The 57,671-nt window shown below is 68.3% G+C and carries 41 protein-coding genes and 1 riboswitch (1 of these 42 running past the window's edge); of the genes, 21 read left to right on the top strand and 20 right to left on the bottom strand.

Annotated features, from left to right (window positions below):
• A protein-coding gene (locus C4B30_RS08210; protein WP_027784018.1) for a cytochrome b/b6 domain-containing protein crosses the window boundary here: on the bottom strand, positions 1-97 show its beginning. The gene continues 536 nt to the left of window position 1, outside the view; only the first 97 of its 633 coding nucleotides appear in the window; it begins with the start codon at positions 95-97; its stop codon lies off the left edge, out of view.
• A gap of 76 nt (positions 98-173) precedes the next feature.
• The gene (locus C4B30_RS08205; protein WP_027784017.1) at positions 174-446 is read right to left on the bottom strand and encodes a pentapeptide MXKDX repeat protein; all 273 of its coding nucleotides are present in this window, start codon (positions 444-446) and stop codon (positions 174-176) included.
• A gap of 273 nt (positions 447-719) precedes the next feature.
• Positions 720-836, top strand: a riboswitch (TPP riboswitch).
• 124 nt (positions 837-960) lie between these two features.
• Here C4B30_RS08205 and thiC point away from each other — a divergent pair.
• From thiC to C4B30_RS08175, 5 genes are all read left to right on the top strand, one after another.
• Positions 961-2,892, top strand: coding sequence for a phosphomethylpyrimidine synthase ThiC (gene thiC, locus C4B30_RS08200; protein WP_027784016.1), 1,932 nt, complete (start codon positions 961-963; stop codon positions 2,890-2,892).
• Positions 2,893-3,124: 232 nt separating this feature from the next.
• Positions 3,125-3,337: a glycine zipper 2TM domain-containing protein gene (locus C4B30_RS08195; protein WP_011545020.1), complete on the top strand. Its 213-nt coding sequence runs from the start codon at positions 3,125-3,127 to the stop codon at positions 3,335-3,337.
• Between the two features lie 214 nt (positions 3,338-3,551).
• Positions 3,552-3,806, top strand: coding sequence for a hypothetical protein (locus C4B30_RS08190; protein WP_027784015.1), 255 nt, complete (start codon positions 3,552-3,554; stop codon positions 3,804-3,806).
• 145 nt (positions 3,807-3,951) lie between these two features.
• Positions 3,952-4,878: a DMT family transporter gene (locus tag C4B30_RS08185; protein WP_105132320.1), complete on the top strand. Its 927-nt coding sequence runs from the start codon at positions 3,952-3,954 to the stop codon at positions 4,876-4,878.
• 513 nt (positions 4,879-5,391) lie between these two features.
• Positions 5,392-6,672: a sensor domain-containing phosphodiesterase gene (locus C4B30_RS08175; RefSeq protein WP_027784013.1), complete on the top strand. Its 1,281-nt coding sequence runs from the start codon at positions 5,392-5,394 to the stop codon at positions 6,670-6,672.
• A gap of 50 nt (positions 6,673-6,722) precedes the next feature.
• Here C4B30_RS08175 and arfB read toward each other — a convergent pair whose 3' ends face one another.
• From arfB to recC, 4 genes are read right to left on the bottom strand one after another with little or no spacing between them, the layout of a single operon-like run.
• The gene (gene arfB, locus C4B30_RS08170; RefSeq protein ID WP_027784012.1) at positions 6,723-7,127 is read right to left on the bottom strand and encodes an alternative ribosome rescue aminoacyl-tRNA hydrolase ArfB; all 405 of its coding nucleotides are present in this window, start codon (positions 7,125-7,127) and stop codon (positions 6,723-6,725) included.
• Complete coding sequence (locus tag C4B30_RS08165) at positions 7,124-9,427, bottom strand: AAA family ATPase (protein ID WP_027784011.1); 2,304 nt, start codon at positions 9,425-9,427, stop codon at positions 7,124-7,126. The genes arfB and C4B30_RS08165 overlap by 4 nt, the downstream gene beginning before the upstream one ends.
• Positions 9,424-13,134 (bottom strand): exodeoxyribonuclease V subunit beta, encoded by a 3,711-nt coding sequence (gene recB, locus C4B30_RS08160; protein ID WP_027784010.1) that lies wholly within the window; start codon positions 13,132-13,134, stop codon positions 9,424-9,426. Before recB ends, C4B30_RS08165 begins: the two co-directional genes overlap by 4 nt.
• Positions 13,131-16,466: an exodeoxyribonuclease V subunit gamma gene (gene recC / locus C4B30_RS08155; protein WP_027784009.1), complete on the bottom strand. Its 3,336-nt coding sequence runs from the start codon at positions 16,464-16,466 to the stop codon at positions 13,131-13,133. The genes recB and recC overlap by 4 nt, the downstream gene beginning before the upstream one ends.
• 182 nt (positions 16,467-16,648) lie before the next feature.
• Here recC and C4B30_RS08150 point away from each other — a divergent pair, with 182 nt between their 5' ends.
• Together C4B30_RS08150 and C4B30_RS08145 are read left to right on the top strand one after the other, a co-directional pair.
• Positions 16,649-18,940 (top strand): FUSC family protein, encoded by a 2,292-nt coding sequence (locus C4B30_RS08150; RefSeq protein WP_027784008.1) that lies wholly within the window; start codon positions 16,649-16,651, stop codon positions 18,938-18,940.
• A gap of 294 nt (positions 18,941-19,234) precedes the next feature.
• On the top strand, positions 19,235-20,602 hold the full coding sequence (locus C4B30_RS08145) for an amino acid permease (RefSeq protein ID WP_027784007.1): 1,368 nt from the start codon (positions 19,235-19,237) through the stop codon (positions 20,600-20,602).
• A 144-nt stretch (positions 20,603-20,746) separates the two neighbouring features.
• On the opposite strand, the gene C4B30_RS08140 is transcribed toward C4B30_RS08145, so the two are convergent.
• Entirely contained in the window at positions 20,747-20,908 is a 162-nt protein-coding gene (locus C4B30_RS08140; protein WP_006476417.1) for a hypothetical protein, read from the bottom strand.
• A gap of 242 nt (positions 20,909-21,150) precedes the next feature.
• On the opposite strand from C4B30_RS08140, the gene C4B30_RS08135 reads away from it, so the two are divergent.
• From C4B30_RS08135 to C4B30_RS08125, 3 genes are read left to right on the top strand one after another with little or no spacing between them, the layout of a single operon-like run.
• A complete protein-coding gene (locus C4B30_RS08135) occupies positions 21,151-22,194 on the top strand; it encodes a Fe(3+) ABC transporter substrate-binding protein (protein ID WP_027784006.1) in 1,044 nt (347 codons plus the stop codon).
• Positions 22,184-23,872 (top strand): ABC transporter permease, encoded by a 1,689-nt coding sequence (locus C4B30_RS08130; protein ID WP_199779063.1) that lies wholly within the window; start codon positions 22,184-22,186, stop codon positions 23,870-23,872. Before C4B30_RS08135 ends, C4B30_RS08130 begins: the two co-directional genes overlap by 11 nt.
• A gap of 4 nt (positions 23,873-23,876) precedes the next feature.
• The gene (locus C4B30_RS08125; protein WP_027784004.1) at positions 23,877-24,650 is read left to right on the top strand and encodes an ABC transporter ATP-binding protein; all 774 of its coding nucleotides are present in this window, start codon (positions 23,877-23,879) and stop codon (positions 24,648-24,650) included.
• Between the two features lie 31 nt (positions 24,651-24,681).
• On the opposite strand, the gene C4B30_RS08120 is transcribed toward C4B30_RS08125, so the two are convergent.
• From C4B30_RS08120 to C4B30_RS08105, 4 genes are all read right to left on the bottom strand, one after another.
• Entirely contained in the window at positions 24,682-25,152 is a 471-nt protein-coding gene (locus C4B30_RS08120) for an Lrp/AsnC family transcriptional regulator (protein WP_006484401.1), read from the bottom strand.
• A gap of 254 nt (positions 25,153-25,406) precedes the next feature.
• Positions 25,407-26,048, bottom strand: a complete 642-nt coding sequence (locus tag C4B30_RS08115) for an NAD(P)-dependent oxidoreductase (protein WP_027784003.1) — start codon at positions 26,046-26,048, stop codon at positions 25,407-25,409.
• A 132-nt stretch (positions 26,049-26,180) separates the two neighbouring features.
• Entirely contained in the window at positions 26,181-26,636 is a 456-nt protein-coding gene (locus tag C4B30_RS08110) for an Rrf2 family transcriptional regulator (RefSeq protein WP_027784002.1), read from the bottom strand.
• 90 nt (positions 26,637-26,726) lie between these two features.
• Positions 26,727-27,155 (bottom strand): hypothetical protein, encoded by a 429-nt coding sequence (locus tag C4B30_RS08105; protein ID WP_089499873.1) that lies wholly within the window; start codon positions 27,153-27,155, stop codon positions 26,727-26,729.
• A 195-nt stretch (positions 27,156-27,350) separates the two neighbouring features.
• On the opposite strand from C4B30_RS08105, the gene C4B30_RS08100 reads away from it, so the two are divergent.
• The 8 genes from C4B30_RS08100 (at position 27,351) to C4B30_RS08065 (ending at position 41,381) form a co-directional block, all read left to right on the top strand.
• Positions 27,351-27,686, top strand: a complete 336-nt coding sequence (locus C4B30_RS08100) for a hypothetical protein (protein ID WP_027784000.1) — start codon at positions 27,351-27,353, stop codon at positions 27,684-27,686.
• Between the two features lie 254 nt (positions 27,687-27,940).
• A complete protein-coding gene (locus C4B30_RS08095; RefSeq protein ID WP_027783999.1) occupies positions 27,941-29,134 on the top strand; it encodes an ammonium transporter in 1,194 nt (397 codons plus the stop codon).
• Between the two features lie 192 nt (positions 29,135-29,326).
• Entirely contained in the window at positions 29,327-31,291 is a 1,965-nt protein-coding gene (locus C4B30_RS08090; protein WP_027783998.1) for a PhoX family protein, read from the top strand.
• A 613-nt stretch (positions 31,292-31,904) separates the two neighbouring features.
• The gene (locus tag C4B30_RS08085) at positions 31,905-32,729 is read left to right on the top strand and encodes an IclR family transcriptional regulator (RefSeq protein ID WP_027783997.1); all 825 of its coding nucleotides are present in this window, start codon (positions 31,905-31,907) and stop codon (positions 32,727-32,729) included.
• Between the two features lie 255 nt (positions 32,730-32,984).
• Complete coding sequence (locus tag C4B30_RS08080; protein WP_027783996.1) at positions 32,985-34,367, top strand: MdtA/MuxA family multidrug efflux RND transporter periplasmic adaptor subunit; 1,383 nt, start codon at positions 32,985-32,987, stop codon at positions 34,365-34,367.
• A gap of 15 nt (positions 34,368-34,382) precedes the next feature.
• The gene (locus tag C4B30_RS08075) at positions 34,383-37,496 is read left to right on the top strand and encodes an MdtB/MuxB family multidrug efflux RND transporter permease subunit (RefSeq protein ID WP_027783995.1); all 3,114 of its coding nucleotides are present in this window, start codon (positions 34,383-34,385) and stop codon (positions 37,494-37,496) included.
• A gap of 83 nt (positions 37,497-37,579) precedes the next feature.
• Positions 37,580-40,888 (top strand): efflux RND transporter permease subunit, encoded by a 3,309-nt coding sequence (locus tag C4B30_RS08070; RefSeq protein WP_027783994.1) that lies wholly within the window; start codon positions 37,580-37,582, stop codon positions 40,886-40,888.
• A 109-nt stretch (positions 40,889-40,997) separates the two neighbouring features.
• Positions 40,998-41,381, top strand: coding sequence for a VOC family protein (locus tag C4B30_RS08065; protein WP_027783993.1), 384 nt, complete (start codon positions 40,998-41,000; stop codon positions 41,379-41,381).
• A gap of 92 nt (positions 41,382-41,473) precedes the next feature.
• On the opposite strand, the gene C4B30_RS08060 is transcribed toward C4B30_RS08065, so the two are convergent.
• Positions 41,474-42,988 carry an NYN domain-containing protein gene (locus C4B30_RS08060; protein WP_027783992.1) on the bottom strand — a complete coding sequence of 505 codons (1,515 nt, stop codon included), beginning with the start codon at positions 42,986-42,988 and terminating at the stop codon, positions 41,474-41,476.
• 280 nt (positions 42,989-43,268) lie between these two features.
• Between C4B30_RS08060 and C4B30_RS08055 the strand changes: the two genes are divergently transcribed.
• Entirely contained in the window at positions 43,269-43,898 is a 630-nt protein-coding gene (locus C4B30_RS08055) for an SDR family oxidoreductase (protein ID WP_027783991.1), read from the top strand.
• Between the two features lie 82 nt (positions 43,899-43,980).
• Here the strand turns inward: C4B30_RS08055 and C4B30_RS08050 are convergent, their stop codons facing one another.
• Positions 43,981-44,529, bottom strand: coding sequence for a peroxiredoxin (locus C4B30_RS08050; RefSeq protein ID WP_027783990.1), 549 nt, complete (start codon positions 44,527-44,529; stop codon positions 43,981-43,983).
• A gap of 279 nt (positions 44,530-44,808) precedes the next feature.
• On the opposite strand from C4B30_RS08050, the gene cdpA reads away from it, so the two are divergent.
• Both cdpA and C4B30_RS08040 read left to right on the top strand, forming a co-directional pair.
• The gene (gene cdpA, locus C4B30_RS08045; RefSeq protein WP_193727275.1) at positions 44,809-46,551 is read left to right on the top strand and encodes a cyclic di-GMP phosphodiesterase CdpA; all 1,743 of its coding nucleotides are present in this window, start codon (positions 44,809-44,811) and stop codon (positions 46,549-46,551) included.
• Positions 46,552-46,578: 27 nt separating this feature from the next.
• Positions 46,579-48,138 (top strand): HDOD domain-containing protein, encoded by a 1,560-nt coding sequence (locus C4B30_RS08040; protein WP_105132319.1) that lies wholly within the window; start codon positions 46,579-46,581, stop codon positions 48,136-48,138.
• Between the two features lie 87 nt (positions 48,139-48,225).
• Here C4B30_RS08040 and C4B30_RS08035 read toward each other — a convergent pair whose 3' ends face one another.
• From C4B30_RS08035 to C4B30_RS08000, 7 genes are all read right to left on the bottom strand, one after another.
• Positions 48,226-49,020, bottom strand: coding sequence for an ABC transporter substrate-binding protein (locus C4B30_RS08035; RefSeq protein WP_027783987.1), 795 nt, complete (start codon positions 49,018-49,020; stop codon positions 48,226-48,228).
• 354 nt (positions 49,021-49,374) lie between these two features.
• The gene (gene astE, locus C4B30_RS08025) at positions 49,375-50,418 is read right to left on the bottom strand and encodes a succinylglutamate desuccinylase (RefSeq protein WP_027783986.1); all 1,044 of its coding nucleotides are present in this window, start codon (positions 50,416-50,418) and stop codon (positions 49,375-49,377) included.
• Positions 50,419-50,425: 7 nt separating this feature from the next.
• The gene (gene astB / locus C4B30_RS08020) at positions 50,426-51,766 is read right to left on the bottom strand and encodes an N-succinylarginine dihydrolase (protein ID WP_027783985.1); all 1,341 of its coding nucleotides are present in this window, start codon (positions 51,764-51,766) and stop codon (positions 50,426-50,428) included.
• A gap of 14 nt (positions 51,767-51,780) precedes the next feature.
• A complete protein-coding gene (gene astD, locus C4B30_RS08015) occupies positions 51,781-53,244 on the bottom strand; it encodes a succinylglutamate-semialdehyde dehydrogenase (protein ID WP_105132318.1) in 1,464 nt (487 codons plus the stop codon).
• Positions 53,245-53,251: 7 nt separating this feature from the next.
• Positions 53,252-54,298, bottom strand: coding sequence for an arginine N-succinyltransferase (gene astA, locus C4B30_RS08010; protein ID WP_105132317.1), 1,047 nt, complete (start codon positions 54,296-54,298; stop codon positions 53,252-53,254).
• A complete protein-coding gene (gene aruF / locus C4B30_RS08005) occupies positions 54,295-55,362 on the bottom strand; it encodes an arginine/ornithine succinyltransferase subunit alpha (protein ID WP_027783982.1) in 1,068 nt (355 codons plus the stop codon). Before aruF ends, astA begins: the two co-directional genes overlap by 4 nt.
• Positions 55,363-55,392: 30 nt before the next feature.
• Entirely contained in the window at positions 55,393-56,625 is a 1,233-nt protein-coding gene (locus C4B30_RS08000; RefSeq protein WP_027783981.1) for an aspartate aminotransferase family protein, read from the bottom strand.
• Between the last annotated feature and the right edge of the window lie 1,046 nt (positions 56,626-57,671).

The raw sequence follows: 57,671 nt of genomic DNA, 5'->3' as shown, positions 1-57,671 counted from the left end.
GCGCGTTAAGCCAGTGGCTTGCGCGCACCCACCGCGGATGGATCGTCGGCGCGGGCGGCGGCACGCTCGCTCGATCCGTGACAGGAACCGTTTGCATGATGAACACTCCCGGGATGATGCGGCGGGACGCGAGGCGCGCCGGTAACCGGCCGGTCGCGCCCCGCACTCATTCGTCAGTTCGACGGGCTCATGGCGTCCTTCTTCATCGCGTCGTCCTTCTTCATCGCGTCGTGGCCCATCGCGTCCTTCTTCATCGCATGCTTCTTCATGCCGTCCTTCTTCATCGCGCCGTCCTTCGCCATCGCGTCGTGACCCATCGCGTCCTTCGACATCGACATGCCGTCCTTCGACATCCCGTCCTTCGACATTGCGTCGTTCTGCGCGTAGGCGCCCGTTGCGATCGTGGCAAGTGCGGCGACACAGGCGGCGAGGAATACGTTTTTCATGACATTTCTCCGATACATACATGGGTTTGGGAGCCGAATAGACGGAGGACGCCGCCGGAAATGACAGCGATATCGAAAATTTTTTTGAAGCGGAAACAAGGGAGGGAAATGCTGCACTGCTCGCCCCTGCTGTTCGGGACGACATCGCGGGTCGACGACAGCGCTTGCTGCGGCGCACCGCGCGCGCGTGGGCGGCGGCGATCCGCCCGCCGCACGGGGGCATCGGCTTCACCCCCGGTTGAAACCGCCGCCAAGCCGGTGTATCGTGTGCCCTTGCTAACGCGGGGGTCCTGCAATGCGTTCGGTCAAACAACCGGCATTGCGGGTGAGAAATACCCTTTGAACCTGATCTGGATAATGCCAGCGCAGGGAAGCGTACGGATTTCGCCGCCATCCTTCTGACGAAATCCGCCGCCTCACCAAGCCTCGTCTCCTGCTTAGCTCGAGCCCCACATTCGTCAAGGGCTCCGGGCAAGCGCCGACGCGCCTGTCCGGCGCTCACACAGGAGATTGCATGAACGCCAATCCGAAGTTTCTGTCTGCCGACGCCCACGTCGACGCCGCTGCCGTCGCGCCGCTGCCCAATTCGCGAAAGGTTTATGTAACCGGCTCGCAGCCCGACATTCGCGTGCCGATGCGCGAAATCACGCAGGCCGACACGCCGACCGGCTTCGGCGGCGAGAAGAATCCGCCGATCTATGTGTACGACACGTCGGGCCCCTACACCGATCCGGACGCGAAGATCGACATCCGCGCGGGCCTGCCCGCGCTGCGCCAGCGCTGGATCGAGGCGCGCGGCGACACCGAGGTGCTCCCCGGCCTGTCGAGCCAGTACGGCCTCGAGCGCGCGGCCGATCCGGCCACGGCCGAGCTGCGTTTCCCGGGCCTGCACCGCAACCCGCGCCGCGCGCAGCCCGGCAAGAACGTCACGCAGATGCACTACGCGCGTCAGGGCATCATCACGCCGGAAATGGAATACATCGCGATCCGCGAGAACCAGCGCCGCGCCGAGTACATCGAGAGCCTGAAGTCGAGCGGCCCGAACGGCGCGAAGCTCGCCGCGATGATGGGCCGCCAGCATCCGGGCCAGGCGTTCGGCGCCGCGGCCTTCGGCGCGAACGCGCTGGCCGAGATCACGCCGGAATTCGTGCGCGACGAAATCGCGCGCGGCCGCGCGATCATCCCCGCGAACATCAACCACCCGGAATCCGAGCCGATGATCATCGGCCGCAACTTCCTCGTGAAGATCAACGCGAACATCGGCAATTCGGCCGTCACGTCGTCGATCGGCGAGGAAGTCGACAAGATGACGTGGGCGATCCGCTGGGGCGGCGACACGGTGATGGACCTGTCGACCGGCAAGCACATTCATGAAACGCGCGAGTGGATCATCCGCAACAGCCCCGTGCCGATCGGCACGGTGCCGATCTACCAGGCGCTCGAAAAGGTCAACGGCAAGGCCGAGGACCTGACCTGGGAAATCTTCCGCGACACGCTGATCGAACAGGCCGAGCAAGGCGTCGACTACTTCACGATCCACGCGGGCGTGCGCCTGCAGTACGTGCCGCTCACCGCGAACCGGATGACGGGCATCGTGTCGCGCGGCGGCTCGATCATGGCGAAGTGGTGCCTCGCGCATCACAAGGAAAGCTTCCTGTACGAACACTTCGAAGACATCTGCGAGATCATGAAGGCGTACGACGTGAGCTTCTCGCTCGGCGACGGCCTGCGCCCCGGCTCGATCTACGACGCGAACGACGAAGCGCAGCTCGGCGAACTGAAGACGCTCGGCGAACTCACGCAGATCGCGTGGAAGCACGACGTGCAGGTGATGATCGAAGGCCCCGGCCACGTGCCGATGCAGTTGATCAAGGAGAACATGGATCTGCAGCTCGACTGGTGCAAGGAAGCGCCGTTCTACACGCTCGGGCCGCTGACCACCGACATCGCGCCGGGTTACGACCACATCACGTCGGGCATCGGCGCCGCCATGATCGGCTGGTTCGGCACCGCGATGCTGTGCTACGTGACGCCGAAGGAACACCTCGGCCTGCCGAACAAGGACGACGTGAAGGAAGGCATCATCACGTACAAGCTCGCCGCGCACGCCGCCGACCTCGCCAAGGGTCACCCCGGCGCGCAGGTGCGCGACAACGCGCTGTCGAAAGCGCGTTTCGAGTTCCGCTGGGAAGACCAGTTCAACATCGGTCTCGACCCGGACAAGGCACGTGAATTCCACGACGAGACGCTGCCGAAGGATTCGGCCAAGGTCGCGCACTTCTGCTCGATGTGCGGCCCGCATTTCTGCTCGATGAAGATCACGCAGGACGTGCGCGAATTCGCGGCCCAGCAGGGCGTGTCGGAAACCGAGGCGCTGAAGAAAGGGATGGAGGTCAAGGCGGTCGAGTTCGTGAAGACCGGCGCCGAGATCTACCACCGTCAGTAAGCGCGCGCCGCGAGCCTCACCGGCTCGCATCGCGATGCACGCAGCCCGCTTTCGAGCGGGCTTTTTTGCGCATGTCGCGTGCCCGCGGGCCCATGCGAAACAATTGATTACGAAACCGCGCGAGCCTTAACAAGTCCTTACAGCAGCCTCGCAGGACGGCGCGTAAATTGGGGATATGCGCGGCCGGCAGCCGGTCGCGCGCCTTCCGTTCACTACCACAAGGACAACGATCATGAACTCGATTCGGCGTTTTGGGGTATGCGCTCTGCTCGTCGCGACAGTAGCCAGCCTGTCGGCCTGCGATTCGATGTCGCGGCGCCAGCGCGATACGGCAATCGGTGCGGGTGTCGGCGGCGTCGCCGGCGCGGCGATCGGCGGCAACGCGCTGTCGACGCTGGGCGGCGCGGCGGCCGGCGGCATCATCGGTAACCAGGTCGGCAAGTAAGCAGTCTGACATCGGCCGGCTGGGCGTCGTCCAGCCATCGGCCGGTCGGTTCAACGGCGTTTCCGCACCGCGGAAGCGCCGTTTTCGCATGCGGCGCCAAAACAAGCGCGGCCGCCGCCCGGAAATGATCGGTTACCGTTTCTCATACCGTGTCATCGGTACTCGGCCTAAGCTTCAAGCATCTGCCGATGGCCGGCTCCGCCGGAGACACATCATGAACAGGACCTTCGTCGCCGCGGCGCTTGCCTGCACGACGCTCGCCGGCTGCTATTACCCGTACGGCTACTATCCGGGCGGCTATTACACGGCGGCGCCGGTGCCGGTACAGCCCGCGCCCGTATATGTCGATCCGGGCCCCGCCTACTACTATCCGGCACCGGCGTATGCGCCCGCATGGGGCAGTTATTGGGGCCCGGCGCTGTCGCTCAATTTCGGCTTCGGCGGACGCGGCGGCTGGCGTCATCACTGATCGGCCGCGCCGCGCGCGGCCGGCCGTCCGCCGCCGCCGCAAACGGTGCGATTCCCGTTTCTTGTCGTTTCATCCGATCATGAAACGACGGTGCGGTAACGCGGTGTAAGATTCGTCGCATCCCGTCCCCCGCCCTCGCCGATCGATGTCGCCCAAGAACGCTTTCCTACTGACCGTGCTCGCTGCCCTCTGGGGCGCATCCTTCCTGTTCATCCGGATCGGCGTGGTCGATTTCGGCGTCGCGCCGCTGATGGCGCTGCGCGTGGGCATCGGCGCGCTGTTTCTCGCGGGCTTCGCGCTCACGCGCTTCAAACCCGCCGATCTGGCCGCCCGGCTGCGCCGTCATGCGTGGCCGCTGTTCGTCGTCGGCGCACTGAATTCGGGCATCCCGTTCTGTCTGTTCGCGTTCGCCGAGCTGACGCTGTCGGCCGGCGTGACGTCGGTGATCAACGCGACGACGCCGCTGTGGGGCGCGCTCGTCGCTTATCTGTGGCTGAAGGACAAGCTGTCGCTGCCGCGCGCGCTCGGGCTCGTCATCGGGTTTGCCGGCGTGCTCACGCTCGTGTGGAACCAGATCGCGAACGCGCACGGCGACACGGGCGCCAGCGCGACCGCGCTCGCCGCGGCGGCCTCGCTCGGCGCGACGCTGCTGTACGGCATCGCGGCCAACTACACGAAACGCAAGCTCAGCGGCGTCGATCCGCTCGTCAATGCAGCCGGCAGCATGATCGGCTCGACCGTCCTGCTGCTGCCGTTCGCGATCGCGACGTGGCCGGCCGCGCCGGTCGGCGCGCACGCATGGGGCGCGGTGCTCGCCCTCGGCATCGCGTGCACGGGCATCGCGTATTTCATCTTCTTCTACCTGATCGCGCATATCGGGCCCGCCCGCGCGATCACCGTGACGTTCGTGATCCCCGTGTTCGGGCTGCTGTGGGGCGCGCTGTTCCTCGGCGAACACGTGTCGGTCGTGATGATCGAAGGCTGCGCGATCGTGCTCGTCGGCACCGCGCTCGCCACCGGCGTGATCAAGCGGATTCCCGGCGTCCGACCGCGCGGCGGCGAGGCGGCCTGACGATCGGCGCGCCCGACGCGCACGAACCGTCGTCCGCCACGCGGCAATGCCGATGGCGGCGCGACGGGGGTGTGCCGACGCGCCGCCGATCGGCACCGCGGCGCGCGGGCATTCGACTCATTCGACTCATTCGTCTGACGGCGGCGGCTGGCCGCCGGGATTTCCCGCATCAGCCTGCGCATCGCGCGGCAGCGACGCACTGTCATGCCGCCGCGCTGTCGCGGGATTGTCATCCGCCACTGCCGCGCGCTTCGTTTCGCGGCGGTCATGCACCGTACGGATGCACGCGGCGCCGGTCGCCGCGCCGCGGTGCGCGGGCCGCAATCGCGGTGTACCGTTCGCGTCTGGAGTTACCCTGATACGCGCGCCGCGGCAATCCCGTTACACTCGGAAAACTCATCCGCAGAAAGGCGGTCTCGATGCCCCACGTTCTTTCGCGCCCGCCTGCGCATGCGGCTGCATCGGCGTGGTGGTGCGCCGCCGTCCCGCCGCCCGCTTCCGGGCACCGTTGACATGAAGTCCACCCGCGACCGGTCGCTCGAGGCCCTGCTCGAACGCCTCACGCCGACGCCCCACGGCTGGCTCGCCACCTATCGCACCACGACATTGCGCAGCGTGTTCCAGCCCGTGCTGTCGATCACGCACAAGCGCGTCGTCGGCTACGAGGCGCTGCTGCGCGTCGTCGACGGGAACGGCACGCTGGTGTCGCCCACCGCCCTCTTCGACAAGACGCGCGGCGACGCCGACGCGCTGCTGCTCGACCGGCTCGCGCGCTGCCTGCACACGGCCAACTTCGTCGCGCAGGGAATCGGCGACGGCTGGCTGTTCCTGAACGTGACGCCGCGCGTGCTCGACACGGGCCTCGTGCAGCGCGAGTTCGTCGAGGCGCTGTGCCGGCATTTCGCGCTGCCCCCGAACCGGATCGTGCTGGAAGTGGTCGAACAGCCGGCGCGCGACGAAGCCGCGCTTGCCCGCACCATCGACATGATCCAGCATCGCGATTTCCTGATCGCGATCGACGATTTCGGCACGGGGTTCTCGAACTTCGACCGCGTGTGGCGGGCGCGGCCCGACATCGTGAAGCTCGACCGCTCGCTCGTCGAGCGTTCGACCGCCTCGGCCGACGATCGCCGCATCATGCATCACCTCGTGTCGATGCTGCACCAGGCCGGCGCGATGGTGCTGGCCGAAGGCGTCGAAAACGACGACGCGCTGCAGGCGCTGATGGAAGCCGACATCGATTTCGTGCAGGGTTTCCAGTTCGGTCAGCCCGATGCATCGATCGCGCACGCGAGCGCGGCCGCGCCCGCGATGCTCGATGCCGCGTGGCGGCGCTTCATCGCCCGCCGGCACATGCCGGTGGTCGCTCAGCAGCCGGGCTTCGACGCGATCGAACGGCTCGTGCTCAGCGGCGCGGCCGCGTTCTCGGCGAGCGGCAACCTGCAGGACGCCGCGCAACGCGTGTTCGCGGTGCCGGCCGCGCGTCGCGTGTTCGTCACGGACGAGACCGGCGAACAGTTCCTGCCGTCGATCGGCGCGCCGCTCGACGACAGCCAGGCGAGCGTGACCCGCCTCTCGCCGCTATTCCCGGAAACCCACAGCAACTGGTCGCGGCGCCCGTATTTCCAGCGCGCGATCGCCGCCCCCGGGCGCGTCGCGCTGATGGGCCCGCACTTCTCGCTGACGGAGGGCCGCGACTGCTATACGGCCGCCGTCGCGATCCGCGCGCAGAGCCGGCTCGTCGTGTTCTGCGTCGACTTCGTGCTCGACAGTGCGGAAACCGTGATGCGATAGCCGGCGCGCACGGCGGACGGCCGCGTGCGACGGGCGTCTGCCTTCATTCGTCAGTCGACCACCTTCCCGCGCCCCGACTTCACCACGCTGCGACGCGACTTGTGCTCGAGCCGCCGCTCCTTCGACGCCCGCGTGGGCCGCGTCGCGACCCGGGCACGCGGCGTATACGCGACGCTGCCGATCAGCGTATCGAGCCGCGCGAGCGCGGCCTCGCGGTTCTTCTCCTGCGTCCGATATTCCTGCGACTTGATCACGACGATGCCGTCGCGCGTGATGCGCTGGTCGGACAACGCGAGAAGCCGCTCCTTGAGGACCGGCGGCAGCGACGATGCGCGGATGTCGAAGCGCAGATGAATCGCGCTCGACACCTTGTTCACGTTCTGGCCGCCCGCGCCCTGCGCGCGCACGGCCGTCCATTCGATCTCGGCCGGATCGAGCGTGTAGCGAATCATCATCGCGAAGCCTCCGTGCGGCGCCGGGCGAGCGCCTCGTCGACGCGGGCCGCGAGCCCCGAATCGCGCTGCGTGCGCGTCGCGACCGCCTGCGCCAGCACGCGTCGCGGTCCGATCACCTGCACGCGCGTGCGCGCGCGCGTGACGGCCGTATAGACCAGCTCGCGCGTGAGCACCCGACCGAACGACGCGGGCAGCACGAGCGCGGCTTCGTCGAATTCCGAGCCCTGTGATTTGTGCACCGTCAGCGCGAACGCCGTTTCGTGCGGCGGCAGCGCGGCCGGCGACACCGCGCGCGCGGTGCCGTCCGCGCGCCGGAACCACACGCGCAGCACGCCGTGCGCGTCGGGCAGCGCAATGCCGATGTCGCCGTTGAACAGCCCCAGCGCATAGTCGTTGCGCGTGACCATGATCGGCCGCCCGGTGAACCAGTGCGCGCCGACCGCGAGTGGCACGCGCGCCGCATGCCGCACATGCGCGGCCACCAGCGCATTGACGTGTTCCGCCCCACGCGAGCCGCTGCGGGTCGCGCACAGGATCCTGAACCGGTTGAGCGCGTCGAACAGCGGTAGCGGATCGGGCGCCGGCGCGGCCAGCGCGTCGCGCAGTGCATCGAGGTATGCGCCGAAACGCCGTGCGAGCCGCTCGACCGTCGACGACGCCAGCGTGTCGCCCGCATCGTCGTGAAACGACGCGGCTGCCGAGTCGTCGGCGGGCAGCGCATCGAGCGCCGCCTGCACGTCGCCGCGGCGGATCGCGAGCGACAGCCGCCCGATCGGCGAATCGAGACCGAAGCGGTAATTGCGTTCGAGCCACACGACGCAGTCCGCGAGCGGCGCCGGAGCGGGCATGCCCGCGGACGCGGCAGCGGCTTCGCCGGCCAACGGCGATGCGGCCGCCGTCGCCGACGCAAGCGCCGCATCGCCCGCGTCGAACGGCGCCAGCTCGACGGTGTCGAGCCAAGCGAGTTCGTCGGCCTCGATCCAGGCCGGCGCATTGCCCGGTGCGCCGGCATCGGCCGGTGCCGACTCGGCTGGCGGCGACGGCGCGATGCCGGTCGACGATACTTCGTCGTCCTGCGGTTCGTCGTCGAAGAGCGACGCCTGTCGCACGTCGACTTTCGGCCGAGGCGCCGATTTGCGCGAAACGGGCGCCGATGCCGATGGCGACGCCGGGGCCCGCGCGGACGCGGAAACCGATTGCGCGCGCGCAAGCGCTGCCGGCGCGGCTTCGTCCGGCACCGGCAACGCCGCGACGAACGCCGCCTCGTCGATGCCCAACGCCTGCGCGATGCGCGTGCGGGCCGCGGCGGTGAACGCCGGCCGCGCGCTCAGCTCCGCGAACACGGCGCCGGCCTCGACCGCGGCCAGTTGGTCCTTGTCGCCCAGCAACACGAGCCGCGCGCCCGGCGCGAGCGCGTCGAGCAGATGCGCGGCGAGCGCGACGTCGATCATCGACGCCTCGTCGACGACGATCAGATCGTACGGCAACGGATTGTCGCGATGATGCCGGAAGCCGGCCGCCCCGCCGCCGCCCAGCAGCCGATGTAGCGTGTACGACGTGTCGGGCAGGCGCGCCGCGAGTTCGGGCGGCAGATCGCCGGCGCGCGCGTGCAGCGCCTCCTGCATCCGCTGCGCGGCCTTGCCGGTCGGTGCGGCCAGCGCGATGCGCAGCCCCGGGTGCGCATCGAGCAGACAGGCCAGCACGCCGACGACGGTCGTCGTCTTGCCCGTGCCCGGCCCTCCGCTGACGATCGTCACACGGCCGGTCAGGGCGACGATCGCCGCCACGCGCTGCCAGTCGACTTCGCCGGTGGCCGGCCCGAAGTAACGGGCGAGACTGTCGCGCACCCGGTCGGGCGACAGGCCTTCGTCGGGCGCGGCGACACCGGCCTGCGCGACGAGCGCATCGGCGAGCCGCCGTTCGTAATCGAAATAGCGCGACAGGTACAGGTGATCGAGCCGGTCGACGATCAGCGGCCGTTCGTCGCCGCGCGCGAGCGTGCCGAACGCGACCACGCCGCTCGCGGCCAGCGCCGCGCGCACCTCTTCGAGCGGCGCTTCGTAACGCTGCGCGAGCGCCCCAAGCGCGACGCACACGTGGCCACCGGCGGTGGCACGGCTCGTCGCGAACGCCGCGCGCGCCGCCCAGCGCGCCGACGCGGACGGTGCACCGGCACGTCGCGCGAGGTCGCCCATGCGGCGCGCGAAGCCTTCCGCGAGCGCGATGCCGAAATCGGCCGGCTCGGGCAGCCGCGCGACGAGGCCGCCGGTGAATTCGAGCATGTCGTCGGTCGCGGTCATGCGCGGCCCCCTTCCATCATCCGGTCGAGTGCGTCGACGAGCGCGCGCGCGGGCCGCCGCGAATGCACGCCCGCCGGCTCGCCGCCGCTGCGCCAGCCGGGCCGCACGCCGCGCACGAACAGGTACAGGTAACCGGCGATGTGCGTGTCGTAGTCGTAATCGGGCAGCCGGCCGCGCAGGTAGCGATGCAGCGCGACCGTATAAAGCAGCGCCTGCAGGTGATACGCGTGATCGGCCATTGCGACGTCGAGCGCGCGCGGGCCATAGGCATCCGGCGTCGTGCCGAGGTGGTTCGACTTCCAGTCGACGATCCAGAAACGGCCGTCGTGTTCGACGATCATGTCGATGAACCCCTTGATGAAACCGGCGAGCGTGCCCGCCTCCAGTGCAACGTCCGGATAGCCGTGCGCGACCAGCAGCCGGCGCAGCGCCGTCAGGTCGAGCGACGGGGCCGGGAACAGGAAGCCCATTTCGTCGAGCCGCTTGGCCGGATCGAGATCGGCGAGCCGCATACCCGGCACGAGCTCGGTGTGCACGACGTCGTCGACGAGCCGCACCATCATCGCCGGCAGACGCGTCGCAAGCTCCGGCTCGGCCTCGACCGGCCGGTCGTGCAACGCGCCGAGCGCGGCCTGGTGCCACGATTCGGGCTCCGCGAACCGGCTGAGTTCGAACAGGCGGTGCAGGCATTCGCCGGCCGCCGCACCGCGCGGGAACACGAGGATGTCGTCGTCCGGCGGGGCGGCCACCACCGTATCGGCCAGTATCAGTTCGCCGTCCGGCGTCAGCGCGGCAAGCGCATCGTGATCGGGCCGCAGTTCGTCGTCGGGCACGGCCGCGACGCCCGCCTCCTCGCGTGCCATCGATGCGGTCAACGAGCTGAAGCTCGCCATCCGCCACGCATCGCGCAGTATGCGCGTCGCATGGCGCGCCGCGAGCGTCTGCGACGCGTCGTGCCCGGCCGCGAGACGCTCGCGGCGCGCAGGCACGGGCAGCGGCGCGACGCTCACGGGGCCGCCCGCAAGCGCGCGCCATGCAGCATCGAGCGCGGCTTCGTCGGGCGGCTCGTCGAGCCACGCATCGAACGCATGGCCGGCACCGGCGACGAGCCAGTTGAGCACGCTGCGCCGCGCTTCGCGCGTCGAGCGCGACGACAGGTAAGGCCCGGCGACGACATAGCAGCGATACACCGCGCGCGTGAGCGCCACGTAGACGAGCCGCGCGCGTTCCGCGGCCTGCTCGCGCAGCGCCTGCCGCGCCGCGTGCGCCGACGCCTCGTCGTCGCATCCGTAATGCAGCACCGCATCGCCCGCGTCGTCGTGATACTCGCGCGCATCGGGCAGCGCGGACGAAGGCGGCTCGCGCAGCCCGCCGTCGTTCAGGAACGGACAGAACACGATCGCGTATTCGAGCCCCTTCGACTTGTGCACCGTGACGATCTGCACGAGGTTGCGATCGGATTCGAGCCGCAGTTGCGCTTCCTCGCCGCCGCCGTCGAGCCGTTGCGCGGCGAGCCAGCGCAGCGTCGGCGCGATGCCGGGCTGCGCGGATGCCCGCGCCTGCGTCAACTCGGCCAGATGGTTGATGTCGGTCACGCGGCGCTCGCCGTCCGCACCGGCCATCAGCCGTTCGGCGATCCGCAGCTCGCGCGTGAAGGTGCGCCACATCACCGCAAAACCGCGTTCGCGCCACAGCAACCGATACCGCGAGAAGCGCTCGACCCAGCTCATCGCGTCGGCACTGTCGGCCGCCGACGCACCGGGTTGCGCATCGCCGTCGCCCTGCTCCATGCGCCACAGCGCGCCGGCATCGAGCCCGAACCAGTCGGACGCGAGCGCCGCGCGCAGACGCCGCAGGTCGCCCGGCGCATCGATCGCCGCCAGCACGCGTTCGAGTTGCTCGGCGTCGCCGGTCGAGAACACCGACGCCTGCGCCAGCTCGACGCTGCCGATGCCCCACGTCGCGAGCACGCGCTTCACGAGGCTACCCTGCCGGTGGGTCTGCACGAGCACCGCGATGTTGCCGGGCGACAACGGCGTGTCCCCCAACCGCACGCGCGACTCGCGCGCGCCGCGCATCAGCCGCGCGATCTCGGCCGCGCAAGCCTGCGCAGCCTGCGCTTGCGCATCCCGCTTGAGCAACGTGCCTTCGCCACCCGGCAGCGCCCACACCCGGAAATCGCCGGCCGGGCCCGGATCGGTTTCGTCGACGAACGGCGCACGCACGCGCGTGCCGGCGCGCACCGCGTAATAGTCGAGCCCGTCGAGCACGAATGCGCGCGGATTCGACATGAAGAAGCGGTTGCACGCCTCGACGATCGCGGGCGTCGAGCGCTGGTTGACCGCGAGTGTGTAGCACGCGCTCGCCCGTGCCCGCGCGGCGAGATAGGTATGCAGATCGGCCGCGCGGAAACTGTAGATCGCCTGCTTCGGATCGCCGACGAGGAACAGCGGGCCGGCCGGCGCGAAGATCCGGTCGAAGATCGCGAACTGCAGCGGATCGGTGTCCTGGAACTCGTCGATCAGCGCGGCCGGATAGCGTGCACGCAGCGTTTCGGCGAGCCACGGATGCGCGTGCAGCGCGTGATACAGGTTCGCGAGCAAATCGTCGAACGACACGACGCGCCGCGTGCGCTTGCGCTCGGCCAGTTCGCCCGGCGCCATGTCGAGCCATTCGGCGATCAGCGCGAGCCAGCGCGCGCGCTGGGCGGCCTCGGCAGCGGCCACGGCCGCTTCGAGCGCGTCGGCCACCTCGAAGAACGCGTGTGCGGGCGTCGCGCCGCCTTTTTTCGTCGCCTTCGTCAGCGCGGTTTGCGTGAGCTTCAGTGCGGCTTTCGGCAGCGCGGCCGTCGCGTCGCCCTGCTCGAAATGCACCGCCCACGCGGCGAGCGCATCAGCGACCGCGTCGGGCTTGTGCGAGCGTTGATTGAGCGCGGGCTGCGCGGCGTGCAGCAGCGCATCGATCGCCTCGCGCTCGGCCGCCCACATGCGCGCGCCTTCCGCGAAGCATTCGGCCGCGGCCGCTTCGGCCGATTCGTCCGGCTCGGTCACGCCGTCCCAGCGCAGCGCGGCAAGCGGCTTCTTCAGCCGGCGTGCGAGCTGCGCATCGAGCGCGGCCGGGCCGGCCCCCGATTCGACGAGCCAGGTCGCGAAGCCCGGCCAGCGCGCGGCCGCCGGTTCGACGCGCGTGCGCCAAAAATCCGCGGCGAGTTCAAAGCGCAGCGACGCGTCGTCGGCCTCCATGTCGAACGCGAACGGCATCGCGGCCGCGAACGGCGCTTCCTGCAGCGCGCGCTGGCAGAACGCGTGGATCGTATGGATCGCGGCCTGGTCGAACGCGCGCAGCGCGCGCCGGATCCGCTTCGCAGCCGTCTCGGGATCGAGCGCGCCGCCGTCGCCGAGCGTGGTCTCCCACAGACGCGCGATGAACGGATCGCCGCCGTCGTCGCCCGTGTCGAGCGCGTGCGCCAGCTGCGCGAGCCGGCTGCGAATCCGTTCGTGCAGTTCGGCCGTCGCCGCTTTCGTGAAGGTCACGACGAGGATTTCGTCCGCGCCGAGATCCTTTTCGAGCAGCAGGCGCACATACAGCGCGCAGATGTTCCAGGTCTTGCCGGTGCCGGCCGACGCCTCGATCTGGTTGACACCATCGAGCGGGCACGCGAACACGTCGAGTTCGAGCGCCTGCTGCGACTGCGACACGGCGCTCATGCGACCTCCTTCAGATGCTCGACGAGCGGCTCGAACACGAGCCGCGCGAGCGTGCCGAACGGCTCGTCGAGCGACGGATGCGCGCCGCGCCAGGCGATCGCGATGGCCGGATCGTCGGCTTCGCTCACGACCCGCTCGTTGATCCACACGCTCGCGGCCTTGGCCTCGCCGTCGGACACCCGCGCCCATGCACTGCGCGGGAAAAACCGCAGCGGCATGCGCCGCCCCGCGCGGAACAGCGCGGCCAGCGGCGCGAGCCGTTCGAGCGGCGCCGCGACGGGCGTCAGTTCGAACGCACCGCCGCTGCCGAACCACAGCGTGCGACGCGGGCCGCCGGGCTCGATCGCACAGTAGACGAGATGCGCGAGCCACGCGGAGAGGTAATCGCGCGCACTCGGCCGCGCATAGCGATAGATGACCTGCCCGGCCGGCGTCAGCCGATTCAGCGTGCCATGCAATTCGAGCGGCGCGCCCATCGCGTCGGCCGCCAGCATTGCGTCGTCGGCGCCGAACAGCGCCTGCTCGGTATCGGGCCACTTCGGCACGACAGTGAGCGAGAACGGCCGCCGCTCGATGCCGTCGGCCAGCGCACGGCGCACGTTCGACGCAAGTTGCGTCATCGAACCGAGCGCCTGATCGCGCCATACCGCGCCCGTCGCGCCACCGGGCAGTTCGGGGCTCGCATCCGCAATGCGCAGCGCGTGATCGTGCACGCCGCCGCCGCCCGCTTCGATCAGGAGCGGCAGCACGCGCTCGGCAAGCGCGTCGCTGCCGGCAAAATCCAGCGCGAACGGCTCGGTATCGAGCAGTTCGGCCTGCGCATCGGCCAGCACGATGCCGAGCCGGCCGCGCAGCAACGCACGCGCAGGATGGCGCCAGAAACGTTCGAATTCGCTGAACGCGACGGGCTCGACCGGCTCCGCCGGCAGCGGCTGCGCGAAGAAAGGCTGCTCGCGCGGGCCATCGCGCGATGCTTCGGCGGCCAGCAGCGACGCGAGCGTCGCCCGCTCGGCGTCATACGAAACGAGGTGGCTGCCCGGCTGGAAATACGCGGCCGCGAACGGTTGCAGCGGGTGCTCGACGATGAACGCGCGGCGCGCGGCATCGACCGCGTCCGGTGCGGCGCCGGGCCCGGCCGTGACGTCCGCGAGATGATCGAGCAGTTCGTCGACGAGCGCCGCGGGCGGCAACGGCGCATTGTCGCGAATGCTGCGGCCCGTATAGGCGATCAACAACCGGTCGCGGGCGGCGAGCAGCAGGTCGAGAAACAGGTTGCGCTCGTCGTCGCGGCGCTGCCGGTCGCCCAGCTTCGGCAGCACGGCCATCAGGTCGAATTCGTCCGCGCGCGCGAGGCTCGGCAGCACGCCGTCGTCCATCCCGAGCAGGCAGACGACGCGATACGGCAGCCCGCGCAAGCTCGTCAGCGACGAGAACGTGACGCCGCCCCACGGCACGCCCCCGCGGGCCGGATCGTCGAGCGCCGCGGTGAGCCCCGCGCGGACGACGGCCGCCGGCAGCGCCTCGTCGGGCGCGCCCTCCGTCATCGCGGCCAACATCGCGTCGAGCGCGTCGCGCACGCCGGCCAGCGCATCCGCAAACGCGGCGCCCGAGTCGAAGAAGCGCGCGAGCGTGTCGGCAAACAGTTCGCTCCAGCCGCGCGGCGTGTGCGACTCCGCGAGCCGCCGCGCGAAGCCGTCGAGATCGTCGGTAAACCGTGCGAGCCGGCCGAGCAGTTCGGCCTCGCTGCCCGTGGCCGCCTCGATCGGCAGCCACGCACCGATCGGCGCCGACCCTTCGGGCATCGCATAGCCGAGAAAGAGCCGCGCGAGCGCATCGGAGAACGTATGGCGCGGCGCGGGCACGGCCACGTCGTCGCTCGCGAGCGGCGACAGTCCGCGCCGCGCGCCGGCGGCGGCGAGCCAGGTCTGCACCGTTTCGAGCGCGGCCGCGTCGATGTCGTAGCGCGCGGCCACCGCATCCACGCGCAGCCATTCCACCAGCTCCGGCGCGCCGACCTGCCGCTCCGGCAACGCGAGCCAGTCGAGCAGCACGCGCGCGACCGGATTCGCCTGCGACGGCGGCAGACCGGTGATCCGGTAAGGCACCCGCGCACCACCGCCGCCGGCCGTGCCGAACACCGCGTCGATCAATGGCCCCGCCGCGGCGAGATCAGCCACCGCGACGAGCACGTCGGACGGCTGCAGGCTCGCATCGGCGTCGAACCACGCAAGCAGCCGGTCGTGCAGCACCTCCAGCTGGCGCGCGAGGCTGTGGCAAACATGCACCTCGATCCCGCGCTCGACCGGCGTGTCGCCGGTTTCGGCCTCCGGCTGCAGTTCGAGGATCGCGTTCTGCACGCGCGCCAGCCAGGTGGGCGCGGGATTCTCGACGAAACGCGACGCATCGCCCGACGCGGCGCTTTCGGTCAGTTCGTGCAGCATGTGCAATTGCGCCTGCGTCTGCCTGCCCCATTCGGCGAGCAGCGGATGGCCGACCTCCTGGTAGTCGCGCCGCCCGGCCGCATCGAGCGCCTCGGCATGCGCGGCGGTCACGATGTCGAACCAGAATTCGCGGCACGGGTTCAGCGCGTAGATGCGCACGTCGATCCAGCGCGACAGTTCGCGCAACAGCGCGACGTGCAGCGGCGGCATCGTCGGCAGCGCGAACACGCTGACCGATTCGGGCCAGTCGGCACGCGCGAGCGCCTCGGCATCGAGATGGCGCGCCTCGACGAGGAAGCGGTGCGCCGGCGGCGTGCCGCTGTCGCTCAGCTCGGCGAGCAACGCGCGCCACAACGCGGCCTGCCAGCGCTCGTCGTCGCGTGCGGCGTCGCTGATCCCGCGCGGCGCGCCGTCGCCCGAGAGCACCGATTCGCCGGCCTGCCACGCGGCCAGCCATTCGGGGCGATAGGTCAGGTAGTGATCGAGCACGGCCGCGACGCGGTGAGCCAGTTCGTAGCGCATCGCATCGTCGGAGGCCGACAGATAGGCGGCCAGCCGCGGCGACGCGAGCCACGGCGCACCGTCGGCCTGCGCGAACAGCCGGTAGCAGCGCCACACGAGCCGGTCGGGCGCGAACGGCGAGCGCGCGGGCACCGTCAGCACGCGGCCGATCTGCGCCCACAGCCACTGCGCGAGATACGTGAACTCGACGTTCGCGCACACGCCATTGCGCGCGGCGATGTCGAGCTCGAGGCGGCGGCGCAGCGCCGCGCTCGGCACGATGACCTGTTGCGGCGCCCACGGGCCGCTGCGGGCCGGGAACGCGGCCAGATCCTCGAGCAGCGCGTCGGCCAGCGTTTCGTGACGGTTCGAATAGAAAAGATGGAGCATGAAGCGGGCGTCGGAACCTCGCACCGGCGGGAGCGGGCGAACAGGATCACCAAGGATAGCAAATGGGCCGCCGCCGCGAACCTCGGCCGGAAAGCCAGCTTTTGCGAGCCGCGAAATACGATAGACTCGTCGCCAGTCAATACGCCGCCCCCGGGCGTCTTCGTCTGCCATTCAGCCCATCGATGCGCTATTCGGTCGAAATCAGAAAGTTTTTCTACAGCCAGTACTTTTTCGGCGGCCTGCGGATCGCGGTCGGCGTGTCGCTGCCGGCCGTGTTGTGCCTGATCGTGTTTCACAACCGGGAGCTCGGCTTCACGATCTCGACCGGCGCGCTCGGCGCGTGCGTCGTCGACATGCCGGGCCCGCTCAAGTACAAGCACAACGAAATGCTCGCGTGCAGCGTGATCGGCTTCCTGGCCGCGCTCGCCACGGGCCTCGCGACACCGAACATCTTCGCGCTGTGGCTCACGATCGTGCCGCTCACGTTCGTGCTGTCGCTGATCGTCGTCTACGGCAACCGCTGGCCGCAGATCAGCTTCGCGACGCTCTTCATGATGGTGATGACGCTCGAGGAGAAATTCACGCCGCTGCAGGCGTTCGTCAACGCCGGCTGGATTCTCGCCGGCGGCCTCTGGTACACGTACTGGGCCACGCTCGTGTCGCAATGGCAGGCGCGCCGGATCGAGCAGCAGGCGCTGGCCGAAAGCCTGTTCGCCTGCGCCGACTACCTGCTCGCGCGCGCGCAGTTCTACGATCTCGACGCCGATCTCGACGAGTGCTACCGCAATCTGGTTGCAAAGCAGATCACCGCGGTCGAAACGCAGGAAACCGCACGCGACATCGTGCTGCGCAACCTGCCGAAGCTGCGGCGCGGCAAGCTCGATCCCGGACGCACGACGATGTACAACCTGTTCATCAACAGCGTCGACCTGCACGAGCTGTTCGTCGGCGCACACACCGACTACCCGCTGATGCGCAACACGTTCGGCGGCTCGGATCTGATCATTTTCTACCGCGACCTGATCCGCAAGGCGGCCGCCGATCTCGAGGAGATCGGCCTCGCGGTGCTCGAGAACCGCGCGCCGCATTCGCACGTCAGCGTCAAGGCCGAACTGCGCGCGATCGAGTACGAGATCGAGCTGATGCGCAAGAAGAACTTCGCGGCCACCAACGCGGAGGCGTATGCGGCCGTGCTCGCGACGTTCCGGCGCATCTGGAGCGCGACGCGCATGATCGACCGGATGCGCCGCAACCTGTCGGGCCATGCCGATCCGCAGCAAACCGAACTGAAGATCGACAAGGCGCTCACGCGCTTCCTGCAGCGCCGCCGGATGTCGCCGCTGCTGATCTTCTCGAACCTGAACATGCGCTCGCCGAGCTTCCGGCATGCGCTGCGCGTGACGATCGCCGTGGCGGTCGGCTTCTGGCTCGGCCGGCTGCTGCCGCTCACGAACGCGTACTGGATCGTGATGACCACCATCATCATCCTGAAGCCCGGCTACTCGCTGACCAAGCAGCGCAACGCGCAGCGGATCATCGGCACGCTGATCGGCTGCGCGGCGAGCATCGCGCTGATCTACACGGTGAAGGAGCCGCACCTGCTCATCGCGATCATGTTCGGGTCGATGGTGATGAGCTACAGCCTGCTGCTGTTCAACTATGCGGCAAGCGTCGTGTTCACGTCGTCGTACGTGCTGCTGATGTTCCATCTGCTCGCGCCGGGCAGCATGCGGATCATCGGCGAACGCGCGATCGACACGGTCGTCGGCTGCATGATCGCGATCGCCGCGAGCCGGCTGTTCCCGTACTGGGAATACCGGCTGATGGGCAAGCAGGTCGCCGACATGCTCACGGCGAGCCGCAAGTATTTCGAGGCCGTCTGGCGCGCCGGGCGCGGCATGTCGTCGCCGCCCGTGCCGGCCGCCGACGGTGCGGCCGTCGTTGCGGGCGTAGCCGCGGCGATCGAGACGCCTGCTGCCAGCCTCGACGACGACTACCGCTACCGCCTCGCGCGCAAGGACGTGAACATCGCGTTCGCGAACCTCGGGCAGGCGTTCCAGCGGATGATGATCGAGCCGAAGGCGCACCAGCGCTTCGTGCCCGAGTTGAACGACCTGCTCGTGCAGACGCACGTGCTCGGCGCGCAGATCACGGCCGCCGCGCCGCTGATCCGCAGCGCCTGCGCGGCCGATGGCGGCCTCGTCCACGACGACGCGTTGCAGCGCGGCCTCGCCGCCGTGCTCGACAATCTCGAGAAGGCCGAAGCCGGCGAGCCACCGCCGGCCGACCAGCTCGAAACGTCCAAGCAGATCACGCGCGATCTCGATGCGATGGTCGTGTCCGCGGAAAAATCCGATGCGGTCGGCGCCGAGCTCACGCACGACCTGAAGGTGCTCGCGCACCAGTGCAAGCAGATGCTCGCGTCGTCGCTGCTGATCCGCAAGGATGCGAGCGTGATCCGCCTGCCCGCCTGACCTCCGCCAGTCCGCGCCGGCAGGCCGGCCCGTGCACGTCGCGGCTCGGCCGCCGGCGCGCTCCTGCTCGACGATTACCCCGAAGCATGCCCCACCCGCTCCACGCGGCCCGTGCCCGCGGCGCGCGACCGCCCCACGCCCCATTCCGCTCGCCGCGCCAGTCAGGGAATACCCGATTCCGGTCACCGGGCCCGGCTTGTTATCATTCGTTCACATTCAAGTTGTATAGACAACTTGAGCCAATCGGGCCAGCCTCGCTCGCCCGGTTCGTCGCATAACGATATCGGAGACTCGATGAAAAACTTGCAGCGCCACCTGAGCGCGCGGCACATCCGCTTTCTCGCGCTGGGCTCGGCGATCGGCACGGGCCTGTTCTACGGTTCGGCGTCCGCGATCCAGCTCGCGGGCCCGGCCGTGATCCTCGCGTACCTCCTCGGCGGCGCGGCCGTCTACATGGTGATGCGCGCGCTCGGCGAAATGGCCGTGCGCGACCCCGTCGCGGGCTCGTTCGGCCACTACGCGACCGAGAACCTCGGCCCGTTCGCGGGCTTCGTCACCGGCTGGACCTACACGCTCGAAATGGTGATCGTCGCGATCGCCGACATCACCGCGTTCGGCATCTACATGGGCTTCTGGTTTCCGGATGTCCCGCAATGGATCTGGGTGCTCGGCGTCGTCGCGATCATCTGCGGGCTGAACCTGTGCCACGTGAAGGTGTTCGGCGAGCTCGAATTCTGGCTGTCGATCATCAAGGTCGGCGCGATCGTCGCGATGATCGGCGGCGGCGTCGCGATCCTGCTGACCGGCATGCGCTTCGGTCATTCGGCCGACGTGCCGACGTTCGCGAACCTGTGGAACCACGGCGGCTTCTTGCCGAACGGAATCGGCGGGCTGATCGCGTCGTTGTCGGTCGTGATCTTCGCGTATGGCGGAATCGAGGTGATCGGGATGAGCGCCGGCGAGGCGAAGGACCCGGAGCGCGTGATTCCGCGCGCGATCAACGCGGTGCCCGCGCGCATCCTGCTGTTCTACGTGCTGACGATGGTGGTGCTGATGTCGATCGGCCCGTGGACCAGCGTCGGCGGCGACGGCAGCCCGTTCGTGCAGATCTTCTCGACGCTCGGCGTGAAGTCCGCCGCGACGATCCTGAACCTCGTCGTGATCAGCGCGGCGATCTCGGCGATCAACAGCGACATCTTCGGCGCGGGCCGGATGATGTTCGGGATGGCGCGCCAGGGTCAGGCGCCGCGCGTGCTGATGACGACGTCGCGCCACGGCGTGCCGTGGGTCACGGTGCTCGTGATGGCCGGCGCGCTGCTGGTCGGCGTGCTGCTCAACTATCTGATGCCGAAGGACGTGTTCCTGGTGGTCGCCGCGATCGCGACGTTCGCGACCGTGTGGGTCTGGCTGATGATCCTGCTGTCGCAGGTGGCGATGCGTCGCCGCCTGTCGAGCGCCGAAGTCGCCGCGCTGAAGTTCAAGGTGCCGCTGTGGCCCGTTGCGCCGGCGCTGACGATCGCATTCATGGGCTTCGTGATCGTGATGCTCGGCTGGTTCGACGATACGCGCGTCGCACTGTATGTCGGCGCGGCATGGCTCGCGCTGCTCGCGGCCGTGTTCTACGCACGGATCCGCCCGAAATTCGCCCCCGCGTCACGTTGACGCACGGCTGACCTGCCCATGCGGCGCGCCGGTTCCGGCGCGCCTTCTGCTATCCGGTTGCGCGGCGCCCGTCGCGCCGGAAGCCGCGGAGCGACTCCGTTCGCCTGCCCCGCGCGCGACCCGAGCGGGCCGCGCACCGGCACCTCAGTGCGACGCCGCGCTCGCGGCCTCGGCCGGATGGGCCTCGTCGTACGCGTGCTTCTGCGAAATCGCGTTGTACAGGATCGTCCCGATCACGAGCAGCACGGCCACGACGATCAGGATGCTCACGTTGCGGACAGGGTTCTTCTTGCGCTGATCGTTCATGGTCGGGGCGATTCCGTCTAATTCGTCGAAGCCGGCATTCTACGCGCTTGCGCCCGCGCTGCACCGCCCCGTTTCCAATCCCCTCCCCCGCCTTCCCGGCCGCTTGCCGCAAGCTTTCATTTGATAATCGTTCCCATTTCGATTTAGAATCCAGAATCTTTCGATTTGTAATGTTCCGGATCGCTCGGGCGGCAGGCGCGCCCCGGAACGCTCCCTCGTCCACCTGCCCCACCGGAGTCTTCATGTCGAATCCGCGCACCCGCCTGCTGCCGCTCGCCGGCGCCCTCGCCCTGGCCGCGGCCGCCTTCGCGCCGCTTGCCCAGGCGGCCGAGGAAGTGAGCCTGTACACCACCCGCGAGCCGAAGCTGATCCAGCCGCTCATCGACGCGTTCACGAAGCAGAGCGGCGTCAAGGTCAACACGGTGTTCGTGAAGGACGGCCTGCTCGAGCGCGTGAAGGCGGAAGGCGCGCAGTCGCCGGCCGACGTGCTGATGACGGTCGACGTCGGCAACCTGCTCGACCTCGTCGACGGCGGCGTCACGCAACCGGTGCGCTCGAAGACCCTCGACGACGCGATTCCCGCGAACCTGCGCGGCACGAATGGCGACTGGTACGCGCTGTCGCTGCGCGACCGCGTGCTGTACGTCGAAAAGGACCTGAAGGTCGATGCGTTCCGCTACGAGGATCTCGCCGATCCGAAATGGAAGGGCAAGGTCTGCATCCGGTCGGGCCAGCATCCGTACAACACGGCGCTCGTCGCGGCGATGATCGCGCACGACGGCGAGGCCGCGACCGAGCAATGGTTGCGCGGCGTGAAGGCGAACCTCGCACGCAAGGCGACCGGCGGCGACCGCGACGTCGCGCGCGACATCCTCGGTGGAATCTGCGACGTCGGCCTCGCGAACGCTTACTACGTCGGCCACATGAAGAATGCGGAGCCGGGCAGCGATGCGCGCAAATGGGGCGACGCGATCAAGGTCGTGCGCCCGACGTTCGCGAACGCGAAGAGCGGCGGCACGCACGTGAACATCAGCGGCGCGACGGTGGCGAAGCATGCGCCGCACAAGGCCAGTGCGGTGAAGCTGCTCGAGTACCTGGTATCGCCGGAAGCGCAGGCGTTGTACGCGCAGGCGAACTACGAATATCCGGTGCGCGCGAACGTGAAGCTCGACCCGGTGATCGCGAGCTTCGGCACGCTGAAGGTCGACCCGTTGCCGCTCGCGGAGATCGCGAAGCATCGCAAGCAGGCGAGCCAGCTGGTCGACAAGGTCGGCTTTGACAACTGACGCATCGCCTGCCCGCGCCTACCGCGCGCCGCGTCGATCGCTGCCGCGGCCGCGCGCGGGCAGCCTGTGGCTGCTCGCGGCGCTGGCGATCGCCGCGGCTGTCGCGGCACCGCTCGCGGTGCTCGTGGCCGCCGCGTTCGACGCCGATCTCGCGCACTGGCGGCATCTCGCCGAATTCGTGCTGCCGCAGGCGCTCGTCAATACGCTGCTGCTGCTCGCCGGCGTCGGCACGATCGTGTCGCTCGTCGGCACGGGCTGCGCATGGCTCGTCACCGCCTACGATTTTCCCGGCCGCCGGATCCTGACCTGGGCGCTGCTGCTGCCGCTCGCGGTGCCCACCTACATCGTCGCATTCGCGTATCTCGACCTGCTGCATCCGATCGGCCCCGTGCAGGGTGCGATTCGCTGGCTGCTCGGCTTCGACAGCCCGCGGCAGTTCCGCCTGCCCGATCTGCGCTCGCTGCCCGGCGCGATCTTCGTGCTCGGCTTCGTGCTGTATCCGTACGTCTATCTGAGCACGCGCGCGATGTTCGTCACGCAGTCCGCGAGCCTGCTCGAGGCCGCGCGCACGCTCGGCGCCGGCCGCCTCGCGACGTTCTGGCGCGTCGTGGTGCCGCTTGCCCGGCCCGCGATCGCGGTCGGCGTGAGTCTCGCGCTGCTCGAAACGCTGAACGATATCGGCGCGTCGGAATTTCTCGGCGTGCAGACGCTGACCGTGTCCGTCTATACGACGTGGATCACGCGCTCCGATCTCGCCGGCGCCGCGCAGATCGCGCTTGCGATGCTCGCGATCGTCGTCGGCATGATCGCGCTCGAACGCTATGGGCGCCGCCGCCAGCGCTACGCGCATGGCCGACGCATGCGGCCGATCGCGCCGCGCCGCCTGACCGGCGCGGCCGCGCTGGGCGCCGCGGCGCTCGGCTGGCTGCCCGTCCTGCTCGGCTTCGGTGCGCCGGCCGCCTATCTCGCGGTCGAGACCGGCAAGCGGCTGCACCTCGTCGGCGGCGTGTCCGCGCAACTGATGACGGGGCTCGCGAACACGCTGACGATCGCGACCGCCGCCACCGTCGCGACGCTCGCGTGCGGGCTCGTCGTCGCGTGGGCCGCCCGCGCGCAGCGCGACAGCGCGCGGGCGGGCCCTGCCCGCCTGTGCGCGCGGATCGCGAGCCTCGGCTACGCGGTGCCGGGCACCGTCCTCGCGATCGGCCTGCTGATCCCGTTCGCGGCGGCCGACCGGCTGTTCGGCGCGGCGCTCGGCCGCGACGGGCTGCTGCTGATGGGCTCGGCGACCGCGCTCGTGATCGCCTATACCGTGCGATTCCTCGCGATCCCGGCAGGCGGCATCGAGGCCGGCCTCGCGCGCATTCCGCCGTCGCTCGAACAGGCCGCGCGCTCGCTCGGCGAGACGGCCGGCGGCACGTTGCGCCGTGTCCATCTGCCGCTGCTGCGGCCCGCGCTCACGACGAGCGCGCTGCTGGTGTTCGTCGACGCGATGAAGGAGCTGCCGGCCACGCTGCTGCTGCGCCCGTTGAACTTCGACACGCTCGCGACCTGGCTGTATGCGGAAGCCGCGCGCGGCACCTATGAAGAAGGCGCGGTCGCCGCGCTCGCGATCGTGCTGGCCGGGCTCGTGCCCGTGATCCTGCTCGCTCGCACCCGCCACAAGATCGGAGCCTGACACCGTGAACCTGCTCGAACTCGACGACCTCTGCGTCGCCTACGACACGCCGCACGGCCGCCGCACCGTGGTCGACGGCCTGAGCCTCGCGCTGCCGCGCGGTGACATCGGCTGCCTGCTCGGCGCGTCCGGCTGCGGCAAGACCACCGTCCTGCGCGCGATCGCCGGTTTCGAGCCGGTGCGCATGGGGCGCATCGTGCTGGACGGCACGCCCGTCGCGGCGCCGTCGCTCGATCTGCCGCCCGAGCGGCGGCGCATCGGCATGATGTTCCAGGATTACGCGCTGTTCCCGCACCTGAGCACGGCCGACAACGTCGCGTTCGGCCTGCGGCGCATGCCGAAGACCGAGCGGCGCCTGCGCGTCGCGCAGATGCTCGAACTCGTCGGCCTCGCCGATTCCGGCGACGCGTATCCGCATGAACTGTCGGGCGGCCAGCAGCAGCGCGTCGCCCTCGCGCGCGCACTCGCGCCGTCGCCGGAACTGCTGCTGCTCGACGAACCGTTCTCGAATCTCGACGTCGATACGCGCGAGCGGCTCGCGTTCGAGCTGCGCGACATCCTGAAGCAGACGGGCCACACCGCGATCCTCGTCACGCACAATCAGGCGGAAGCATTCGCGATCGCCGACCGGATCGGCGTGATGAAGGACGGCCAGCTCGCACAATGGGATACGCCGTACGCGCTGCACCATCATCCGGCCAGTCCGTTCGTCGCGGATTTCGTGCGCCGCGACGCACTGGCCGACGAGCGCGCACGCGCGCTCGCGCGCGGCCGCTGAAGCCGCGCCGCCGGCGCGACGGCCCTGCCCGTCAGGCGGGCTCGGCCAGATCGCGCACGGGCAGCGCGGTCGAATACTTGATCTGCTCCATCGCGAACGACGAACTGACGTCGAACAGCGGCACCGTGCGAATCAGCTGCTTGTAGACGCGGTCGTAGTCGTCGATCCCAGCCACGACGACGCGCAGCAGGTAGTCGGTCTCGCCGCTCATCCGGTAGACCTCGACCACTTCCGGCATGTCGCGCACCGCCTGCGTGAAACGCTGCGCCCATTCCTCCGTGTGCTGGTTCGTGCGGATCGCGACGAACACGGTCGTGCCGACCCCGAGCTTGCGCGGATCGCACAGCGCGACCTGCGCGCGAATCGCGCCGGTTTCCTTCAGCCGCTGCACGCGCTTCCAGCACGGCGTCTGCGACAGATTCACGCGCTGTGCCAGCTCCGCGATCGGCAGCGTGGCATCCGCCTGCAGCAGCTCCAGCAGCTTGCGATCGATGGCGTCCATTTCTCCATTCCCTCGTCGATAGAAATTTATTCTATTCATCCTGCCCAACGGGGAACAATATGAAAACTGCCTCGTTGCGTCGACCGGTGTAAATACCGATCCGTCGTGCACACGACGCTTTCGCCGCGCACTCGCCGCGCCAAATGAAACAGGCGACGCCACCCGGGAGGGCGGAATCGCCTGAAATTGCCGCGCGTCGCGGCTTGCACGTCGCGCGCCGGCCGGCGCTTACCCGCCGCCGGCCGTCATGCCGCTCAATACGCGACCGTCGCGATCTCGCGCACGAAGCTGTCCTGCTCGACGGCGTCGACGAACGCAGCCGCGTAGTCTTCCGCCGAGATCTTGCTGTTGCCTTGGGCGTCCGCGATCAGCTTGCCGACGCCCGTGCGGAACGCGCCCGTGCGCTCGCCCGGCGCGATCAGCGCGGCCGGCGCGAAGAAGGTCCAGTCGAGATCGGCGACCGTCTTCAGGTAGTCGAGCGCGTCGCGGTGCGCGAGCGCGACCGCCTTGTACGCGTCCGGGAAACCTTCGGTGTCGACGAGCTGCTTGCCCGGCGCGACTTCGAGCGAACCGGCGCCGCCCACCACGACGAGCCGCTTCAAACCGGCCTGACGCGTGCCGGCGACCAGCGCCTTCGCGACCGCGACGACCTGCGCCGCATCTTCCTGCTTCGGGCCGTACGCGCTTGCGACGACGTCATGGCCCGGCAGCGCGGCCGCGATGCTGGCGGCGTCGAACAGATCGGCTGCCTTCGCGGTGATGCCGTCGCCGGATGCGCCCGGACGGCGCGACAGCGCCGTGACGCGGTGGCCGCGCCGCACGGCTTCCGCCGCGATGCGCGAGCCGATCATGCCGGTGGCGCCGAACAGCGCGATATTCAACGAACGTTGCGTCATATCGATTCTCCAGAAATAAAAATATGTAACACAGTTAATTACACATAAGACCGAAAAAAACGGGGCGAAGCCCCCGTTGCGCCGATCGCCACGCATGCGCGCCGCCCGGCTTCCTGCTCTGCCCGCCGTCGATCACCCGCCGGCGCGCGCCGCCCGTTGCGTACGCTGTTCCAGGTCCAGCATGTCGGCCGTCACGTCGACCAGCGTGCGCGTGGCAAGCGAAGCCTCCATCGCGCGCTGCGCGTCGCCGATATAGCCGGTCAGCACGCCCTGGATGTGCCGCCCGACGAGACACGCCGGATTCGGCGCCTCGCGGTGCAGCGCGAACAGTTGCGCATCGTCGACCGCGCGATACACGTCGAGCAGCGTGATCTCGGCAGGCTCGCGCGCCAGCAGCGCACCGCCGCCCGCACCGAGCTGCGACGTGGTCAGCCCCGCTGCCGCCAGCATCGACAACAACCGGCGAATCAGCGCCGGATTCGTATTCACGCTGCCCGCGATGATGTCGGACGACAACGGCACGCCTTCCTGCATCGACAGCAAGGCGAGCACGTGAACGGCAAACGCGAACCGGCTGCTGGTATTCATTCGTGACTCACTCGGCGACGCCGGCCCGACCCGCACCCGGCGACATGTGTAACCATCATAATTACATTTTGAGGATCGTGCAAGCCCGCGTCATTCGCCGCTCGCGGGCTTCGCCCCCGAGGCGTTCTGCTGGCTCCACTGCTGGAGTTTCTTGCCGGCTTCGGCGATCTTCGCGCCCGCTTCGGAAGCCGCATGCGCGACGACGGCGGACGCCGCCGCATCGATCTGCGCCTGCGCGGCCGACGCGAGGCCGCTTGCGGACAACGGCGGCACGGCCGACGCCGCGGATGCGAGGCCCGCCTTCGCCGCGTTGATCTGTTGATTGACGGTGCTCGCCACCTGGTCGAGCGCCTTGGCGGCATTGTTCGCCGCATCGGCGGCCGCGCTCGCGGCCGTATCGGGTTGCGCGGCCGGCGTGCCGGACTTCTCGCAACCCGCGAGCAACAGCAGCGCACCGGCGGCTACCGCCGCCAGCACGGACCCGGGCACGCGACGCGCCCGCGATGTCTTCATGTTCATCAGCAATCTCCGGTCGCGCGTTGCGCGACCTCGTGGTTGGACCGGTGTCGATGATACCGCCTGTGGAACAGGCTCAATGACGACCCATCATTAAAAATCCCTTTCAATTTCGGACTCGTCTGATTCAATCGCAGGCGCCACGCCTCTAAAGTGGGCACGCTGCAATTCGCTTCGTCCGTGCCCCTTTTCCTCGTCATGGCTTTCCTCGTCGACTGGCTCATCGCCCTGGCCGCGCTGCTCGCCGCCACCCTGTTCCTGTGCCTGCGCGCGCCGTCGGCGCGCCGCCTCGCCGAATCCGGGCGTCCGCGCCGCATCGCATGCGCGCGCCTGCTCACGCAGGCCGTGATCGGTTTCTGGACCGCCGCGCTGATCGTCGCACAAGGCATCCTTGGCGCCGACGGCGACGGTCAGTCCGTCGCGGGCTTCGCGGCGCTCGCGGTCGCCGCGCTCGGGCTGGCGACCGTCGCCGCCTACTGGTCGGCGTGCGCGCTGCGGCTGCGCCGGCCGCCCGCGCTGTTCGCGCGCCACTGACGCGCCAGATCGGTGCACGGCAACGCATCGCCGCGCACCGCTTCATTCGTCGCACGCACCGGTTCGGCACGCGACGCACCACACGCGTGCACCCGGCACGGTCCTTCACCGGCGTCCAGCACGCCCCGATCCCGTGCACGATTCACCGGAATGCCGCATCGCGCCGTATCCGAGCACCAATTCCACGCAGTCGTTCACCAGATTGGCTCGATACTTGCATTCCTTGCCCGTTTTTTGCGCAAGGAAGCTAGAGCATGGATGGTCTGAAATCCGGCGTCGACACACTGTTCCTGTTGATCGGCGCCGTCATGGTGCTCGCGATGCACGCGGGCTTTGCATTTCTCGAGCTCGGCACGGTCCGCAAGAAGAACCAGGTCAACGCGCTCGTGAAGATCCTGGTCGACTTCTCGGTGTCGACGCTCGCGTATTTCTTCATCGGCTACACGATCGCGTACGGCGTCGAATTCTTCGACGACATCGGCACGCTGTCGCAGCACAACGGCTATGCGCTCGTGCGCTTCTTCTTCCTGCTGACGTTCGCGGCGGCGATCCCGGCGATCGTGTCCGGCGGTATCGCCGAGCGCGCGAAGTTCAACCCGCAACTCGTCGCGACGCTGATCATCGTCGGCTTCATCTATCCGTTCTTCGAAGGGATCGCCTGGAACGAACGCTTCGGCGTGCAGGCCTGGCTCACGCATGCGTTCGGTGCGCCGTTCCACGACTTCGCGGGCTCGGTCGTCGTGCATGCGTTCGGCGGCTGGGTCGCACTGCCGGCCGTGCTGCTGCTCGGCGCGCGCCACGGCCGCTATGCGAAGGATGGCCGGATCGCCGCGCACCCGCCGTCGAACATCCCGTTTCTCGCGCTCGGCGCATGGGTGCTCGCGGTCGGCTGGTTCGGCTTCAACGTGATGAGCGCGCAGACGCTCGACAAGATCAGCGGCCTCGTCGCGGTGAACTCGCTGATGGCGATGGTCGGCGGCACGCTCGCGGCGTGGATGGCCGGCCGCAACGACCCGGGCTTCACCTACAACGGGCCGCTCGCGGGCCTCGTCGCGGTATGCGCGGGCTCCGACGTGATGCACCCGATCGGCGCGCTCGTCACGGGCACCGCGGCCGGTGCGCTGTTCGTCGCGATGTTCACCTGCGTGCAGAACCGCTGGCGCATCGACGACGTGCTCGGCGTCTGGCCGCTGCACGGGATGTGCGGCGCGCTCGGCGGTCTCGCGGCCGGCGTGTTCGGGCTGCCCGCGCTCGGCGGTCTCGGCGGCGTGTCGTTCCTGTCGCAGCTCGTCGGCACGCTCGGCGGCATCGCGATCGCGACCGCGGGCGGCACGCTCGTCTACGGCGCGTTGAAGGCGACCGTGGGCCTGCGTCTCGATCGCGAAGCCGAATTCGACGGCGCCGACCTGTCGATCCACCGCATCTCGGCCACACCCGAGCGCGATTGAGCGCGAGCGAGCATCCGAGGGGCATCCAGCGGGCCGCCTGACGGAGGCCCGACGCATCATTACGTTTTCAATTCAAAAAACTTTCATCTAGCATCCCTACACTTCGGTCCAGATTTCAACTTGCCTTCGCGAAGCTTGCTGCTCGCCAGTGTCGCGAAGGCCATTCTTCCAACAACCGAAACTGGACTCCACATGCCCGCGTTGCCCAATGCTGCCCGTCGTCAGGCCCTGAAGATCCTCGCCGGCGCGCCGATGCTCCCCCTTTCCGGCCTCGCGCTGCCGGCCCTGCTGACGGGTTGCGGCGGCGACGACGATCCCGCGTCCACGCCGGCCCCGGTCGCCGCCGCCTATACGTCGGCGGCGTTCTCGGCGATGACCGCGCCGACGCTCGACAACGCGGCCGCGATGGCCACGACGACGGTCGGCTCGACGCTGTCGGTGTCGTTCTCGGACGGCTCGTCGCGCAATTTCAAGCTCGCGTACCGGCCGTTCTTCGTGACGGGCGACATGGTGCCGGACGGCAACGGCGGCACGACGCTCGCGGGCGGCTACTACGACATCAACAACCAGCCGATCGTCGATCGCTCGGTGGCCGGCAAGGAGCGCCAGTTCTATTCCGACTGCCCGGACGGCAGCTCGCTGCTGACGCTGAGGAACGCGAACGTGCCCGGCGTGAAAGGCAACACGGTGTTCGCGGTCGTGCAGTTCGAATATGCGACGCGCGACCAGGCCAGCGCGTCGCAGTACGGCCAGCTGCCGTCGCCGATCGCCGTGCTCACGCTCGACCAGGATCCGGCCACCGGCGCGCTGAAGGTCGTGAAGTACCACAACGTCGACACGTCGAAGGCGCACGGCCTGTGGATCACTTGCGGCGCGAGCCTGTCGCCGTGGGGCACGCACCTGTCGAGCGAGGAATACGAGCCGGATGCGACGAAGGTCGCGACCGACGCGCAGTTCAAGGCGTTCAGCAAGAACACGTTCGGCGACGAGACGAAGGCGAACCCCTACCACTACGGCCACCTGCCCGAGATCACCGTGAACCCGGACGGCACCGGCACCGTGAAGAAGCACTACTGCCTCGGTCGCATCTCGCACGAGCTGATCCAGGTGATGCCGGACCAGCGCACCGTGATGATGGGCGACGACGCCACCAACGGCGGCCTGTTCATGTTCGTCGCCGACAAGGCGGCCGACCTGTCGGCCGGCACGCTGTACGTCGCGAAGTGGACGCAGACGTCGTCGGCCGGCGCGGGCACCGCGACGCTCACGTGGATCAGGATCGGCCACGCGACCAGCAGCGAAATCGAAACGCTCGCGAACACGCTGAAGGCATCGGACATCATGGACCTGGTGACCGCCGATCCGAACGACGCGAGCTACACGAAGATCCACTTCGGCGGCAAGTTCAACTGGATGCGCGTGAAGCCGGGGATGGAAAAGGCGGCCGCGTTCCTCGAGACGCACCGCTACGCGGCGCTGCTCGGCGGCAGCATGGCGTTCACGAAGCTCGAAGGCACGACCGTGAACGCGAAGGACAAGATCGTCTACACGGCGATGTCGCGGATCGAAACGTCGATGGTCAAGGGCAACGCGGTGTCGCGCGACGTCGCGGTCGACAAGAAGATCGCCGCGGGCGCCGTCTACGCGCTGAACCTGAAGGCCGGCCAGCGCGACACGACGGGCGGCGCGATCGACAGCGAATGGGTGCCGGTCGACATGGGCGCGCCGGCCGCGCTGGTCGGCGAGGACCTCGCCGCGGCCGACGCGCTCGGCAACCTCGCGAACCCGGACAAGATCGCGAACCCGGACAACCTGAAGTTCTCCGAAAAGCTGCGCACGCTGTTCATCGGCGAAGACTCGGGGATGCACGTGAACAACTTCCTGTGGGCCTACAACGTCGACACGAAGTCGCTCGCGCGCGTGCTGTCGTGCCCGGCCGGCGCCGAATCGACGGGCCTGCACGCCGTCGACGAGATCAACGGCTGGACGTACATCATGAGCAACTTCCAGCATGCGGGCGATTGGGAATCGCCGCTGCACGACAAGGTCAAGCCGACGCTCGACCCACTCGTGCGCGCGAACTACAAGGATCGCTTCGGCGCCAGCGTCGGCTACCTGACGGCCGAGCAGACCAGCATCAAGCTCGCGAAGGGCTAAAGGCCGCGCGCGAGGGGGGCATTGCCCCTGGCCGGGCGCCCCTAGCCGGGCGTCTTTTCTTCATCACCGTTCATTCGTCGGCGCTCCACGCCGTTTCACGCGCGATGCCCATTGCGGGCATCGCGCTTTTTTTTGCGTGCGGGGATTTCGTGCAAGCGGCGTAAATCGCGCATGCAAGCAGCCGTGAAACTGGCCCGGACGGGCGTTTGCGGCGATCGGAGGATAATACGGGCCTGACGTCCGGGCGGACAGTCGGAAAACGGGCAAAAAAAAGCGCCACGGAGACCGTGGCGCTAAAAAAGTTCTAGCCATTCCGAGGGCCGTGCTAGAACCTGAGAGACTGCGCGAAACATCGTTGCCGGTTAAACTCTTGAAACGATGTTTCGAAAACGTGAGACATTCTTTCCGTTTCCGCCCGACAAGTCAAGCGGTATTTGCACCGGCTCATGCACTTTCCGGTCATGCTCATTTGAGCGTTTTCCCAATAAACCAAGGGTGAACCCGTAAAATCTCATCCAATGACCGGTTCGCCCGCGAAACATGCATCTTTTGACAATAGTCCTACAATACCAACAAAATTGAAATCGAGTTTCGGAATTAGAGAGAATCCCTCGTGTCGACAACTGTAACCTCTCCCGCGTCGCGGGACCGTGAATCGTCGCCCGACGAGATCACCGCCCTCGCCCGCGGTCTCGCCGTGCTGCGCCGCATCGCGGCTGCCGACGCCCCCGTCAGCAACCGCGAACTGACCGAATTGACCGGCATCCCGAAGCCGACCGTCTCGCGCATCACCGCGACGCTCGTCAGCGCCGGCTTCCTGTTCCAGTTGCCCGACAGCGAGCGCTTCGTGCTGACCGCGTCGGTACTCGAACTCAGCCACGGCTTCCTGCGCAACTTCGACATCCGCGCGCGCTCCCGGCCGTTCATGATCGAGCTGGCCGAACGCACGTCGCTGTCCGTGCACCTCGCGGTGCGCGACCGGCTCGACATGGTCGCGATCGACGTGATCCGCCCGCGCTCGGCCGTGCTCGTCACGCGCCTCGAAATCGGCTCGCGGATGGACATCGCGCGTACCGCCGTGGGCCGCGCGTATCTCGCCGCGCTCGAGGACGACGAGCGCCGCCAGTTGCTCGAGTCGCTGCGCACCACCGCCGGCGACGACTGGCCGCACGTGTCCGCGCGTCTGACGCCCGCGCTCGACGAAGCGATGCGCGACGGCCACGCGATCGCGATCGGCGAATGGCGCGAAGGCCTGAACGCGGTCGCGGCCGGTTTCGTCGGCCCGTCGGGCCAGCGCTATTCGGTGAATTGCGGCGGCGCGTCGCACCAGTGTCCGCCCGAATGGTTGCAGGAACATGTAGTGCCCGCGCTGCAGGAATGCATCAAGAAAATCACCCGCGAAATCGGCGGCGCGCCGGCCCGGCGCGTCGAGCTGTAATCGTTTCGTCATCGCCGTGTCGCGTTGTGTAACGACCGTAACCCGTTGAAAGATAGATCGCTGGACTGTAACGGGGACGGCACGTAGGATCATGCCCATCGTCGCGCCGCATTCGCGGTGCGCACCGCTCTTTTCCCGCGTGGATCGGCGGGGCCCCGGACCGAGCCGGGCCGCCCCGTCGCGTCACCCGCACGCCCACGCGCAGCCGAGCAGCCCGATTTCCGGCCCGCCGCGCCGTCTTCCTGACAGAACACGATGGATAACGAACAAAAGCCCACGCCCCCTTCGAAAGACCCCGCACCCACCGTCGCACGGCGCCCGCGCCGCACGCTGCTGATCGGGACCGTCGCGGTCGTCGTCATCGGCGGCCTGTTGTGGTGGCACCCGTGGAACCGCACGCCGGCGGCAGGCAGTACGGCGAAAGGCGCGGGTGCCAGCGCCGCTGCGGGCAGCCACCGCGGCCGCGGCGGCCCTGCTGCGATGGCCAACGTGCCGCAGCCGGTGCAGGTCGCCACCGCGACGCAGGGCGAGATGCCGATCGTGCTGTCCGCGCTCGGCACCGTCACGCCGCTCGCGAACGTGACGGTGAAGACGCAGTTGTCGGGCTACCTGCAGTCGGTGTCGTTCCAGGAAGGCCAGATCGTCAGGAAGGGCGACGTGCTCGCCCAGATCGACCCGCGCCCGTACCAGGTCGCGCTCGAGAACGCCGAAGGCACGCATGCCCGCGACGCGGCGCTGCTCGCGACGGCCCGTCTCGACCTGAAGCGCTACCAGACGCTGCTGTCGCAGGACTCGATCGCGTCGCAAACCGTCGATACGCAGGCGTCGCTCGTCAAGCAGTACGAAGGCGCGGTGAAGACCGACCAGGCCGCGATCGATTCCGCGAAACTCAATCTCACGTATGCGCGCATCACGGCGCCGGTCTCCGGCCGCGTCGGCCTGCGCCAGGTCGACCCGGGCAACTACGTGACGCCGGGCGACGCCAACGGCCTCGTCGTGATCACGCAGTTGCAGCCGATGAGCGTGATCTTCACGACGTCGGAAGACAACCTGCCGCAAATCCTCAAGCAGGTGAACGCGGGCCAGAAGCTGTCGGTCACCGCCTACAACCGCAACAACACGGTGCCGCTCGAGACGGGCTCGCTCGCGACGTTCGACAACCAGATCGACACGAGCACCGGCACGGTCAAGTTGCGCGCGAGCTTCGATAACAAGGAAGGCATGCTGTTCCCGAATCAGTTCGTGAACACGCGGCTGCTCGTCGACGTGATGCGCAACGCGACGATCGTGCCGACCTCCGCCGTGCTGACGGGCTCGATCGGCCAGTTCGTCTACGTCGTGAAACCCGACAACACCGTGACGGTGCGCAAGGTCACGATCGGCCCGGTCGACGGCGAACGCACGAGCATCGTCAGCGGCGTCGCGCTCGGCGAGCGCGTGGTGACCGACGGCTCGGATCGCCTGCGCGAAGGCTCGAAGATCTCGATTCCGGCCGACAAGCCGAAAGGCGCGTCGGGCGCGCACGGCGCTGGTGTGGCGTCGGGCGCGGCGGGTGCCTCGGGCGCATCGGGTGCCGGCGGTCATCGCGGCGGACACAAGCTCGGCGCGTCGCAGGCAGCGACCCCCGCGGCCCAGTAACGCCCGGGCCGCTCGATGAATCCATCCCGCCTCTTCATTCTCCGGCCGGTCGGCACCGCTCTCCTGATGGCGGCGATCATGCTGGCCGGTCTCGTCGCGCTGCGGTTCCTGCCGCTCGCCGCGCTGCCCGAGGTCGACTACCCGACGATCCAGGTCCAGACCTTCTACCCGGGCGCGAGCCCGGAAGTGATGACGTCGTCGGTCACCGCGCCGCTCGAACGCCAGTTCGGGCAGATGCCGTCGCTGAACCAGATGTCGTCGCAAAGCTCGGCCGGCGCGTCGGTGATCACGCTGCAGTTCTCGCTCGACCTGCCGCTCGACATCGCCGAACAGGAAGTGCAGGCCGCGATCAACGCGGCCGGCAACCTGCTGCCGTCCGACCTGCCTGCCCCGCCGATCTACGCGAAGGTGAACCCGGCCGATGCGCCGGTGCTGACGCTCGCCGTCAAGTCGAAGACGCTGCCGCTCACGCAGGTGCAGGACCTGGCCGACACGCGCCTCGCGATGAAGATCTCGCAGATCGCCGGCGTCGGCCTCGTCAGCCTGTCCGGCGGCAACCGGCCGGCCGTGCGGATCCAGGCGAACCCGACCGCGCTCGCGAAGTACGGGATGAACCTCGACGATCTGCGCACGACGATCTCGAACCTGAACGTCAACACGCCGAAGGGCAACTTCGACGGCCCGACGCGCGCGTACACGATCAACGCGAACGATCAGCTGACGAGCGCCGACCAGTACAACAGCGCGGTCGTCGCGTACAAGAGCGGCCGCCCGGTGATGCTGACCGACGTCGCGACGGTCGTCGCCGGCTCGGAGAACACCAAGCTCGGCGCGTGGGTGAATTCGGACCCCGCGATCATCCTGAACGTGCAGCGCCAGCCGGGCGCGAACGTGATCGCGACCGTCGACGCGATCAAGGCGCAGTTGCCGAAGCTGCAGGAAACGCTGCCGGCCGCGCTCGACGTCGAGATCGTCACCGATCGCACGACGATGATCCGCGCGGCCGTGCGCGACGTGCAGTTCGAGCTGCTGCTCGCGGTCGGGCTCGTCGTGCTGGTGATGTACCTGTTCCTCGCGAACGTCTACGCGACGATCATCCCGAGCCTGTCGGTGCCGCTGTCGCTGATCGGCACGCTCGCGGTGATGTACATGGCCGGCTTCTCGCTGAACAACCTGTCGCTGATGGCACTCACCATCGCGACCGGCTTCGTCGTCGACGATGCGATCGTGATGATCGAGAACATCTCGCGCTACGTCGAGGAAGGCGAATCGGGGCTCGAGGCCGCGCTGAAGGGCTCGCGGCAGATCGGCTTCACGATCATCTCGCTGACGGTCTCGCTGATCGCGGTGCTGATCCCGCTGCTGTTCATGGGCGACGTGGTCGGCCGGCTGTTCCATGAATTCGCGATCACGCTGGCGGTGACGATCGTGATCTCGGCGATCGTGTCGCTCACGCTCGTGCCGATGATGTGCGCGAAGCTGCTGCGCCATTCGCCGCCGCCGGAGAGCCATCGCTTCGAGGCCCGCGTGCACCGGTCGATCGACTGGGTGATCGCGCGCTACGCGGTCGCGCTCGAATGGGTGCTGAACCGCCAGCGCTCGACGCTCGTCGTCGCGCTGCTGACGCTCGGGCTGACCGCCCTGCTCTACGTATATGTACCGAAGGGTTTCTTCCCCGCGCAGGACACCGGCGTGATCCAGGCGATCACGCAGGCGCCGCAGTCGATCTCGTACGGCGCGATGGCCGAACGCCAGCAGGCGCTCGCGGCCGAGATCCTGAAGGATCCGAACGTCGACAGCCTCACGTCGTTCATCGGCGTCGACGGCAGCAACATCACGCTGAACAGCGGCCGGATGCTGATCAACCTGAAGGCACGCGACCAACGCACCGAAACCGCCGCGCAGATCATCCGCGACCTGCAGCAGCGCGTCGCGAACATCACCGGCATTTCGCTGTTCATGCAGCCGGTGCAGGATCTGACGATCGACTCGACGGTCAGCCCGACGCAGTACCAGTTCATGCTGACGAGCCCGAACGCCGGCGAATTCGCGACCTGGGTGCCGAAACTCGTCGCGCGGCTGCAGCAGGAGCCGTCGCTCGCCGACGTCGCGACCGACCTGCAGAGCAACGGGCAGTCGGTGTACATCGAGATCGACCGCCCGAGCGCCGCGCGCTTCGGCATCACGCCGGCGACCGTCGACAACGCGCTGTACGACGCGTTCGGCCAGCGCATCGTGTCGACGATCTTCACGCAGTCGAACCAGTACCGCGTGATTCTCGAGTCGGAGCCGAAGGAGCAGCACTACGCGCAATCGCTGAACGACATCTACCTGCCGTCGGCCGGCGGCGGCCAGGTGCCGCTGGCGTCGATCGCGTCGTTCCACGAGCGGCCGTCGCCGCTGCTGGTCGCGCACCTGTCGCAGTTCCCGTCGACGACGATCTCGTTCAACCTCGCGCCGGGTGCGTCGCTCGGCGAAGCGGTCAAGGCGATCGAGGCCGCCGAGAAGGACATCGGCCTGCCCGGCTCGTTCCAGACGCGCTTCCAGGGCGCGGCGCTCGCGTTCCAGGCGTCGCTGTCGAATCAGCTGTTCCTGATCCTCGCGGCGGTCGTCACGATGTACATCGTGCTCGGCGTGCTGTACGAGAGCTACATCCACCCGATCACGATCCTGTCGACGCTGCCGTCGGCCGGCGTCGGCGCGCTGCTCGCGCTGATGATCACCGGGCACGACCTCGACATCATCGGGATCATCGGCATCGTGCTGCTGATCGGTATCGTGAAGAAGAACGCGATCATGATGATCGACTTCGCGCTCGAGGCCGAACGCGTCGAAGGCAAGCCGCCGCGCGAGGCGATCTACCAGGCGTGCCTGCTGCGCTTCCGGCCGATCCTGATGACGACGCTCGCCGCGCTGCTCGGCGCGGTGCCGCTGATCGTCGGCGCCGGCGCCGGCTCCGAGCTGCGCCAGCCGCTCGGGATCGCGATCGCCGGCGGCCTGATCGTGTCGCAGGTGCTGACGCTGTTCACGACGCCCGTGATCTACCTCGGCTTCGACTCGCTCGCGCGCCGCGTGCGCGGCTGGTTCGAACGCCGCGGCCCCGATGCCGGCACGCGCACGGATGCGTAAATGAAACGACCCCCACGCTCACTTCGTTCGCTGCCCCCCAAGGGGGCGGTCGGCACCCTTGGGGCGGCCCAGCGAGTGCCGACATGAACCTGTCGCGCCCCTTCATCACCCGCCCCGTCGCGACGACGCTGCTCGCGCTCGGGGTCGCGCTCGCGGGCCTGTTCGCGTTCATCAAGCTGCCGGTGTCGCCGCTGCCGCAGGTCGACTTCCCGACGATCTCGGTGCAGGCGTCGCTGCCGGGCGCGAGCCCGGAAACGGTCGCGACCAGCGTGACGAGCCCGCTCGAACGGCACCTCGGATCGATCGCGGACGTCTCCGAAATGACGTCGACGAGCACGGTCGGCAACGCGCGGATCATCCTGCAGTTCGGCCTGAACCGCGACATCGACGGCGCCGCGCGCGACGTGCAGGCCGCGATCAACGCGGCGCGCGCCGACCTGCCCGCCGCGCTGAAGAGCAATCCGACCTACCGCAAGGTCAACCCGGCCGATTCGCCGATCATGGTCGTGTCGTTGACCTCGGAGACGGCGTCGCCGGCGAAGGTGTACGACTCCGCGTCGACGGTGCTGCAGCAGTCGCTGTCGCAGATCGACGGAATCGGCCAGGTCACCGTGAGCGGCTCCGCGAACCCGGCCGTGCGCGTCGAGCTCGAACCGCAGTCGCTGTTCCACTACGGGATCGGCCTCGAGGACGTGCGCGCGGCGCTGGCCTCCGCGAATGCCAACGCGCCGAAGGGCGCGATCGAGTTCGGCCCGCAGCGCTTCCAGCTCTATACGAACGACCAGGCGTCCCAGGCGTCGCAATACCGCGACCTCGTCGTCGCCTACCGCAACGGCTCGGCCGTGCGGCTGTCCGATCTGTCCGACGTCGTCGATTCGGTCGAGGACCTGCGCAACCTCGGCCTGTCGAACGGCAAGCGCGCGGTGCTCGTGATCCTCTATCGCTCGCCCGGCGCGAACATCATCGAGACGCTCGATCGCGTACGCGCGGCGCTGCCGCAGCTCACCGCGTCGCTGCCGGCCGACATCACGGTCACGCCGGTGCTCGACCGCTCGACCACCATCCGCGCGTCGCTGAAGGACACCGAACACACGCTGCTGATCGCGATCAGCCTCGTCGTGATGGTCGTGTTCCTGTTCCTGCGCAACTGGCGCGCGACGCTGATCCCGAGCGTCGCGGTGCCGATCTCGATCATCGGCACGTTCGGTGCGATGTACCTGCTCGGCTTCTCGATCGACAACCTGTCGCTGATGGCGCTGATCGTCGCGACGGGCTTCGTCGTCGACGACGCGATCGTCGTGCTCGAGAACATCTCGCGGCACATCGAGAACGGCAAGTCGCGGATGCAGGCCGCGTTCGACGGCGCGCGCGAAGTCGGCTTCACGGTGCTGTCGATGAGCATCTCGCTCGTCGCGGTATTCCTGCCGATCCTGCTGATGGGCGGGATCGTCGGGCGCCTGTTCCGCGAGTTCGCGCTGACGCTGTCGCTCGCGATCGCCGTGTCGCTCGCGGTGTCGCTCACGGTCACGCCGATGATGTGCGCGCGCCTGCTGCCCGACAAGCACGACCCGCACGACGAGGGCCGCTTCGGGCGCTTCCTCGAACGCGGCTTCGCGCGCATGCAGCGCGGCTACGAGCGCTCGCTGTCGTGGGCGCTGCGCCGGCCGCTGCTGATCCTGCTGACGCTGTTCGCGACGATTGCGCTGAACGTCTACCTGTACGTCGTCGTGCCGAAGGGCTTCTTCCCGCAGCAGGACACCGGGCTGATGATCGGCGGCATTCGGGCCGACCAGTCCACGTCGTTCCAGGCGATGAAGCTGAAGTTCTCCGAGATGATGCGGATCGTGCAGGCCAATCCCAACGTGAAGAGCGTCGCGGGCTTCACCGGCGGCACGCAGACCAACTCCGGCTTCATGTTCGTCACGCTGAAGGACCGCACCGAACGCAAGCTGTCGGCCGACCAGGTGATCCAGCAGCTGCGCCCGCGGCTGGCGGACGTGGCAGGCGCGACCACGTTCCTGCAGGCAGCGCAGGACATTCGCGTGGGCGGCCGGCAGAGCAACGCGCAGTACCAGTTCACGCTGCTCGGCGATTCGAGCGCCGACCTGTACAAGTGGGGGCCGATCCTGACCGAGGCGCTGCAGAAGCGTTCCGAGCTGACCGACGTGAACTCCGACCAGCAGCAAGGCGGCATGGAGGCCATGGTGACGATCGACCGCGCGACGGCCGCGCGGTTCGGCATCAAACCCGCGCAGATCGACAACACGCTGTACGACGCGTTCGGTCAGCGCCAGGTCTCGACGATCTACAACCCGCTGAACCAGTACCACGTCGTGATGGAAGTCGCGCCGAAGTACTGGCAGAGCCCGGAGATGCTGAACCAGGTGTGGATCAGCACGTCCGGCGGCAGCGCGAACGGATCGCAGACCACCAACGCGGCCGCCGGCACCTTCGTCGCGACCGCGGCCGGCACGTCGAGCGCCGGCACGGCCACGCAGAGCGCCGCGGCGATCGCGTCCGATTCCGCGCGCAACCAGGCGCTCAACTCGATCGCGGCGAGCGGCAAGTCGAGCGCGTCGTCGGGCGCGTCGGTGTCGACGTCGAAGTCGACGATGATCCCGCTGTCGGCGGTCGCGACGTTCGGGCCGAGCACGACGCCGCTGTCGGTCAACCACCAGGGGCTGTTCGTCGCGACGACGATCTCGTTCAACCTGCCGCCGGGCGTGTCGCTGTCGCAGGCGACGCAGGTGATCTATCAGACGATGGCGCAGATCGGGGTCCCGCCGACGATCGTCGGCAGCTTCCAGGGCACCGCGCAGGCGTTCCAGCAGTCGATGAACGATCAGCCGATCCTGATCCTCGCGGCGCTCCTGGCCGTCTACATCGTGCTCGGGATCCTGTACGAGAGCTACATCCACCCGATCACGATCCTGTCGACGCTGCCGTCGGCCGGTGTCGGCGCGCTGCTCGCGCTGCTGCTGTTCAAGACCGAGTTCAGCATCATCGCGCTGATCGGCGTGATCCTGCTGATCGGCATCGTGAAGAAGAACGCGATCATGATGGTCGACTTCGCGATCGACCAGACGCGCAACAACGGGAAGTCGTCGTTCGACGCGATCCACGAGGCGTGCCTGCTGCGCTTCCGGCCGATCATGATGACGACGATGGCGGCGCTGCTCGGCGCGCTGCCGCTCGCGTTCGGCAGCGGCGACGGCGCCGAGCTGCGCGCGCCGCTCGGGATCGCGATCGCCGGCGGCCTGATCGTGTCGCAGGTGCTGACGCTCTATACGACGCCGGTCGTCTACCTGTACATGGACCGGCTGCGCGTGTGGACCGAGAAGCGCCGCAACCGCCGCGGCAATACCGGCGGGCCGGCGGTCGCCGGCGAGTGATGGCAGCGGCCGCCGGTCAGGCGGCCGCTTTCCTTCCGCGCTTGAACACCGGCGGCAATCGGCTATCGTGAGTCCATGCCCACCGCCGTGCCCTTCCCGGGGACACACCATGAACGTCCAGCTCAACCACACGATCGTCTGGTGTCGAGACAAGCGCGCATCGAGCCGCTTCCTCACCGAACTTCTGGAACTCCCGCCGCCGACGCCGTTCGGCGCGATGCTGGTCGTCGCGCTCGACAACGGCGTGTCGCTCGATTTTTACGAAAAGGCGGGGGAGATCACGGCGCAGCATTACGCGTTCCTGACCGACGAAGCCGGCTTCGATCGCGTGTACGCGCGCATTCGGGAGCGCCGGCTGCCGCACTGGGCCGATCCGGCGAAGCGGCAAGCCGACGATATCTACCGCCACAACGGCGGACGCGGCGTGTACTTCGACGATCCGGACGGTCACTTCCTCGAAGTGATGACGCAGCCGTACGTGCTGAACGGCTAGCGTGGCAGGCCGGCCGGCGTTGCGCCGGCCGGTACCGCGCAGCGCGGGTGCCGACCTGTTTCGGACGACACCCGGCCGGCTGCCGTGACTCGTTACTCGGCGGCAGCCGTCGTCTTGCGCGGACGACGCGCGCGCGGTGCCGCCTTGCGGGCCGGCTTCTTCGGCTTGGCGGCGGCCGGTGCTTCGGCAGCCCCCTCGGAAGTCGCTTCGACCGGCGTCACGTCGTGCGACGGCTGCGCGGCCTCGTCCCGAGCGCCGGAAGCACGACGCGCCGGCTCGGCGGGCGCCGCTGCCGCGTGCCGCTCGTCATGCGCCGCGTCGCGATGCGATTCGTCCGCATGCTGGTCGTGCGCGTGCGCATCGCCGCCATGCGTCGCGTCGCCCTGCGCGGCGGCGTCCGGCTTGCCGGCCGCGTGGCGACCGGTGCCCTTCGCGGCCGCGCCCTTCTTCGCGCCGGTCTTCTTTGCCGCGCTCTTGCGCGCACGCTTGCGGCCATCCTTCGCGTCACCATGCGCGTCGGCCACGTCGGGCGTGTCGTGTGTTTCGCGTGTTTCGCGTGTTTCGGCCGGCGCCGCGTCGGCGACCTCGGCAACCTCGGCGAACTCCGCGTCTTCCACGTCGACCTGCACGCTTTCGTGAACGACCGCTTCCGCCCGCTGCCCGCGACGGCGCGCGCCGCGGCCGGCCGGCGCCGACTCCGCCGCGCGCGTGCCGTGATGGGCGCCGTGGTACGCCGCGCCGCCCTCACCGCCCGTCGCGGCGTGCTCGGCGGCACTCGGCTGGAACTGGCGGGAACGCGACACGAACGCACCCGATTTGTCGTCGCGCCCCACTTCGAGCAGGCCGCGCGCCTGCGCCTCGTCGAGCAGGTTGCCGAACGCGCGGAATCCGTAGTACGACTCGTTGAAGTCCGGCTTGCGGCGCTTGATCGCGCTCTTGAGCACCGACGCCCAGATCTTGCCGACGTCGTCGCGCTCCGACGCGAGCGCGTCGAACGTCTCGACCGCCAGCGCGATCGCCTCCGCCTTGCGCGCGTCCATGTCGTGCTTGCGCGACGGCTCGTCGGGCCGCTTCGCGCCGCCGTTGCTCGCGCGCTGCTGCTGTTCGCGCTTAGCGAGCGCACGCTGCTGCTCGCGCACCAGATCGTCGTAGAAGATGAATTCGTCGCAGTTCGCGACCAGCAGATCCGACGTCGAATTCTTCACGCCGACGCCGATCACCTTCTTCGCGTTCTCGCGCAGCTTCGACACGAGCGGCGAAAAATCCGAATCGCCGCTGATGATCACGAACGTATCGACGTGCGACTTCGTGTAGCAGAGGTCGAGCGCGTCCACGACGAGCCGGATGTCGGCCGAATTCTTGCCCGACTGGCGCACGTGCGGAATCTCGATCAGCTCGAAGCTGGCTTCGTGCATCGACGCCTTGAAGCCCTTGTAGCGATCCCAGTCGCAATAAGCCTTCTTCACGACGATGCTGCCTTTCAGCAGCAGCCGCTCCAGCACGGGCTTGATGTCGAATTTCTCGTACTTCGCGTCGCGCACGCCGAGCGCGACGTTCTCGAAGTCGCAGAACACGGCCATGCTCACATTGTCCAGGGGTAATGCCATGTGTACTCCAACCAGTGGGCCGCCGCGTTATGCACACGTAGCGGCGAAAAATGCATCGCGCACATGATAGCCGGTCGGCGCGTCATTCCCGCATCCGTGTGAATGAATGCACGCCGCTACCCGTGCCGGTACGCCTGAAACCAGTACGCCCGCGCCGGTACGCCCGCGCCGGTATGCCCCTTATTACGCGCCCGCCGCCGGGTCAATTCGACATTACACTTGAGTTATCGATCGTCCGTCCCTATCTGGATGGATGACGCATCGAGCAAGGAGCGGTTTCATGACGACGAAGGTACTGCTGATTGGCGCGACCGGCCGGACGGGCCAGGCCTGCGCGGATCTGCTGCTCAAGCAGCCGGAGTTCGAGGTCACGGCGCTCGTGCGCCGGCACGGCTATGCGCTGGCAGGCGCACGGGTCGTCGAGGCCGATCTGACGAACGATTTCTCGCACGCATTCCAGGGCATCACGCACGTGATCTACGCGGCAGGCTCGGCCGAATCGGAGGGCGCGACCGAAGAGGAACAGGTCGATCGCGACGCGGTCGCCCGCGCGGCCGACTATGCACTCGCCTACAACGCGCAGAAGCTCGTGGTGGTCAGCTCGCTGTCCGCGTACCGGCCCGAGCACGGGCCGGACGCGCTGCACCACTATTCGCAGATGAAGCGCGAAGGCGACGATCGCGTGATCGCGTCGGGCGTCGACTACGTGATCCTGCGCCCGGGCCCGCTCACGGACGACCCGGGCGTCGGCAAGATCGCGCTGACCGACACATGGCTCGAACCCGCTCCGCCCGTCTCGCGCCAGGACGTAGCATGGGCCGCGATCGAGGCGATCAAGCTCGGCATCTCGCGCAAGGTCGTCGGCTTCGTCGGCGGCAGCGTGCCGATCGAACAGGCGCTGCGCGCGTAACGGGCAGTCGTGCGCCGGCAGGCGGCGCATGCCCGTCCCTACGGCCCGCACGACGGGCCGTTCTCACGTGAGGGGCCGCCGCTTACTGCTTCGGATGCGCGTCGGCCCACGCCTTCACGGCGGCGAGCGTGTTCTCGACGTGCTTGTCGGGCGACAGGCTCGTGTATTCGTAGAGAATCTTCCCTTCCGGCGAAATCACGTAGGACACGCGGTTCGCGCGGTCGAGCGCCGGCAGCTTCGCGTCGTATTCGCGGATGATCTTCGCGTCCGGGTCGGCCGCCACCGGGAACTTGCTCCGGCACTCGCTCACCGAGAACTTCGTCAGCGTGTCGATGTTGTCGGCCGATACGCCGATCACCGTCGCGCCGTAAGCCTTGTAACGGTCGACCGCGTCCGCGAACGCATGCGCCTCGATCGTGCAGCCCTTCGTGAACGCCGCCGGATAGAAATACAGCACGACCGGCCCCTGCTTCAGTGCGTCCGCGAGCGAGTACGTGTAAGTCTTGCCGCCCAGCGACGCCTGCGTCGTGAAATCGGGCGCCGCGGCGCCCGGCTTCAGTTCCGCCTGCGCCAGCAGCGCATGACCGGCCACCAGCGCCGCCATGGCGCCCAGCAACAGTTTTCGCTTCATCTGCGTCCTCATTTCTTATAAAGTCAGCCCGATGTGGGCCACGTGGGGCGTTCGCCTGCCGAACACCCGCGTCGATGATCCGGACCCGCGGCAGCGCCGCCCGCGGCCGGCCCGTTAAAGATTCCGCACAGTCTGCCGTTATTCCTTCCGGACAACCGGTTCCAGCCCTTCACGTCAGCGAGAAACATGGAAGCCAACAGGAAACAGACGTCACGCAAGGGCTCCTGGCGCAGCGCCTTGCATACGCTGCGCCGCTTCGCCCGGTCGGGTGGCGCGCTGATGCCCGCGCGCGCCGTCGCGCCGCGCCGCGACGATTCCGTGCGCAACTGGCTGGAACAGACGGTCGGCACGGTGGATTTCCTCGCCCATGTCGACCGCGAACTGCGCTTTCTGTACGTGTCCGACGCCAGCCTGCGCTTCATCGGCTACCACCGCGACTACCTGCATACGCTGACGCTGCGCGACCTGATCGCCGAACAGGATACCCCGGCGCTCGAAGGCCTGCTCGCCCGCGCCGCGCGTTCCGGCCAGGTCGAGAAGGCGACGATGTGCATCGTCAAGTCGCTCACCTACCCGCTGGACGTCGAGGTCCGCGCGTTCAAGAGCCGCCACCACGGCGTCGACGGCTTCGCGATCGCGGCGTTCGACGTGTCGTCGTGGCGCGCGCTCGAGGCACGCCTGACGTACGAAATGCATCACGACCCGATGACGGGGCTCGACAACCTGTCCGCGCTCGTGCCGGCGCTGATGCGCGCGCAGCAGACCGCCGACGAGGACGGCACCTGCGCGGCGCTGCTGCTGCTCGACCTCGACGACTACCAGCGGATCAACCGTGCGCTCGGCTACGACGCGGGCGACCTGCTGCTGCGCGAGACCGCGCAGCGGCTGAAGGCGCTCGTCACGCCGAACGAGCAGCTCGCGCGCGTCGCGAGCGACAAGTTCGCGGTCGTGCTGAGCGCACCGGACCGCCCGCAGGCGAGCCACGCCGCCGATGCGCTCGCGCGCCGGCTGCAGGCCGCGGTGCGCGAGCCCTACGTGTTCCAGGGGCAGACCGTGCACCTGTCCGCGAGCATCGGCATCGCGCTCTATCCCGACGAACGTGCCGCGCCGCATCGGGCGCAGCATCACAGCCCGCTGCTGCGCCGCGCCGACCACGCGCTCGCGCAGGCGAAGGCATCGGGCGGCAACGCACTCGCGTTCCATGCGCCCGTCGACGATCCGGCCGACGCCGAACGGCTCAAGCTCGAAGCCGACCTGTACGACGGCGTGCGCAACGGCGAGTTTTCGCTGCATTTCCAGCCGATCACGCGCAGCCAGTCGGGCGCGGTGGTCGGCGTCGAGGCGCTGATCCGCTGGCGCCATCCGGTGCACGGCCTCGTGCCGCCGGCCACCTTCATCCCGCTCGCCGAATCCATCGGCCTGATCAACTACCTCGGCAACTGGGTGCTCAAGGCCGCGTGCATGCAGCTCGTCGCGTGGGACGGCCAGGGGCTCGCGCTGCAATACGTGGCGGTCAACGTGTCGCCGCAGCAGTTCCGCGACCCGCGCTTCACGCAGAGCGTGCGCGAGGCGATCGCGCTGACCGGCATCGACCCGCGCCGTATCGTGCTCGAAATCACCGAAAGCCTGCTGATGCACGATCCCGCGCACGCGAAAATGCTGCTCGAGGAGCTGACCGGCCTCGGCATCCGCTTCGCGATAGATGATTTCGGCACCGGCTATTCGAGCCTCGCCTATCTGCAGCGCTTCCCGCTCGCGAAGCTGAAGATCGACCGCAGTTTCGTCGAGAACCTGCTGACGTCGCGCAACGACCGCGCGATCGTGTCGGCAGTGGTCGGCCTCGCGCAAACGCTGGATCTCGAGCTTGTCGCCGAAGGCGTCGAGACCGAGGCGCAGCGCGCGCTGCTGACGGAAATGGGCTGCAATCACATCCAGGGCTGGCTCGTCTGCCAGGCGCTGCCGTCCGAGGAGCTCGCGCGGCGCTTCGAGGCGCAGCAACTGCACCTGCACGCCGCCGCCTGACGCGCGCGGCGAACCGAACAGATCCGTATGTCAATCACCGAACACCTGCCCCGCACCGCGCTGCTCGACAAGCTGTGGGCGAGGATGAACGAACGGGGCGATTTCCCGCTGCTGTCGGAATCGCTGCGCGCGACGATGGCCGCGATGAAGAACGACGACCTCGACTTCACCGCGCTCGTGCGCGTCGTGCTGTCGGACTTCGCGCTCACGCAGAAAGTGCTGCGCCTCGCGAACTCCGCGATGTACATGGCGTTCGGCGGCAACATCACCACCGTGACCCGCGCACTGATGGTGCTCGGCATGGACGCCGTCGGCCATCTCGTCGTCGGGCTCAAGCTCGTCGACCATTTCCATCAGAGCACGCCGCGTCGCATCGACGCGAAGCTGGAGTTGAACCGCGCGCTGCTGTCCGGCTGCGTCGCACGCAAGCTCACCGAGCGCGCCGAATTGCGCGCGGGCGAGGAAGCCGTCGTCTGCACGCTGATGCGCCAGGTCGGCAAGCTGCTGGTGGTCTGCTATCTCGACAGCGAATGGGACCGCATCCGCCGCCGCGCCGCCGAGCTGAACGGCGACGAATCGGCCGCCTGCGCCGATGTGCTCGGCGTCGGCTTCGACGAAATCGGCCTCGAGGCGGCCGCGCGCTGGCGGCTACCGGACGAGATCCGCGCGGGGATGGCCGACGACGACGGTCACGCGACCTGTGCCGACGCGTTCGACGATGACGACGATGGCGGCTGCTGCCCGGCGATCACCGCCGGCGACGGCCCGGCCGACCGCGGCCCGGCCGACCGCGGCCCGACCGATCGCGGCCCGGCCGACCGCATCCGCTGGCTGCGCGCGGTGAGCCGCTGCTCGACCGACGTCGCAACTGCGCTCGCGATGCCCGCGGGCCCGCAGCGCGACGCGCGCGTCGCGGCGCTCGCGCAGCACTGCAGCCCCACACTCGGCATGGAACCCGCGGCGCTCGTCGAGATCGCCGAGCGCCTCGCGCGCGAGGAAGCGAGCGACACCATGATGCGCGAGATCGTCGAGCTGCGCGCGAACGCCGATGCGATCGCGCGCGCGCAGGCCGAGCCCGAGGCATGCCTCGAAGCCGGCCTCGCGGACCTGCGCGCGCTGCCGTCCGAGCACGTGCTGACGCCGGTGCTCGCGCTCGCGTCGGAAAGCCTCCTGGCCGGCCTCGCCTTCACGCGCACCGTGATGTTCGTGCGTCACGACGACGGCACGTTCGCCGCGCGTCTCGGCTTCGGCCCCGGTGTCGACACGGCGCTCGCCCGGCTGCGCTTCGACGAACGCTTCGAGCCGGACGTGTTTCATCTCGCGATCTCGAACTCGGTCGGCATCTTCATCGAACAGGCGCAGGAGCCGAAGATGATGAAGCGCCTGCCCGCGTGGTATCTCGACGCGTTCGACGACGCGCGCGCGTTCGTGCTGCTGCCCGTGCGCGTCGGCGCGACGAGCGTCGCGCTGCTGTACGGCGACTGGGCCGGCGCGCAACCCGCGCGCAAGATCTCGCAGCAGGAGATGGCCGTGCTCAACGAACTCGCGCGCGAACTGGGACGGTTCTTTCCCGCGCCGCCCGGCTGACGCCTGGCCCGCCGCCGTTTCCGCTCCACGAAAGCAAACCGGCCGCATCAGCGGCCGGTTCTTTACCATCGTGCGCGTACGAAACGCTTACTTGAGCGTGACGGGCACGCTGAAGTACTTCTTCGCGAGGGTGTCGATCGTGCCGTCGGCCTTCAGTTCCTTCAGCGCCTGATCGAGCGCGGTCTTCAGCGCCGCATCGTTCTTGCGCAGGCCGAAGCCGACGCCCGAGCCGAGGATCTCGGTATCGCTGACCGTGCCGCCCGCGAACGCGAAGCCCTGGCCTTGCGGCTTCGTCAGGAAGCCCTTCGAGCCGGCTTCCGAATCCTGGAAGGTCGCGTCGAGACGGCCCGACTTCAGGTCGGCGTACGCCAGATCCTGCGTCTGGTACGGCACGACTTCAACGCCGGCCGGCACCCACTTCTTCTTCGCGTACGCTTCCTGGATCGTGCCCTGCAGCACGCCGACGCGCTTGCCCTTCAGCGATTGCGGGGTCGGCAGCAGGCCGCTGCCCTGCTTTGCGATCAGCTGGTTCGGAATCGTGTAGATCGGATCGGTGAACGCGATCGCGTGCTTGCGCTGGTCGGTGATCGTCATGTCCGAGTTGATCGCGTCGAACTTGCGCGCCTGCAGCGCCGGGATCAGGCCGTCGAAGTCGTTCTCGACCCACACGCACTTCGTCTTCAGCTTCGCGCACACCGCGTTGCCGATGTCGATGTCGAAGCCGGTCAGCTTGCCGTCGGGCGTCTTGTATTCGAACGGTGCGTACGAGGCCTCGACGCCGAACCGGATCTCCTTCAGATCCGCGGCAAACGCGCTGCCTGCCGCCACGGCCGATGCCGCCACCACCGCATGCGCGGCCACTTTACGCCAATCCAACTTCATCAGGTGTTCTCCTCGATACTCGAATGTTCCGGAACTACGGGCGCATGCATCATTGCAGGGTCGGATGCCTCCGGCAATTCCGATGCCGCACCGTGATGCGGCGCAACAGCCGCAAGGCCGCGATTGTACCAATCCGCGCGGCCCGATATGGCGAAGCGGCCGCCGATGCGCGATGCTGCGCTGCGTGCCCGGCGGCCGCCACGCCACCTGTCGAACTTGCAAGACCGTGTCGCAAATACGCAAGCGCGACGTGCGCAGCGCCTGCGCGGCGTGCATGCGTCATCGCAAAAATGAATGGACCGCGGGACGACGCGCGGGCCGCGAGTCGTCGCGGCCCGCACGCGTGCGCATCGATCAGACGAGTGCGGCCAGCGTGTCGCGCGTCGTATCGATGACGAGCAGGCCCGCGCGCAAGCCCGGCTTCACGGTCGGGTTCGGGAACACGATGCGTTCCTCGTCGTGCTTCACCGTGTAGCGGTAGTCGCCGTCCTGCGCGAGCACGGTGCCGCGCGGGAACGCGGTGAAGTTCGCGACGTCGGCCGCGACGAACAGCTCGAGCGCGTCGCTCTGCTTCGTGATCTGGTCGATCACCGTGAAGACGCGCGGCAGCGACGGATGGCCGCCCCCGGCATCGACATCGCGCGAGGCACCCGACACGAGCTTGCGCACCGCGCGGTCGGCCGGCGCGAACCGGCTCAGGTCGTTCTCGCCGAACGGCCGCACCTTGCCGAGCTCCAGCGTGCACGCGAGCGCGCCGCAATGCTCGGCCGTGAAATGCGAATACGTGTTGCCTTTCGCCGTATGCAGCAGCACGGCCGCGATGCGTGCGTCGCCGAGCCATTCGACCATGGCGCGCGTGGGCGGCGTGCCCGTGTGCGGCAGCAGCGCGAATTGCTCGAACACCGATGCGCGAATCGCCGTGTGCATGTCGATGTGCCAGCGTGCGCTGCCCGCCGGCGCCGCCGCGAAGAATGCGGATGCCGCCGCTTCGAGTTGCGCGGCGCGCGGCGCTTCGCGGCTCGCGGGCGCCTGCGCGTGACGACCGCTGAACAGCCGGTTCAGATCGTCGTCGAGATAGCGATCGCCCGCGCGCATCGCCGGCACGTTGCCGAGCACGACGAGCAGCCGGCACGCGAGCGGCAGCGCGCCCGACGCCAGATCGCGCACCAGCATCGACAGCAGTTCGATCGGCGCGGTTTCGTCGCCGTGCACGCCGGCCGACACGAGCACGCTCGTGCGCGCCGCGGCGTCGGCGGCTGCCGGTTCGAATGCGAGCAGCCCGTCGCCGAGCCATTGCCAGCGCACCGCGCCGCTTGCGCAGGCACCGTCCTTGTCGGCCGGTGCACCACCGGCCAGCGTGAACGCGAGAAAGTCGTCGAGCAGCGCGGCGGCCGGCATTCGTGCCTCAGCGCTGGAAGTCATACAGCGAACCGACGCGCAGGATCTGCGTGAGCGCGTCGAGCGCCGTGCGCGACTCGTCGAGCAGCGCCGGATCGGCGAGGTCTTCCGGTGCGAGGCGATCGCGATAGTGCTTGTCGATCCACGCGTCGAGCGACGCGAACAGCGTATCGTTGATCCACACGTTCGACGTGACGGCCGCGCGCTCCGCTTCGGTCAGCACGACGCGCAGGCGCAGGCACGCGGGGCCGCCCCCGTTCTTCATGCTTTCGCGCAGGTCGAACACGAGCACGTCGTGAATCGGGCCGTTGCCGGCCGCGAGCTGGTCGAGATAGGCGGCGACCCTCGCGTTCTCGCGGCATTCCTGCGGCACGACGAGCACCTGCGAACCGTCCGCGCGCGACAGCAACTGGCTGTTGAACAGGTACGACGTCACCGCGTCGTTCACGCTCACGGCCGCGTCCGGCACCTCGATCACGTTCAGGCGTGCGCCGCGCGCGTCGAGCGCGGCGGTCAACGTGTCGTAGATCGCCTGCTTGTTGACGAACGCGCGCTCGTGCGTGAACAGCGTCTCGCGGTTGCCGACCGAGATCACGTCGTTGTGGAACACGCCCGCATCGATCACGTCCGGATCCTGCTGCGCATAGACCGTCGCTTCCTCGGCGAGCCCGTGACGATGCGCGACCGCGCGGCTCGCCTCGAAGGTCTGACGGGCCGGGAAGCGCTTCGGCTCGGGGCCGCGGCGGTATTCGGCACGGCCGTACACGAAGAACTCGATACCCGGCTTGCCGTATTCGGCGCAGAAGCGCGTGTGGTTCGCTGCGCCTTCGTCGCCGAGCGCCGGCGTGCCCGTCAGCGCTTCATGCACCGCGAAGTGCGCGGGGTCCGCAAACAGCGTCGACAGCGTGCGGCGCGTCGCTTCGTGCTCGATCGCGCGATGCAGCTTGCTGCACAGGTTCGCCGGCGTGAAGTGCACGCGGCCGTCGCTCGTATCCGCCGACGGGCTGACGGTGGCCGCGTTCGCGGTCCACATCGCCGACGCCGAGCTCGCCGCGGCGAGCAGCTCGGGCGCCTGTTTCGCGGCCTTCGCGATCACGTCGGCGTCCTTGCCCGAGAAGCCGAGCTCGCGCAGCAGGCGCAGCGACGGCCGCTCCTGCGGCGGCAGCACACCCTGCGCGAAGCCGAGATCCGCGAGCTGCTTCATCTTGCGCAGCCCTTGCTTCGCGGCGGCCTTCGGGTTCGCGGCCGACTTCTCGTTGTTCAGCGACGCCACGTTGCCGAACGACAACCCGGCGTAGTTGTGGGTCGGGCCGACGAGCCCGTCGAAATTGGCTTCTTGTGCGTTCATCGTCGCTCCCTCGATCAGAAATGCAGGCCCGGCGACAGGCTCGCGGGCAAAGTCAGTTGCGTGCTTTCCACCGACGCCATCGGATACGCGCAATAGTCGGCCGCGTAGTACGCGCTCGGGCGATGGTTGCCCGAGCGGCCCGTGCCGCCGAACGGCGCGGCGGACGACGCACCGTTGGTCGGCCGGTTCCAGTTGACGATCCCGGCGCGGATCGTGCGGCGGAAGTGCTCCCACACTTTCGCGTCGTTGGCCAGCAGGCCCGCGGACAGGCCGAACGCCGTATCGTTCGCGCGCTCGATCGCGTCGTCGAACGTCGCATAGCGGACGATCTGCGCGAGCGGGCCGAAATGTTCCTCGTCGGGCAGGTTCGCGACGCCCGTCACGTCGACGATCGCCGCGTTCACGAAGCCGAGGCGTGGATCGCGCTGCGTCATCGCGACGATCGGCTTCGCGCCCTGCTCGATCAGGCGCGACTGCGCGTCGACCAGCTTCGCGGCCGCGCGTGCCGAGATCACCGCGCCCATGAACGGCTGCGGATCGGCGTCGAACACGTCGGCGGTGATCTTCGACGTGACGTCGGCGAAGCGCGCGAGGAAGCGGTCGCCGAACGCGCCCTGCGGCACGAAGATGCGGCGCGCGCACGTGCAGCGCTGGCCGGCCGACAGGAACGCCGACTGGATCGTATGATGCACGGCCGCGTCGATGTCCTCGACTTCGCCGATCACGAGCGGGTTGTTGCCGCCCATCTCGAGCGCGAGCACGATTTCCGGACGGCCGCCGAACTGCTTGTGCAGCAGCGTGCCGGTATCCGAGCTGCCGGTGAAGAACAGTCCGTCGATCTGCCGATGGTTCGCGAGCGCGATGCCGGTATCCTTCTCGCCCTGCACGAGGTTCAGCACGCCGGCCGGCAGCCCGGCTTCCTTCCACACCTCGACCGTCGCACGCGCGACGCCCGGTGCGAGCTCCGACGGCTTGAACACGACCGTGTTGCCGGCGATCAGCGCCGGCACGATATGACCGTTCGGCAAGTGGCCGGGGAAGTTGTACGGGCCGAACACCGCGACGACGCCGTGCGGCCGGTGACGCAGCACCGCGACGCCGTCGGCCATGTCCTGGCGCTTCTCGCCGGTGCGTTCCTGGTATGCCTGGATCGAGATGCCGACCTTCGCGGCCATCGATGCGACTTCGGTGCGCGCTTCCCACAGCGGCTTGCCCGTCTCGCGGCCGATCGCGGTCGCGATCGCTTCCTTGCGTTCGGTGAGCAAGGCGGCGAAGCGCTTGGCGATCTCGCAGCGGGCTTCGAAGTCGAGCGCCGACCAGCCGGCGAACGCGCGGCGCGCGCTCGCGACCGCACGGTCGACGTCCGCCGCCGACGCACTTTCGCCCTGCCATGCGATCGCGTCGGTGCCCGGGTTGCGCGAAGCGAAGACGGGGCCCGAGCCTGCGACCCAGGCGCCGTCGATGAAGAGTTCCGTCATGATTCGTTTATCCCTGTTTGACTTTGAGCGGCAGCACGCGAACCGGATCGCCGGCCTTCACGTCGAGCGCGACGGCATCGTCGGCCGACAACACGAACGCGCCGTTCGCGACCACGCCCGGCGCGACGCCGACGCGGAAATCCCCGAGCGACGTGTTCGACACGAGCGACTTCGGCGGATGGCCGCCCTGCGCGTCATCGGTTGCATCCGGCACGCCGATCGCGACCGGCACGACGACGCTCTCGCGCACCGTGCGCAGGTCGTTGACGTGGCATTCGAGCACGGGGCCCGCATCGAAGATGTCGACGTGGTTCTGGTAGCGCAGCCCTTCCGCTTCGAGCATCTTGCGGGCCGGCAGCGTGTCGCGGTGCGTGAGGCCGACCGCGTCCTGCGCGTCCTGCGGCAGCAGGTCGACGTACACCGGGTAGCGCGGCATCAGCTCCGCGAGGAACGCCTTGCGGCCGTGCGAGCTGAGGTAATCGGCCGCGTTGAAATCGATCTGGTAGAAGTGCGAACCGACCGCGCGCCAGAACGGCGACGTGCCGTCCTCGTCGAAGTGGCCGCGCAGTTCCGCGCAGATGCGTTCCGGAAAGCGGTCGCGGAACTGCGCGATGAACATGAAGCGCGAGCGCGACAGCAGGCCGCCGACGCCGCCCGTGCGATAGCGCGGGCTCAGGAACAGCGAGCACACTTCCGCGTAGCCCGTCAGGTCGTGCGAGATGTTCAGCGCGGACATTTTCGTCCACACGCCGAGCTCCTGGCTCGCATGCACGACCGTGCTCACGCGATAGTTGTAGAACGGCTGCTCGAGGCCGACCTGCGTTTCGATCCCGCACACGCCCGCGATGTCGCCCGTCTTCGATTCTTCCAACACGAAGAAGTAGCCGGCTTCACCGGGTGCCGCCCGGCCTTCGAGCGTGCGGCGCGAGCGTTCGATGCGCGCGGCGAGCGCGTCGCGGTCGGGCTTGAACGTGGTCAGGCCCGGCCCGGTTTCCTGCGCGAGCGACACGAGCGCGTCGACGTCGCCCGTTTGTACGACCCGAACGACGATCATGCTGCCTCTCCCGTCAAATCTTCATCGCTGCGGCGGTGCAGCGGCACGCAGCGCACGACATCGCCTTCCTTCACATCGAGCGCCGCGCGCACGTCGCCGGCCAGCGGCGCCTGGGCGCCCCGTGCGTCGGCCGTGTCGCCCGGCAGGTCGGCCAGCACGCAGCGAAACGATTCGCCGCTGCCCGTCGACACCATGTACGCGACGTCGCCCTGCTGATGCGCGGCCTCGCGCACGACGCGTTCCGAGCCGTGCTTCACGCACGCGGTGCGGTCGACCTGCGCGGTCAGCACCGGGCCGGCGTCGAAGATGTCGACGAAGCGGTCGGGCTCGAAACCTTCCTCGAGATGGATGTCGTACGCGAGCAACGCCGTTTCGTTCGGCTCGCCGAGCACGCGCTGCGCGGCTTCCGGCAGCAGCGGCACGTAGAGCGGATAGGCCGGCATCACTTCCGCGATGAACGTGCGGCTGCGGCCCCCCGATGCGATGTCGACGTCGGTGAAGTCGCGGCCGAAGAACTTGCGGCCCACCGCTTCCCAGAACGGCGATCCGCCGGTGCCGTCGCTCACGCCGAGCAGCAGCGTGAACACTTCCGGCGTGAATCGGCGGCGGTTCGCGGCGATGTACATCATCCGGGCGCGCGAGATCAGATGCGCGGCCGCGTCGCCGCGCAGCGACGGATCGACGTAAAAGCCCGCGAGCCGGCTCTTGCCGGTCAGCTCGTGCGACATCGTGAGCGCGTGGATCTTGCGGTTCACGTGCAGCTCGCGCGACGCGTGGATCAGTGCGTCGTTGCGGAACGCGTAGAACGGCTCCGAGTAGCCGGCCGCGGCCACGATGCTCGCCGTGCCGAGCAGCTTGCCGGTCGACGAATCCTCGAGCACGAAGAGATAGAACTCCTCGCCGGCGAAATCGACGTCCGCGCGAAACGAATCCTCGGAGAGCGCCACACGCGCTTCGAGCGCCGCGCGGTCGTGCGGCAGCGAGTGCAGGACCGGCTGCGCGGTGCGCGCCATGTGCGCGAGCGCATCAAGATCCGTGAGTTTGCCGGGGCGAACAAATAGCATCGTCGTTCCTGTCTGCGATGGGGGCGCCGATCAGCGCGCGGTGGCTTCCTGTGCGGCGAGCACTTGTTCGACTGCCTTCTCGAAGCGCTTCATGCCTTCGTCGAGCAGGTCCAACGGGATCACCAGCGACGGGACGAAGCGCAGCACGTTCGGGCCGGCGATCAGCATGATCAGGCCTTGCTCGGCTGCCGCGTTGACGAAGTCCTTTGCGCGGCCGTCGAATGCGGCGGTGAGTTCCGCGCCGACCAGGAGGCCCTTGCCGCGGATGTCCTTGAAGATGCCGAAACGCGCGTTGATGCGTTCGAGCGCGCCCTTCAGTCGCACGCTGCGTTCGCGCACGCCTTCGAGGAGTGCCGGTTCGCCGATCAGTTCGACGACCTTGTCCGCGATCGCCGACGCGAGCGGGTTGCCGCCGTACGTCGTACCGTGCACCCCGACCTTGAAGTGCGCGGCCAGCTCGTTCGTCGTCAGCATCGCGCCGATCGGGAAGCCGTTGCCGAGCGCTTTCGCGGTCGTGAGGATGTCCGGCGTGACGCCCGTGTCCATGTAGGCGTAGAACTGGCCCGTGCGGCCCACGCCCGTTTGCACTTCATCGAAGATCAGCAGTGCGTCGTTGGCGTCGCACGCTTCGCGCAGCGCCTTCAGGAACGCCGGATCGGCCGGGATCACGCCGCCCTCGCCCTGCACCGGCTCGACGATCACGGCACAGGTTTTCGGGCCGATCGCGGCCTTCGCGGCTTCGATGTCGTTGAACGGCAGGTGCTTGATGCCTTCCGGCACGGGGCCGAAGCCTTCCGAGTATTTCGGCTGGCCGCCGACGCTGACCGTGAAGAACGTGCGGCCGTGGAACGACTGCACGAACGACACGATTTCGAATTTATCGGCGCCGTGGCGATCGAATGCGACGCGGCGCGCGAGCTTCAGCGCGGCTTCGTTCGCTTCCGCGCCCGAGTTCGCGAAGAATGCGCGATCGGCGAAGGTCAGCGATTCGAGGCGTTTCGCGAGGCGCAGCACCGGCTCGTTCGTGTAGCCGTTGCCGATGTGCCAGAGCTTGCGGCCTTGTTCGTCCAGCACCTTCAGCAGTTCCGGATGGCCGTGGCCGAGCGACGTCACGGCGATGCCGCACGCGAAATCCACGTACTCGCGGCCGGCCGTGTCCCACACGCGGGAGCCCTCTGCGCGATCCGGCACGAACGGGGCGGGGGAAAATACCGGCACCATCACTTCGTCGAATGTCTGGCGGGTCACGGTCGAGGTCGTCATGGTCGTTCCTTTCGGTTTCGTAAGAGGGTTCAACAGGATCAAGTTTAGGTAAGGGTGACGCAAGCGTCTTGCGGAATTGCGACGGGTTCTATCGGAAGGTTTTGGTTTTTGCCCTTCTCGGGGGGAGTTGCTGCCGCTTGGCGGTATTTTGGGGCTTTTGCTGGTTTGGCGGTCCGCTTGCGTTCTTCGCGAAATACCCGCGATCGTGTCGGTCTATTAGCGTCGCCCCTGCGCGGGGCAGCGGTCACTTTTCTTTGTCTTGCCAAAGAAAAGTAACCAAAAGAAAGGCGCCCGAAAACGCATGACCTCCCGGTGCCATCGCCACCAAAGTGGCCACCATCTAAGTGTCCGCGCCAGTCACGAACCCGGAGTGGTTCGAGCAATGGTTCCGACACCACTCACTACACCACGGAGCGGTATACCGCCCGCTAGCTCCATCCTCGCTTCGCTCGGCCGACAGGTCCATCCCCACCCATGCCGGCATCGCCCATTCTTGCAAGGAACCTTCTATGCTTTCGACACGGAGGAAATTTGCTGTGCCCGCAAGAAAATTGGGGGCCGCAAACACGTCGCTATCGCGAGAACACCGATGTCGAACGATCCGGCCACACAAATGTCGAGAGCAGAAAAAGTGCCTGGCAGTCGACTGATCGTGGAGAGGCGCGAACGCCCCGCCCGCTCGGAAGTACTTTGCAGCCGAGCGTAGCGAGGATGGAGCTAGCGGGCGGTATACCGCTCCGTGGTGTAGTGAGTGGTGTCGGAACCATTGCTCGAACCACTCCGGGTTCGTGACTGGCGCGGACACTTAGATGGTGGCCACTTTGGTGGCGATGGCACCGGGAGGTCATGCGTTTTCGGGCGCCTTTCTTTTGGTTACTTTTCTTTGGCAAGACAAAGAAAAGTGACCGCTGCCCCGCGCGAACCTATCCGAATGTTTGTGTGTGAGGCATAAACTGATGGCCAAGGAGCCACTTTATGCCACGCAAACGCAAGGAAGAAGTGACGATTGAACCGGGCAAGGGCTTGAACCTGGACCCGGAACTGAT

The sequence above is a fragment of the Burkholderia sp. BE12 genome (assembly GCF_002959955.1).
Taxonomy (GTDB): domain Bacteria; phylum Pseudomonadota; class Gammaproteobacteria; order Burkholderiales; family Burkholderiaceae; genus Burkholderia.
The sequence above is the reverse complement of the archived record's forward strand: the minus strand, read 5'-3'. Positions and strand labels throughout refer to the sequence as shown.

Excerpts from the sequence above, each read along its gene's own strand:
- C4B30_RS08205 (WP_027784017.1), bottom strand. The coding sequence starts at position 446 with ATGAAAAACGTATTCCTCGCCGCCTGTGTCGCCGCACTTGCCACGATC.
- thiC (WP_027784016.1), top strand. The coding sequence starts at position 961 with ATGAACGCCAATCCGAAGTTTCTGTCTGCCGACGCCCACGTCGACGCC.
- C4B30_RS08195 (WP_011545020.1), top strand. The coding sequence starts at position 3,125 with ATGAACTCGATTCGGCGTTTTGGGGTATGCGCTCTGCTCGTCGCGACA.
- C4B30_RS08190 (WP_027784015.1), top strand. The coding sequence starts at position 3,552 with ATGAACAGGACCTTCGTCGCCGCGGCGCTTGCCTGCACGACGCTCGCC.
- C4B30_RS08185 (WP_105132320.1), top strand. The coding sequence starts at position 3,952 with ATGTCGCCCAAGAACGCTTTCCTACTGACCGTGCTCGCTGCCCTCTGG.
- C4B30_RS08175 (WP_027784013.1), top strand. The coding sequence starts at position 5,392 with ATGAAGTCCACCCGCGACCGGTCGCTCGAGGCCCTGCTCGAACGCCTC.
- arfB (WP_027784012.1), bottom strand. The coding sequence starts at position 7,127 with ATGATGATTCGCTACACGCTCGATCCGGCCGAGATCGAATGGACGGCC.
- C4B30_RS08165 (WP_027784011.1), bottom strand. The coding sequence starts at position 9,427 with ATGACCGCGACCGACGACATGCTCGAATTCACCGGCGGCCTCGTCGCG.
- recB (WP_027784010.1), bottom strand. The coding sequence starts at position 13,134 with ATGAGCGCCGTGTCGCAGTCGCAGCAGGCGCTCGAACTCGACGTGTTC.
- recC (WP_027784009.1), bottom strand. The coding sequence starts at position 16,466 with ATGCTCCATCTTTTCTATTCGAACCGTCACGAAACGCTGGCCGACGCG.
- C4B30_RS08150 (WP_027784008.1), top strand. The coding sequence starts at position 16,649 with ATGCGCTATTCGGTCGAAATCAGAAAGTTTTTCTACAGCCAGTACTTT.
- C4B30_RS08145 (WP_027784007.1), top strand. The coding sequence starts at position 19,235 with ATGAAAAACTTGCAGCGCCACCTGAGCGCGCGGCACATCCGCTTTCTC.
- C4B30_RS08140 (WP_006476417.1), bottom strand. The coding sequence starts at position 20,908 with ATGAACGATCAGCGCAAGAAGAACCCTGTCCGCAACGTGAGCATCCTG.
- C4B30_RS08135 (WP_027784006.1), top strand. The coding sequence starts at position 21,151 with ATGTCGAATCCGCGCACCCGCCTGCTGCCGCTCGCCGGCGCCCTCGCC.
- C4B30_RS08120 (WP_006484401.1), bottom strand. The coding sequence starts at position 25,152 with ATGGACGCCATCGATCGCAAGCTGCTGGAGCTGCTGCAGGCGGATGCC.
- C4B30_RS08115 (WP_027784003.1), bottom strand. The coding sequence starts at position 26,048 with ATGACGCAACGTTCGTTGAATATCGCGCTGTTCGGCGCCACCGGCATG.
- C4B30_RS08110 (WP_027784002.1), bottom strand. The coding sequence starts at position 26,636 with ATGAATACCAGCAGCCGGTTCGCGTTTGCCGTTCACGTGCTCGCCTTG.
- C4B30_RS08105 (WP_089499873.1), bottom strand. The coding sequence starts at position 27,155 with ATGAACATGAAGACATCGCGGGCGCGTCGCGTGCCCGGGTCCGTGCTG.
- C4B30_RS08100 (WP_027784000.1), top strand. The coding sequence starts at position 27,351 with ATGGCTTTCCTCGTCGACTGGCTCATCGCCCTGGCCGCGCTGCTCGCC.
- C4B30_RS08095 (WP_027783999.1), top strand. The coding sequence starts at position 27,941 with ATGGATGGTCTGAAATCCGGCGTCGACACACTGTTCCTGTTGATCGGC.
- C4B30_RS08090 (WP_027783998.1), top strand. The coding sequence starts at position 29,327 with ATGCCCGCGTTGCCCAATGCTGCCCGTCGTCAGGCCCTGAAGATCCTC.
- C4B30_RS08080 (WP_027783996.1), top strand. The coding sequence starts at position 32,985 with ATGGATAACGAACAAAAGCCCACGCCCCCTTCGAAAGACCCCGCACCC.
- C4B30_RS08075 (WP_027783995.1), top strand. The coding sequence starts at position 34,383 with ATGAATCCATCCCGCCTCTTCATTCTCCGGCCGGTCGGCACCGCTCTC.
- C4B30_RS08070 (WP_027783994.1), top strand. The coding sequence starts at position 37,580 with ATGAACCTGTCGCGCCCCTTCATCACCCGCCCCGTCGCGACGACGCTG.
- C4B30_RS08065 (WP_027783993.1), top strand. The coding sequence starts at position 40,998 with ATGAACGTCCAGCTCAACCACACGATCGTCTGGTGTCGAGACAAGCGC.
- C4B30_RS08060 (WP_027783992.1), bottom strand. The coding sequence starts at position 42,988 with ATGGCATTACCCCTGGACAATGTGAGCATGGCCGTGTTCTGCGACTTC.
- C4B30_RS08055 (WP_027783991.1), top strand. The coding sequence starts at position 43,269 with ATGACGACGAAGGTACTGCTGATTGGCGCGACCGGCCGGACGGGCCAG.
- C4B30_RS08050 (WP_027783990.1), bottom strand. The coding sequence starts at position 44,529 with ATGAAGCGAAAACTGTTGCTGGGCGCCATGGCGGCGCTGGTGGCCGGT.
- cdpA (WP_193727275.1), top strand. The coding sequence starts at position 44,809 with ATGCCCGCGCGCGCCGTCGCGCCGCGCCGCGACGATTCCGTGCGCAAC.
- C4B30_RS08040 (WP_105132319.1), top strand. The coding sequence starts at position 46,579 with ATGTCAATCACCGAACACCTGCCCCGCACCGCGCTGCTCGACAAGCTG.
- C4B30_RS08035 (WP_027783987.1), bottom strand. The coding sequence starts at position 49,020 with ATGAAGTTGGATTGGCGTAAAGTGGCCGCGCATGCGGTGGTGGCGGCA.
- astE (WP_027783986.1), bottom strand. The coding sequence starts at position 50,418 with ATGCCGGCCGCCGCGCTGCTCGACGACTTTCTCGCGTTCACGCTGGCC.
- astB (WP_027783985.1), bottom strand. The coding sequence starts at position 51,766 with ATGAACGCACAAGAAGCCAATTTCGACGGGCTCGTCGGCCCGACCCAC.
- astD (WP_105132318.1), bottom strand. The coding sequence starts at position 53,244 with ATGACGGAACTCTTCATCGACGGCGCCTGGGTCGCAGGCTCGGGCCCC.
- astA (WP_105132317.1), bottom strand. The coding sequence starts at position 54,298 with ATGATCGTCGTTCGGGTCGTACAAACGGGCGACGTCGACGCGCTCGTG.
- aruF (WP_027783982.1), bottom strand. The coding sequence starts at position 55,362 with ATGCTATTTGTTCGCCCCGGCAAACTCACGGATCTTGATGCGCTCGCG.
- C4B30_RS08000 (WP_027783981.1), bottom strand. The coding sequence starts at position 56,625 with ATGACGACCTCGACCGTGACCCGCCAGACATTCGACGAAGTGATGGTG.